Raw genomic sequence first — 57091 nt, forward strand, 5'->3', positions numbered from 1 at the left:
TGTGTCCTGGGTAAAATTGATAAAGGCAGGTTTCTTGTCGGTCAGGGTATCAAGGCCAAGATTGAACTGCAGGCCTTCAACAATTTTCGAGGTGGCAAGGTTGTCTTCAATATTGGGAAAGACATTTTCCAGGCTTTCCCGAAATAACAACTCATAGGCAAACAACTTTTTGTCTTTGTCTAATATCGGCTGTCTTGCTGCGAAAAACGCCATTTCACGTTACCTAACGTTCAGCGGTTTACCCGCACTTCTGCATCTACGTTAGCACAATAAAAACCTTTACATAACAACAAATTTACGACCTTAAAAAGCAACAAGCCCACTAGCTAGTGAGCTTGTTAAACACAGTCAAATCAGTCACTGCCAGTCAGGATTGCGATACTGCCTCACTAACAGGCTGATTAAGGTCTGCATGCAGGCGCGCTTCCATCTCATCATGCTTATCCAGCATGGCTTTGCTGGGTGCTTTGCCCAAATGGCTGACCACCAAAATGGTTAAGGTACAGAGGATAAACCCAGGCACGATTTCATACATCCAGGTGCTTAATGACTGGCCATTGATGCTGATGGGGGCATATATCCAGAAAAGCACTGTAGCTGCACCCACCAACATACCGGACAAGGCGCCTGCCAGGGTCATGCGTTTCCAGAACAAACTCAATATGATGACCGGACCAAAAGCCGCACCAAAGCCCGCCCAGGCATTGCTAACCAGATTCAGGATGCTATTTTGCGGATCCCAGGCCAGGGCGATGGCCACAATGGAGACCAGCAGTACCGAGATGCGCCCGACCAGCACCAACTCTTTATCGCTGGCATCCTTATGCAGAAAGGCCTTGTAGAAGTCCTCGGTCAGGGAACTGGAGGTCACCAGCAGCTGGGATGAGATAGTACTCATAATGGCCGCCAGAATGGCAGCCAGCAGGAAACCACCAATTAAAGGGTGGAACAGGAACTGCGAGAAAATAATAAAGATGGTTTCGGGGTCGTCCAGCGTCATCTTGGTTTGCGATACATAGGCAATGCCCACAAAACCGGTGGCCAGGGCACCGATAATGGACACAATCATCCACGACATACCAATGGTGCGTGCTTTAGGGATGTCTTTGACCGAGCGAATGGCCATAAAGCGCACGATAATATGAGGCTGGCCAAAATAGCCCAGGCCCCAGGCCAGCAAGGAGATAATACCCAGGGTGGACAAGGTCTCTGTGCTTAATGCATTGGTAAACAGGCTCAAAAAGTTGCTATCAATACTGCGTACTTCCGCTACCACTGGCCCAATACCGCCAAGTTCGCTAAAGGCCACCACCGGCACCAATACCAACGAGATAAACATAATGCAGCCTTGCACAAAGTCGGTCATGCTCACCGCCAAAAAGCCGCCAAACAGGGTATAGGCCGCTACCACACCGGCCGTCACAAACAACCCTGTGCTGTAATCCATGCCAAAGGAGCTGTCGAACAGCTTGCCTCCGGCCACCAGGCTGGCGGAGGTATACAGGGTAAAGAAAACGATGATCACCAGGGATGAGAATATACGCAGATAGCGTTTGTTATCTTCAAAACGGTTGGCGAAATAATCGGGAATGGTAATGGCATCATTGGCCACTTCCGTATAAACCCTCAGACGCGGCGCCACCAGTAAGTAATTCAGCAAGGCACCTACCACCAGTCCTACGGCAATCCAGATCTGTGAAATACCGGCAGCATACATAGCGCCGGGCAGGCCCATCAGCATCCAGCCGCTCATATCCGAGGCGCCGGCGGAGAGTGCTGTAATACCAGGCCCCAAACGACGACCACCGAGCATATAGCCGGACACATCATCGGTTGAGGTTTTATAGGCATAAAGGCCAATGCCGAGCATGGCAATAAAATAGAGGGCTAACGATAATAACGTGCCAGTTTCCACTCAAAACTCCTATGGTTACTACTGACTGAAGATGAATAAATTAGAAGAAGCAAATATTATAAATTTCAGTCAATTAGCCTACCATCCTAACAATTCGCTAACACAGACTCCAGAGGTCCCATGAAGTTCGATATTGCCTGGTGTAAATTCGCTGACCTTGACACCCAAACGCTTTACGCCCTGCTGCGCCTGCGCCAGCAGGTCTTTATTCTGGAGCAGCAGAGTATTTACGAGGATCTCGACGACCTTGACCAACAGAGTTGGCATCTGCTGATCAAAGACGACAATAGGCTTGCCGGTTATGCCAGGCTAAGGGCCGATATCACCGCCTATGCCTACAAATTTGAACGTCTGGTGCTGGACCCGCAGTATCGCAGCCAGGGGCTCGGTAAAGTATTGATGCAGCAGCTATTGGCAAAGTCTGCCGAGCTTGGTCAGTTTTCCAAGCTAAAGCTCAGTGCCCAAAGCCATCTGGTGCCGTTTTATCAGCGATTTGGCTTTGCAGCGATAGGGCAGGAGTATGATGATGGCGGCATTCCCCATCGGGATATGATCGGTGAGCACAGCGTTTAGCTGTTTGCAAATGTCTCAAACAGAAAGTCGATAAAGCACCGGATTTTCTTCGACAGATATCGCCGGTGCGGGTAAATGGCAAAGAGACCAAATTCAAGGGTTGTGTGATCTGGTAGAACCCTTTGCAGTAGGCCGTCTTGTAACGCATCTTCGATAATAAAGGCTGGGATCAGCGCCAGACCGCCGCCTGCGATTGCTATCTCACGCACGGCTCTGGGGTTGTTGGCGGCCACTCTGGAGGAGACGTTTACCGTCTCCACCTTGCCGTTCGCGGCGACCAGTGGCCACTGCTTGCCAATGCGAAAGTTGCTGTCAATGATGCAGTGATGGGCACTGATGTCCTTGGGGGATTGAGGCCACCCCTGCTGCTCAAGATAAGCCGGCGAAGCACAAAGGATCAGCGGATAGGTGTTGATTTGCCTGGCGATAAGGTTGGAGTCATCCACGCCGCCGATGCGGATGGCCACATCGACGCCTTCCTCGAGTAAATCAATGCGCCTATCCGTCAGCTGAATGTCGACCTGGATGTCGGGATAGCGGTTAAGGAAATCCGAAATAACCGGCGACAGTTTCATCTCGCCAAAGGTAACCGGCACACTGATGCGCAGTCTGCCTGTTGGCGAGCTTTGCGCGCCACTGACCTGATCCAGTAGCTCCTCGTATTCCTCCAAAAAGGGCAATGCCCGCTCGTAGTATGTCTTGCCCGCATCGGTCAGCACCAGGTGACGTGTCGAGCGGTTGAACAGACGTACCCCCAGCTGATTTTCCACTTGGGCTACGTACTTACTGACCAGCGCCTTGGACAACCCCAAACGCTCACTGGCCGACGTGAAGGAGCCGGTTTCCACCACCGCTACTACCGTTTTAAAACCGTCGATACTGTCCATTATTGTCAATGCCATGTTGATAATAATTCAATGATGCCCGTATTTATCAACATGCGCTACCTCTTCATACTTGCCACCAGATTCACACACCGGTCGCACAACGTGTCGGCCACAAAGGAGGACAACATGGCAAATGTCGAGGTGTACACCAGTCCCGGATGTGCTTACTGCACCATGGTCAAGCGTTTGTTCGATAACAAAGGCGTGACCTATCAGGAATATGACGTGTATGCGCAGCCCGAACACTTAAGTGAACTGCGTCGTCGCACGCAGGGAAGAACATTTCCGCAGGTCTTTATCGATGGCGTCTCTGTCGGCGGCTATGAAGACATTCTGAAACTGGACCAACAGCAACGCTTGTCGGTGTGATTTTTAACTCCCAAAAACTGAAATAAGGATACAACCTATGTCTGCTATTACCCTTTATCGCCACCCACTGTCCGGCCACTCACACCGCGTTGAGGCTTTTTTGTCCATCCTCGGACTACAAGCCGACATCGTCGATGTGGATCTGATGGGCGGCGCCCATAAGAAGCCGGAGTTTTTGCAAAAGAATATTTTCGGACAGGTGCCGGTGTTAACCGACGGTGACATTACCCTGAGCGACTCCAATGCCATCCTGGTTTACCTGGCTTCCGCTTATGATCCCAAGCGCACCTGGTTGCCGCAACATCCGGTAGCCCAGGCAGATGTGCAGCGATTCCTGTCGATGGCGGCAGGGAAGGTGGCTTACGGGCCTGCGGCTGCCAGATTGGTGACCCTGTTTGGCGCCGGACTGGATCATCAGCATGCCATCACCAGTGCCCATGCCATGCTGGCCGTGTTGGACAGCCACCTGGCTCATCGTCAGTATCTGGTGGGCGACGGCCCAACGATCGCTGATATCGCCAACTATGCCTATATTGCCCATGCGCCCGAGGGCGGTGTTGACCTTGGCAATTACGCCAATGTGCGCAACTGGCTCAAGCGGATTGAAGCCCTGGAAGGCTTTGTTCCTATGCAAAAAAGCCCCGTGGGCTTGTGTGCCTAAAAGCTCTTGGTGATGTTGAAATGCGGATAGTCATTGACTATCCGCACCTACCCGCAAGGAGAAAGCCATGTCCGTTGTTCAACAGGTAATTGAAAAGTTTGCTGTCTTGCTGGCAAGGTTGCTCGGGGATGATCATCAAAGCCGCTGTCAGGTGCCTTCAGCCTTCCATCCCGAGTTTGGGTATGTGCCAATGGAAATCTTGTCTGAATTTGACTACAGCATGTTGATGACGTTAAACCCTGGCAATGACGAATGCCCATCATTAACAACCCAAGCTGACGTTTAATGGTATTAACACAGGAATAGCCCGATGAGTCACGATCCTGCCAACTCACCCGATATTTCGCCTTTTCACCAAGGGGAGCAAGAGCTCCAAACCCGTTTGGGGGTGCGTGATAATATGGAACGCTTTGGCAGACGGGTCATTCGGGATCATCTGCCGGATCAGCACAGGGAATTCTATCAGCAGCTGCCTTTCGTGTTTGTGGGGCATCGTGATCAACAAGGCTGGCCCTGGGCATCCATATTATTTGGTGAGCCGGGATTTATGCACAGTGCCGATCCCTATTCGCTGGAAATCAGCGCCTTACCCGTCGCCGGAGATCCCCTCGCCGAAGCGCTGGACGCCAATACCCGAATCGGATTGCTTGGCATAGAACTAACCTCCCGACGTCGGAATCGCCTCGCCGCGCACATTAGCAAACGCCAAGCGCAGGGGATTGTGCTGGCCGTGGATCAATCTTTTGGCAATTGCCCGCAGTATATTCAAATCCGCAGCATGGAAAAGCGCATGGATAGCCCCCCGGCAAAGGTAGAGGCCTTATCGCAGTTTGATGAAGAGGCCATGGCCCTCATCCGTCAGGCCGATACCTTCTTTGTCGCCAGCTATTTTGATGCCGGCACTGAAGACGCCAGTAACGGGGCGGACGTTTCCCATCGGGGCGGGCGCCCCGGTTTTATTCGGGTGGATAGTCCCGCCAGCCTGACCATCCCCGATTATGCCGGTAATAATCACTTTAATACCCTTGGCAATTTCCTTGAATACCCCAAAGCCGGACTGCTGTTTGTGGATTTTGAATCAGGCGAGTTGCTGACCTTGACCGGCAGAGTGGAAGTCCTCTGGGATTCGCCGGATATCAATTTTTTTGAAGGGGCAAAGCGTCTGTGGCGTTTTCATCTGCATCAGGGGCGGCGTATTCGTCATGCCTTACCCTATCGTTTCACGCTTGAGGAATACTCCGCCAATACACTACTGACCGGCACCTGGGCGGAGCAGGCACAATTACGTGAGGCCGAGACTAACAAGGAAACCTGGCAACCTTTCAAGGTGGTAAAAACGGTACAGGAAAGCAGTCTTATCCGCTCTTTTTATCTGGAGCCTGTGCGCCATCATAAGTCCGGCTTTGCCGCCGGCCAGTTTCTGCCAATCAAAGTGCAGCTTGACGGCAAAGAGCACATTCGCACTTATTCCCTGTCCAGTGCACCTGCTGATCATCACTATCGCATCAGCGTAAAACGCGAGGCGGGAGAGGGGATAAGGCCCGGGGGACTGGTCTCCAACTACCTGCATGAAAATATCCGCCAAGGGGACTTGCTTTATGCCAAGGCGCCGCGCGGTGGATTTACCTTTGATCCGCAAAACAAGCGTCCGGCGGTGTTGCTGGCGGCAGGTGTTGGCATCACCCCCATGATATCCATGGCGCAGGATGCCTTACACGAGGGAATTCGCAGTCGCTACTTAAGGTCGGTGACCCTGTTTGCCGCTGCCCGCGACCTACAGCAGCGGGCGTTTTTTGACGAGCTTAAGCAAGTTCAACAGGCCAGCGGAGGACAAATTGCTACCTATTGGGCGCTCAGTCAGCCGGACCCGGATCTTAAACCAGGTGTGGATTTCCAGCATAGCGGTCACATCGACGCGGCATTGCTACAAGCCGTGTTGCCCTTGGATGACTACGATTTTTACCTGTGCGGGCCGGGTGGCTTTATGCAAAGCATGTATGACCTGCTGCGCCGCCTTGGCGTGAGCAACAAACGGATCATGGCAGAGGCCTTTGGCCCGGCTTCCCTGGTACGGGACGAGGATGTGGAGGTGCCAAAGGCACCGACGCTGCCCGTGGCAAGCAGTGCATTGGTGGAGTTTACCGAATCGAAGGTTGAGCAAGCCTGGTCAACGGATGAAGGTACCTTGCTGGAATTCGCCGAAAGCCACGGTTTTACTCCTGAGTTCAGCTGTCGAAGTGGTCAATGCGGCGCCTGTAAGGTGCCTTTGCATGCCGGCAAGGTGAGCTACCAAAGCCCGCCGGAGTATCCGGTTGAAGACAATGAAGTGCTGCTCTGCTGCGCCAGGCCGGCGGGTGGAACAGATCAGGAGCCGGTCAAAATCAGCATCAAGCTCTAGCACCATCCCCTTGTATCACCATAAATCAAGTAAGGAAAAACGATGACAATCCGCTATCCGGTCCCCCCTTTTAATGCCCAAACGGCAGCACAAAAAGTGCAGGCAGCCGAGGATGCCTGGAACGGCAAAGATCCACAAGCCGTATCAAAAGCCTACAGTCTGGATTCAAGTTGGCGTAATCGGGCTGAATTTATTCACGGTCGCGAGCAGATCCAGGCATTTCTAACCCGCAAATGGCAAAAAGAGCTGGACTACCGCTTAAAGAAAACCCTGTGGAGCTATAGCGACAACCGTATTGCCGTGACCTTTTTCTATGAGTGGCATGACGATGCCGGCAACTGGTTTCGCTCCTATGGCAATGAGTTGTGGGAGTTTGATGAGGACGGCCTGATGTGTCAGCGTATCGCCAGCATCAATGACAGCCCTATAGAAGAGCATGAGCGCCAGCTAAAGGGGTAGGGAGAAGGCTATGTTGAATATGGACTTTGCCCAAAGGGTCGTCATCGACACCCATCATCAGCAATGGTGCGACAGTCCGCTACCGGGCGTGCAACGAAAGCCGTTGGCGCGCCAGGAGGCAGAGCAGGGACACGCTACCAGCATCGTGCGGTATGCACCGGGTGCACAGTTTCGCACTCACGATCATCCCGCCGGTGAAGAGATTCTGGTGCTATCCGGCGTGTTTTGTGATCATACCGGCGATTATCCGGCCGGTACCTACTTTCGTAATCCCCCGGGCTTTAAACACGCACCTTTCTCGGAAAAGGGCTGTGAATTACTGGTGAAGCTGCATCAGTTTCAGGCCGGGGATAATCAGCGGGTGTGTATCGACACCACAACGGCGCTCTGGCAAGCCGGGCAGGGCAATCTTCAGGTGTTGCCCTTGCATCAGCTCGGGACAGAATCGGTTGCCTTGGTGCGATGGCCGGCCGGCGAACGCTTCGCCTCGCATACCCATTATGGCGGTGAGGAAATCTATGTGCTGCAGGGCGAATTTATCGACGAACATGGCCGCTATCCGGCCGGCACCTGGCTGCGCAGTCCCCATTTAAGCCGCCATCAACCCTATGTGGAACAGGACACCCTGATCTGGGTAAAAGTGGGGCACCTGGCGTGATCCTTCCTGATAAAGGCGGACGATGGCGATGCTAAAGGTCTGTTGGTGGGGACTGGGATACCTGCTATGGGGATTGCTTATCCTCTTTGTTTCCAAGGTGGATGAACATAACTCATCTCAAGCTGAGGTGGTATTTTTTGAGCATGGTGTGGTCGCACATTGGCCAGGGCAAGGACGACCACTCAACAGCGCCCGTATGTCAGTGCATTGCTGTTTATCCAAAATGGATGGCTACTCACCGTAATCTGCTAACAGGGCAGGAGAAACCACTTTAAGGTAGTCAGGACTAAGAAATAAGGAGTGTTTATGAAATCCCTGAAGACCACCGGTTGCTTCCTTTTACTGAGCGTATTTTGCTCAAGTTTTAGCGCAAAAGCCGTTACCGAGGCACAGTTTACCGATGTACTGGCCAAGGTCCTGAAGGACAGCAGTGCGGCCTCGCTTTCGGCGGCCGTGGCTGTGGATGGAAAGCTGGATAATGCCGTGGCAGTGGGGTATGCAGACAAGGCCAATGACATTAAAGCTACGGTGCAAACGCTCTATCGCACCGGATCGGTGTCAAAGGTCATTACCACCACCGCGTTTATGCCGCTGGTGGAGCAGCAGAAGGTCTCTCTTGAGGACAGCATTAGCCAGTATTTACCTTATCTGCCTGAACACTATCAGCCCGTTACCCTCAAGCATCTTTTCAGTCACACCAGTGGTGTGCGCCATTATCAGTTTGGCGAATATGGCACCAATATTCATTATCCATCACTTGAGGCGGCCACCCGTGTGTTCCGGGACGATCCGCTGCGCTTTTCCCCGGGCAGTGCCTATCTCTACAGCACCTACGGGATTAATTTGATCCAGGGGGTGATTGAGTCGGTCAGTGGCCAATCCCTAAGCGATTATTTAACACAGGCGCTTTGGCAAAAAGCCGGCATGATCCACACACAATTGGAAGTCAGCGGCCAGCAACCGCCAACCATGGCCGTTGGATACCGTAAATGGCCGTCTTTTATGCCGGTAAAAGACATTGATGTCAGCAATAAATATGTTGGCGGCGGTATGTTGACCACGCCTTCGGATCTGGTGCGTATGACCAGTGCCCTGATGAACGGCAAGTTAATGCAGGACGCCACCCGCGAAAAGATGCTGAGTGTTGCCTTTCCCGAGGCGTCCAAAGACCAGGCCATTGGCTGGATATGGCGCGAGTATAAAGGGCATCGGGCCTTTTCCCACAGTGGTGGCATTAACGGCTTCGAGTCCTTTTTATTGCATCTTCCCGAGCTGTCTATAAGTGTGGCGCTGATGGTAAATGTGGATGATTTCGATTATACCGGTCGCACCACTTATCAGCTGCTGGACCTGTATTTATCTGAACTGAAGTTGACAACAGCAATGCGTGTGGAGTGAGCCAAGGCATATTTCTAACCTTTGCATTGGGTCTGGCGTCTTAGCTTATGATTAAATGTGACGCACCAAGTCCTGTCGGAATTATATCCTTTTCAGTACAAAGCCCTGCCTCAGGTTGCTGCGATGGTGAGCATACTCATGGCTGTAACGTGCATTAGGCTGCCAATACCACTTTTAATCGATCCGTTGACAGATATCTCAAATTGGATTGAGGCTGGGCATGTGTTCTGATTTTTATTAGTCTGGTGATGAACTTGGCAAACAGCTTTTGCGAATGGCACAACATCCTCTTCACCTAAGGTATCCACAACGCAGACTTCGACCCTATATCCGCTGTTTTTGGCTGGGGCGGGAGAGTCATCAGGATAGCTTCGATATTATTCCCGATGGTTGTATCGATCTTGTGCTGTGTACGACGTCACAGGAACAGACGTTTTGTTTTGGTACCAGCAGCCGATTTCTTACTGTGCCTATATCACCTAACGTGCGCTATCTGGGCATTCGCTTCGCCCCGGGCCAAGCCCGTCACTTTATTAACACGCCGGCTCATCTCCTTACAGATAATCATATGGAGCTATTTGGTGCGCTTAAGCAGCGCCTATCGCCGGTATTTGCGCAACCTGACGCCGCGCAGGCCCTTGCCCTACTTGAGGAAATTTGCCTGAACTGGCTACAGCGTAATCCGCCGCAAGCCATGCGTTTGGATCAAATAATCAAAGGCTTGTCGCAGTATTCAGCTCTGCCGCTTGCGGTTTTTTGTGAGCAGATGGGAATTGGACAAAGGCAACTGCAACGCCTGTGTAAAGAGTGGATAGGCTTAAGTCCGAAACAATATCAACGTATTGCTCGCGCCAATCAGGCTCTTCATTTTCTGCAAAAAGGTGAAGACACGCCTTTGGCACAGATTGCCCTGGCATCTGGGTATGCGGACCAGAGCCATATGCAGCGTGAGGTCAAATGGTGTTTCGGACAAACGCCCTTGTCATTAATGCACAGTGAATAAGCAAGATGTCGTATTTTTTCAATATCTCTCTCCCTTAACAAGCCAGACTCACACCAGACCAACCACAACAGGAGAGAAAACATGAAAATCTGGTCTGGCATTATCACCGATAAATTGGCGACCAGCCGCGAGTTCTATCTGAAATTACTGGATGCCGAAGTGCTTTTTGAGAGCGAGTGGTTTGTACTGCTTACGTCCGGTGACAACCAATTGGGGCTGATGCTGCCCAATCTCGACAATCAGGCCCCTATGTTTCGCGCCCCTGTTAAGGGACCTGGTGTTTGGCTGGCCATCGATGTGGACGATGTGGATGCCCATTACCGGCGGGTCAAATCCCTGGGCATCCCCATCGCCCTGGATATTCGTGATGAACCCTGGGGCGACAGGCACTTCGCGGTAACGGATCCCAACGGCATCGGCGTGGATTTTGTGCGGCACCAGGGCGTTGAGTAAATAGCGAGGGGCAGGGCAGTTTGCCCTGTCTGGACATTCCGGACAATGCGGCTTGGCATCAAGCAACATCTGTTAACAATCAAAGGTTGAGCAATTTCTGGGCAAGTACAGCGCTGCAAGGTAAGGTAGGAAGACCAAAAGGGAAGGAGAATTATGTCGTATCTGATTGGACAAAGGGTGTCGCTAAGACCCCTATCAAAGGATGATGCCGCAGTGATGCACCTGTCATTGCAAGAGCCCCTTATCAACGCACTCACAGACACCTCTGGCACTTTCAGCTTGCAGGACGTGGAGACTTATTGTCAGCGCGTGGCAGTGGCGCAGAATCGCTGGGACTTCGCCATCGTCCGTCCTGGTGGTGAGATGATTGGTGAGCTCAGTCTGAATGAATGGGATAGCACCCGGGCGAGCGCTAATTTTCGTATCGCCCTGTATCAACCGGAATTACTGGGGCAGGGGCTGGGTGCGGAAGCCGCACGCCTGGCCATTCAGTTTGGTTTTACCGATATTGGCCTTAAATCCATCAGCCTTGAAGTGTTGGCAATCAATGCCAGAGCCAGACGCTTGTATCAAAAGCTGGGTTTTGTAGAAGTATCCCAAGCGGATACGGCCGAATGGGTGAAGATGGAGCTCACGGCAGAGTGTTATTTTGCGCCCATGCGAAATGGGCGTAGTATCGTCGAAGACTAGCCGCTCAAAAATCTTTAGAGGTTATTTCTATCCTGAAAATGCTGCGAAAAACTGTGCTGATGCAGCATCTTCTCGATATTCTCTTTGTACTTTGAAACACGGCCGGGGATGGAGTACAGAATGGCGCAAAGTGCTGCCTGCATCAGGAAAAAGATTGCGGCATAAAGTGCTGCCTTTTGAATAAAGATAGCCAGGCCGCAAAAAGATACGAGCAGATAAACCAGGGCAATATTCTGGGTCTCAAACCAGTTGGAGAAGCGTTTGTTGAGCTCGGGGATCAGGCAATGCCACTCGTCGGGCGCCTTAGTTCTTGTGCTCAGGTAGGCGGAGATCACAAATATCTTGCGTGCGGTACTGATCAGATAAGCCAGGCTGGCCAAAAACACAAAACCGCTACCCACCACCGTCGTCTCGTTGATTTCCCTGCTGGTACCGATAATGCCGCCCACCAGGCCAATGGAGTAAAGCATCACCTTAAAGGAGGCTTCCTGCAGGCGTTTGATTTCGTCTTGTAGGCTATTCATGGGCTGTCCTTGGCTGGATGGCGAGAAATTAGCCTATCCGGATATAATCCTGATGTCATGGTTTAATGTTGTTTGGGGCTGGGTGCAGGTCCTGGAATTTGCAAAAAACCATACAGGGGTAGGACTTATATCTACAGGATTGGGATTGCTGGCGGGAGCGACCAAATACGTCCTTGTACTAATCAAGGCATGCCGGGCGACCAACCCGGCTATTGTTAAATACACTTCTGTCGATGACAGCGCCCTATCAAGGGGCCGGTCATTGCCGGCCCTTGATTTTATATGCGTCTGCGAGTGTTCTTTTGTAGAACTTGCCCAGCGCCTTATCATTGGCTCGCCTTTCAGATAACGATGCAGAATTCATCGCCTCTTCTTTGATTAGCTTCTGATAGTTTTTCCGGCGCCTTGCATCCAGCTTGCCGGCGCTCACCGCTGCAACTACAGCACATCCTGGCTCTGTATCATGGCTGCAATCGGAGAATCGGCATTGTAATGAGAGCTCCTCAATATCAGCAAATGTAGAGGCGATACCGTCCTGACAATGGGCTATCTGAAGTTCACGCATACCTGGCGTGTCCAATATCATTGCACCTCCAGGGAGGGAGATAAGTGAACGATTTGTGGTGGTGTGTCTGCCCTTATCGTCGTCTTCCCTGATGCCACCCGTTGCCTGCCTTTGTTCTCCCAACAAGGTATTGGTGATAGTTGACTTGCCGACGCCGGATGAACCCAGAATGACGACGGTTTTGCCAACACTAAGCCACTCATTGAGTACATCGGAACAACCTGGGCTTAACGCGTTGATGGTTACCACTGGCAGGTTTTTATCCATCTGATGTACCTGTTCTAACCACATCTGTGGCTCATCGACCAGGTCGCTTTTACTCAAAACGATAACCGGCTCAACCTCTGCTGCATTGGCCAGCGACAGGTAGCGTTCAATTCTGTTCAAATTGAAATCGTCATTAAGAGAACAAACAATAAAGGCAGTATCCACATTTGCCGCAATTAACTGCCAGTTAACGTCAGCACCTGCTGATTTTCGCCGAAAGCAGGTTTTGCGCTCGAGCAGCCGGTAGAACCTGTGTTTTTTGTCCAGCAGCAACCAATCACCCTCCACCAGAGTCGGCATATTGGGCGTTAATTGCAGGCTGATATGCCCGGACTCTGTCGCTAGGGCAACCCGGGATTTGTGTTGTTCGATGACGCGAGCAGGAATAACCTCGTCCCACTCATCAAGAGATAACTGTTGTTGAAAAAATGGATTCCAGCCAATACTGGCCACCGCTTGGTAATTCGTCATAGCAAACCCTTAACATTAACGTTAATAACAATATGAAAAGGGGCTTGTGCCCCGGTTTACACCGGGCTGTATGACTAACGGATTGGTTAGTTTTTGCGCCCGGTCAGGTTCGCTACAATCATTTGCTTCCTCCTAACCGATGTGTTGAATACAACGCCGAGTATATCGAAGCGTGACAATTAGTACACCGGGTAAACGGAATAATTTGGTTTGATTGGTTTTTGCACCATCAACGGTATTCGAGCATCAGACAAATCAGGGTTAGAAAGAAGGTTATGTCATATACCTGGAGTGGGCGTTTTGATGCTGACTGATAGCTAACTGTAGGGGGAAGTCAGCGGGAGCTACAAAATACATTCATGTATTTTGCCCTTCGGGCCAGCCTCGTTCGGCCGTTCCACCAGCATTGCAGGAGCAATGCGGAACAGCTTTAGCTGGCCTCGTAAGAGGTGAGCCATATGGATATGGCGAATAATTTTCTCCGGGCAAACTGGTGAGCCCCCTACGCGGGTTGCAACTCCCATTTCAACCAATAAAAAACCCCACGCCTTTCGGCGCGGGGTTTGTTATTGGTGGAGCTGGGGGGAGTTGAACCCCCGTCCAGAAAGCGTCAACCGTTGGTACTACATGCTTAGTCTGTCATTTATTTAACTACTTCGAACTCCGGCAGACAGGATTTCTTGTAGCGGTCCTGATTCTATTTCGCGGTTCAACCCCAGGCGGGTTTCCCTCGCTAGTTTGTGTGGATGACCTTCCGAACCCCAGCCCACAAACAAAGCTTAGGTGGAAGGGCTCCTAACCGGTTATTAAGCGGCTAGAGCGTAGTTTTCGTCGTTTGCGACTACTTTAATGCGGTTTTTTAAAGAGGCCTACCGCACCTCTGCATGCACCTCGGGAATCATGAATCCTGTCGAATCCAAAATCAGCCCCGAAATTCTCTTACCCCATTAATATGGGGACGCGCATTGTAGATTACAAGGGCAGTAATCACAATGGTGGTCATCTATCAGATGTCCTGAGTGGATAAAAGTTCTGCATTAGCGAAAATATTGGCTAAACGCTGTGCTTCATGATCCTTTCTTTTTGGCGAGCCCAGTCTTTGTCCTTGATGGCATCGCGCTTATCATGGCTCTGCTTACCTTTAGCCAGATAAATCTCTACTTTGACCCAACAAGCTTTCCAATACATGGCAGTACAGACAATGGAATAACCCTGGCGCTCACGTGCACCAATCAAATGCCCTATCTCGCGCCGATTGAGGAGCAGTTTTCGGGTACGGGTCGGATCGCAAATCACATGGCTGGAGGCTTGATTGAGTGGCTGGATCTGCGCACCCATTAAATAAGCTTCGCCATTTTGGATAATCACATAGCTGTCGGAGATATTAACTTTGCCGGCGCGTATTCCTTTGACCTCCCAGCCCTGAAGCTCTATTCCGGCTTCGTACTTGGTCTCCAGAAAATACTCGTGACGAGCTTTCTTGTTCAGCGCTATGGTGCTGTTTTGTTTGGATTTGGTGTTCTTCTTAGTCATGGCGGCGTATTATACTGCATCGAATTTTTTTGTCTGCGCTCCGTTGCATTTATTTGTCCGGGGCAGGCGGTATTCTTCTACATGGCACTGATACCGCAGAAAGAGGAGTATTGATGGCGAATGTGAGTCGCAGCGCCTTGGTGCATTTCAGCGCTGAATCCATGTTTGATCTGGTTAACGATGTCAATGCCTATCCCGAATTCCTGCCTGGTTGTTCAAAGACCCAAATCCTGTCGTCTGACGAACACCAAATGAAAGCCTCTTTGCAGGTGAGTAAGGGCGGTTTTCACCAATGGTTTACCACGCTAAACACACTTAAGCGGGGCGAATACATCCAAATGGAATTGGTGGATGGTCCTTTCGCCCACTTGCGCGGTGGATGGCGATTTGTGCCGCTCTCAGAGCATGCCTGCAAAATAGAACTGAATCTGGACTTTGAGTTTTCCAGCCGTTTGGCACAGTCGGTATTTGGCAAGGCCTTCTCTGCCATTGCCACCAATATGGTCACGGCGTTTACACAGCGCGCCAAGGAGGTTTACGGTGACCGATAAGCAAATTCACCTGGAGGTGGTATATGCCTTGCCGGAAAAACAGGCTCTATTAGAAGTCGTGGTAGAGAAGGGCAGTACCGTTGAACAGGCCATTAAGGCCTCCGGGATTTTGAAGCGCTTCCCGGAAATTGACCTTGATGAAAACAAAGTGGGAATTTGGTATCGCACCTGCAAGTTGGACGATGAGCCGACAGATGGTGATCGTATAGCCATCTTCCGCCCACTGATAGCCGACCCTAAAGAGGCCAGACGTCGCCGCGCAGAAAAGGCCATTGAAGAGGGGAGAGCAGATAAAGTCACTGGCGGAAGGCGCAATCCTCTGAAGAAAGACCTCGACGCCGAACAGGCTGATTCCTCGACAGAATAAAAAAAACGCCGGTTTTACCAGCGTCTTAATTCATTGATATGTACGCTTACTGATCCAGCGGCGTATGGAAATTTTCTGGTAATTCAAAGTCGCCAGTAACCTGACTGATACGATCATCTTGGAAATCGATGATCAGCTCCTTACGGATCTTCTCGCCATCCAATCCCTTTTTCAAAGAATAGATGTAGTACCAGCGATCGTGGCTGAAGGCGTCGTTGACAACCGGCTGGCCGAGGACGTAGACCACTTGTTCTTTGGTCATGGCAATGCGCAACTTATCTACATCTTTTTGTTCAAGATAATTGCCCTGGGGCACGTCGATACGATAAATCCAGCTGGAGCAGGCTTGTAAGCTGGCTAGCGCTGCCAGCGCAATGGCGAATTTTTTATACTTCATAGGTTTCGTCTTATCCCGAGCGAGGCCGCATCCTACCTTAGATTGTCGGTGTCTGTCCACGCGCGGCGTTGTTGGGGGGAACAGGATTGTGGTTCGACTAGCTGGAAACGGCGGAGTTCCCATGCCCGTACCTTTTTTGGTTGCGGCCAAAAAAAGAAAGCCCACCGTCACTTTGCTGCTGACAGCAGGCCCTCCGCGCTAACTTTACGTTTATGTATGACCGAGCAACCGCCTTTTCAATTCCCTTTGCGTAAAAAAATTAGTCCAGGCTCAACATTTCCCGGGCATTATCCAAGGCTTTTTGGGTGAGTTTGTCGCCTGCTAGCAGTCTGGCCAGCTCTTCAACCCGCTGTTCCTGCTCTAACGCCATCATATGGGTTTCGGTGGTATTACCATCGCTGAACTTGGTGACCAGCATTTGATGGTGCGCACAGGCCGCTACCTGGGGCAAGTGCGTCACACAGAGCACTTGGGCTTTTTCACCCAAACGGCGTAAAAGCTGGCCCACCACGGCGGCCGTGGGACCGCTGATGCCGGTATCCACTTCATCGAAGATCATGGTGGGTATTTTCTGATGTTCACTGGCAATGACCTGTAGCGCCAAACCTATACGTGAAAGCTCACCTCCTGATGCCACTTTCTCAAGGGTGTCTGCAGGCTGCCCCGGATTCGTGCTAACCAGAATACGGATCTGGTCTTGTCCCAGCTTGCTTTGCGGTAAATGCTCGTCAAAGCAGACTTCGAACTGAAACTTAGCCTGGCTCATATTCATCAGGCGTATTTGTGTCTCTACTTCACTGGAGAGTCTGTCTGCCGCTTCAAGTCTCGATACACTGAGGGCCTTGGCAGTATCGGCATATTCAAGGCTAAGGCTGTTAAGTTCTGCTCTAAGCTCATCCAGTTTGTTATCGTCTTGCTGTAAATCGTCAAACTCACTCAATAATGTCTGATGGTGGGTATACAAGCCCTCGGGCAAAACCTGATGTTTACGGGAAAGCTCTAATGCCCGTGAGTATCGCTGTTCCACTTTTTGCATACGCATAGGGTCGATTTCCAGGCCTTCGATATAATCCCGCAGCTGCGTTGAAGCCTCTTCCACTTGAATACTGGCTTCATTGAGTAGTTCGACAATAGGTGAGAGTGCTGGATCATGCTCCTGCAATTCGCTCATACGATCCAAGGCATGCTGGATAATAGACAGGGCGTTAAAATCATCACCCTCGTACAATTGATGAAAGCTAAGCTGCGATTGCTCCAGCAGACTTTGGCTGTTGCTTAAACGCTTATGCTCTGCCTCAAGGATCTCAAATTCGCCTTCTTCGATGGCAAAATCGTTAAGCTCCACCACCTGATATTCCAACAACTGACGGCGCGCTTCCCTTTGCTCCTGGTTTTCCAGCAAAGACTGATATTGCTGGCGGCTGGCCTGCAGGCGCTTATGGATATCAGACACTTGCTTGAGTAATTGCGGGTGGGCAGCGTAGTCATCCAGTAACTTGCGCTGCATATCAGCTTTGAGTAGCTGCTGGTGGGCATGTTGTCCATGAATACCAATAAGGTGCACGCCAAGGGCCTTAAGCTGTGCCAAGGATACCGGTACACCGTTGATGTAAGCTTTGGAACGGCCTTCAGCACTGATGACACGACGGATAATGCACTCATCTTCGCCATCCAGTTCTTGCTCCCTCAACCAGGCCTGTGCGCCATTCAGGTTGCCAAGGGCAAAGCAGGCAGTGATCTCGGCTTTATCGGCGCCACTTCGTACCATGGAAGCTTCGGCACGTTCACCTAAGCACAACCCCAATGCATCAATGGCAATGGATTTACCGGCACCGGTTTCACCGGTGATAGCGGTCATACCGCCACGAAAATCAATGTCCAGGGCTTGAACGATAGCGAATTGACGTACAGAGAGTTGCAGCAACATGATTAGATACCTGTTTATCTATACAGTTTGCTGTAACTATATACAGTAATTTTGGGTTGTCTAGTGGGGAGGGAAAATAATCTGTTACGAGCTACGAGCTACGAGCTACGAGCTACGAGCTACGAGCTACGAGCTACGAGCGTACGCCTCACTTAATAAAGCTTACTGCCCCAGCCTAACTTGGTACGCAGCACTTCAAAGTAGTTGTAACTGCGCGGATGGATCAGGCGCAGGGTATAGGGGTTTTTGCGGATGCGGATTTCATCTCCGGGTTGAGCGGCCAATACATTATGTCCGTCACAACTAACTTGCAGCGGCTCCACATTATCCAGGGATATCTTGAGGCAAATACTGCTGTCGGCATCGACCACAATAGGACGGCTACTTAAGGTATGCGGAAACATGGGCACCATGGACAGGGCATTAAGGTTGGGGGTCAGAATAGGGCCGCCTCCAGACAGGGAATAGGCGGTAGAGCCAGTCGGCGTTGCCACAATCAGGCCATCGGAGCGTTGGCTAAACATAAACTGGTCGTCGATGTAGACTTCAAACTCCATCATATGGGCCACATTGCCATGGTGTAATACAGCTTCGTTAATGGCGGCGTTGGTGCTCTTAACCTGATCATGACGAAATACCGAAACTTCCAGCAGGAAACGCTGCTCGGTGACGTAGTCACCATCCAGTATGCCCTGTAGCTGAGTCTCAATTTCCTCTGGATGAATATCGGTGAGAAACCCCAGATTGCCCCGGTTAACACCGACCACGCCCACATTAAAGCGCGATAGCACCCGGGCAGCCCCCAGCATATTGCCATCGCCGCCGACCACAATTGCCAGATCGGCATGACGACCAATATCCACCAGCTCCATCACTTCTGCGCCTTCAACCTCAAGGTCAGCCGCAACCCGTTGCTCCAGCAGAATACGGCAACCCTTGTCTTTTAGATAAGCCAGAATGGCGCACAGGCTCTCGTTAGCCCCTTCGTGCTTGGGCTTTCCGATTAGACCTATGGTGTTAAAGCTGCTTTGCATGGTTTTTATGATCGTGATTCAAGTCATTGAAAAGGATAAGGCTTCATAAAAAAAAAGTCGCCGAATTTTATCTAATTGCTATCAAAGTGCTTGAATCATGATTAAGTGTCCCCATTTACTGCCCCAATCCATGTGGACAACCTTTATTGCAGTATGACGGAGAGGGCGATGAGCAACGAGCAGCCACAACAAGCACAACAACCTAACCAGGAAAATCCAGAGCAACAGGAACAGCAACAGGCCGAACAAGTCAGCCCGGAGCAAGCCAGGATTACTGAGTTGGAGTCGGCTTTGGCCAAGGCTGAAGCAACGGCAAATGAACAAAAAGATATGGCCTTACGCGCCCGCGCAGAGATGGAAAATGCTCGCCGTCGCGCCGAAGGGGAGATCGACAAGGCACGCAAATTCGCCCTGGAACGTTTCGCCGGGGAATTATTGCCGGTTATCGACAACCTGGAGCGTGCACTGCAGGTATCAGACAGTGGCAATGAGGCAGTAAAACCCTTCGTCGAAGGGGTGGAACTGACACTCAAGTCCTTCCTCTCCACCATTGAGAAATTCGGCATGCAGGCCGTGGATCCCAAAGGGCAGCCTTTCGATCCTGAACTGCACCAGGCCATGGCCATGCAGGAAAGTGCAGAGTTGGAGCCTAACTCTGTGATGGCTGTAATGCAAAAAGGCTACACCCTAAATGGTCGCTTGCTGCGTCCAGCTATGGTGATGGTGTCCCGCGCCCCTGAGGGCGGCGTGGACGTAGAAGCCTAATAACAGCAATTTTTTTGGGGATTTTTATTGTCATTTAGTTGAAATCCAAAAATGACATCCCCACATCTGAAACATCAGTGATTAGAATCAGTTTGGAGTTTAAAAATGGGTAGAATCATAGGTATTGACCTGGGTACCACCAACTCTTGTGTTGCCGTTTTAGACGGTGGCAAGCCTCGTGTAATTGAAAACGCCGAAGGGGATCGTACTACTCCTTCAATCATCGCTTTTACCAAAGACGGTGAGACCCTGGTTGGTCAGCCTGCCAAACGTCAGGCGGTCACCAACCCCAAAAACACCCTGTTCGCCATCAAGCGTTTGATCGGTCGTCGCTGGGAAGACAAAGAAGTTCAACGCGATATCGACATTATGCCTTTTGGCATGATCAAAGCCGATAACGGCGACGCCTGGGTTGAAGTCAATGGCAAGAAAATGGCGCCGCCACAAATCTCTGCCGAAGTACTGAAAAAAATGAAGAAGACCGCCGAGGATTTCCTGGGCGAGGAAGTGACTGCTGCGGTTATCACCGTGCCGGCTTATTTTAATGATTCTCAGCGTCAGGCCACTAAAGATGCCGGCCGTATCGCCGGTCTGGAAGTCAAGCGTATTATCAACGAGCCTACTGCTGCGGCTTTGGCTTACGGCATGGACAAGAAGAAAGGCGACAACGTTATCGCCGTGTACGACTTGGGTGGTGGTACCTTCGATATTTCTATCATCGAAATCGATGAAGTGGAAGGCGAGCACACCTTTGAAGTACTGGCCACCAACGGTGACACCCACTTGGGTGGTGAAGACTTCGATAACCGCCTGATCACTTATCTGGTGGAAGAATTCAAGAAAGACCAGGGCATGGATCTGCGTAAGGATCCACTGGCCATGCAGCGTTTGAAAGAAGCTGGTGAGAAAGCCAAGATTGAACTGTCTTCTGCACAGCAGACCGAAGTAAACCTGCCTTATATTACTGCCGATGCCTCTGGTCCTAAGCACCTGACCATTAAGGTTACCCGTGCCAAGCTGGAATCTTTGGTAGAAGAACTGGTTAAGAACTCTCTGGAGCCGGTCAAGCAGGCCCTGGCCGATGCTGATCTGTCCGTATCCGATATCCAGGACATTATCCTGGTGGGTGGTCAGACCCGTATGCCACTGGTACAAAAGTATGTAACCGAATTCTTCGGCAAAGAGCCGCGCAAGGACGTGAACCCTGATGAAGCCGTTGCCGTGGGTGCTGCTATCCAGGGCGGTGTACTGGCCGGTGAAGTCAAGGACGTACTGCTTTTGGACGTAACGCCTCTGTCTCTGGGTATTGAAACCATGGGCGGCGTGATGACTAAGTTGATTGAAAAGAACACCACAATCCCGACCAAGAAGTCGCAGGTGTTCTCTACCGCTGAAGACAACCAGTCTGCAGTAACAGTGCATGTACTGCAGGGTGAGCGTAAGCAAGCGTCTGGTAACAAGTCACTGGGTCAGTTCAACCTGGAAGGTATTCGTGCCGCTATGCGCGGACAGCCGCAGATTGAAGTGACTTTCGACCTTGATGCCGACGGTATCCTGCATGTATCCGCCAAGGATAAGGACACCGGTAAGGAGCAAAAGATCACTATCAAGGCGTCTTCTGGTTTGTCCGAGGATGAAATCAATAAGATGGTGCAGGACGCCGAAGCCAACAAAGAAGCGGACAAGAAGTTCGAAGAGTTGGTGCAGGCCCGTAACCAGGCAGACGGTATGGCACACGCCACCCGTAAGCAGATTGAAGAAGCCGGCGATGCTTTAGGCGCAGAAGACAAGAGTGCCATCGAAGCGGCGGTTGCCGATCTGGAAAAAGCCATCAAGGGTGATAGCAAAGAAGAGATCGAAGCCAAGACCCAGGCCCTGATCGAAGCCTCCAGCAAGCTGATGGAAATTGCTCAGGCCAAGGCGCAAGCCCAGCAAGGCGGCGAAGCCGACGCCGGTCAGTCCAGCGGTAAGGCTGATGATGATGTGGTTGACGCCGAGTTTGAAGAAGTGAAGGACGATAAGAAGTAATTCTGTCCCTAACGGCGGTCGCTTGTCGACCGCTTACAGGCTCGGGCGCGTGGTGATACCATCGGCGCCCGAACTTGTTTAAGCAAGTAGTAAAAGGTAGAGCAGCCGAATGTCGAAGCGAGACTATTACGAAGTTCTGGGCGTAGCCAAAGATGCCGAAGAAAAGGACATCAAAAAGGCCTATAAACGCCTGGCCATGAAATATCACCCGGATCGTACCCAGGGCGACAAGGGCCTTGAAGAAAAATTCAAGGAAATTCAGGAAGCCTATGAGGTTCTGACCGATTCGCAAAAGCGTGCGGCTTATGACCGCTACGGTCATGCCGGTGTGGATCCAAACCGTGGCGCCGGTCATGGCGGTCATGCTGATTTTGGCGATATTTTTGGTGATGTCTTTGGCGATATTTTTGGCGGTGGACGACGTCAGTCCCGTGCCCGTCAAGGCTCAGATTTACGCTATAACCTGGAGCTCAGCCTGGAAGATGCGGTGCGTGGTAAATCCGTTGAGATACGGGTACCGGCGCTGACCGGCTGTGACGAATGTGACGGCTCCGGCGCCAAAAAGGGTACCAGCCCCACCACTTGTCCAACCTGTCATGGCCAGGGGCAGGTGCAGATGCGCCAGGGCTTCTTCGCCGTGCAGCAAACCTGTCCCACCTGTTCCGGGCGCGGCAAGATCATTGCCGATCCTTGCCGTAAGTGCCGTGGTCAGGGACGTGTTGAGAAGACCAAGACCCTGTCGGTCAAAGTACCTGCCGGCGTAGATACCGGCGATCGTATTCGTCTGACCGGCGAAGGCGAAGCGGGGGAAATGGGCGGACCACCGGGCGATCTGTATGTGCAAGTTCATATAAAAGATCACCCGATTTTCGTGCGTGACGGCAATAATCTTTATTGTGAAGTGCCCATCAGTTTTACCCGCGCAGCCTTGGGCGGTGAAATTGAAGTGCCCACTCTGGACGGCAAGGTCAAACTGAAAGTTTCGCCGGAAACCCAGACCGGACGTATGTTCCGGCTGCGTGGTAAAGGTGTGAAATCTGTGCGTAGTGGCGCCATTGGTGACCTGCTGTGTAAGGTAGTCATTGAGACGCCGGTGAACCTTACCAGCCGTCAAAAAGAGCTGCTGGAAGAGCTGGATAAATCCATGGGTACCGGCGATGAGGCCGCAAAATACCGGCCCAAGGAAAAAGGCTTCTTCGATGGCGTGAAGAAGTTTTTTGACGACCTCACCAGCTAAGTTTTAGCACTAAGAAAACCCGTCCGCTGCGACGGGTTTTTTGTTTTTAAACTCTTTCGGTAAACTACAAAAAGTAGTATTTCTTAAAGATGCTCAAAAAGGAGATTGTCTAATTGAGATGGTCGTATCTGCCTTTTCTATGTCTTTTGGTTGCTCAAGCGCACGCCGCCGGGAAAGTATTGCATGTGGGTTTTCACTACTCAGCACCCTGGGCCTACGCAGGGGAGGGTGGTCGCTTACAGGGCATAGACTACGACATTGTGAGTCGAATCTTTGAGCACGCCGGTTATCAGATCAAGGCCGAAATCTACAGCCATGAGAGGCTGATTCAGAAGTTTTCAGATAAAGAACTGGATTTTGCCAGTCCGGTGGCCGTGCCGATAGCCGGGGCTTATTTGACCGTTCCCTATTTTGCCATTTTGGATGTCGCTGTTGCCCCGGCGAACAGTTATGTGCGGCTTGACGAGCTTGCCGATCTAAAAGGGCTTGATGTAGTGGCGTATCAAAAGGCCACCGAGGTGCTCGGTGCAGAATATGTCGGCATTGTATCGGGCGCGGGTTATTTAGAGATGGCCGAAAGGGATCGCCAATTTGATTTGCTGTTTAATCACAAAGTGCAAGTGATGGTGGGGGACGAGAAAGTGCTACGGTACTATGCCAGCAAACGTTACGGTGAGGGCGCCATCAAGGTATTTCGTATATTCCCCTTCAAAAACTATCCGGCGGCAGCCTGGGATAAACAAGTAGTCGAAGACTTCAACCAGGGACTGGCGAAAATGCAAGCCTCTGGCGAATATCAGCAGCTATTGGATATGGACAGGCCCTGATATCTGGCGTAGCTTTCTGCCTCTAGCGACAGCAGTTGGGATTGGATAAGACAGATGAATTTAGGCATTTTTGGCGCCAACGGGCGCATGGGCAGAGTATTGGTTGAGGCAATTGACAGCGATGTATCAGCCACGCTTATCTCTGCAACGGTGCGTAAAGGCTCAGATTGGGTTGGCATGGATGTTGGCGAACTGGCGGGTATCGGTAAGTATGGCTTGGCCGTAAGCGATTTACCGAGCACCGATGTGGATGCCATGATTGACTTTACGTTGCCCACTGCGCTGGCCTCCAATCTGGATTGGTGTATTGAGCACAAGAAGCCTGTTGTTATTGGCACCACAGGGCTGAATGCTGACCAAAAAGCCCTGCTCCAAGAAGCTGCTAAAAGCATTCCTGTTGTGTTTGCTGCCAACTATAGCATCGGTGTTAATCTCATGCTGAATCTGCTTAAACAAACTGCCAGGGTGATGGGTGAACACTGTGACATCGAGATCTGGGAAGCCCACCATCGTAACAAATTGGATGCGCCATCAGGCACGGCTGTGGCCATGGGCGAAGCCATTGCCGGAGAATTGGGCCGTGATTTAAACAACTGCGCCGTGTATGGTCGAGAGGGACATACCGGTAAGCGTCCTCAGGGCCAGATCGGTTTTGCTACTGTCCGCGCCGGGGATATCGTTGGTGAACATACCGTAATGTTTGCCGATATCGGCGAGCGTATTGAATTGACCCATAAGGCCAGTAGTCGCTTAACCTTTGCCAAAGGCGCCGTGCGTGCCGCCTTGTGGCTTAAGGACAAACCTGCCGGCCTCTACGATATGCAGCAGGTGCTGGGCCTTGAGGCACACGATTAATCCTGCATCTTTGCCGTCAGCAGTTTTGAAAAATCCAGCGTAAAGCAGCTTCCCTTGGAGCTGCTTTCAAGCTCTAGGCCAATCTCAAACTTCTGGCAAAGCCGTTTAACAATTGACAAGCCCATCCCCAAGCCTTCGCTTTGTGCCCCTTTTTGTCCCGACCTAAAGACGACTTCACTGTCCGCTATGCCCGGTCCGCTGTCTTTTATGGCGACCATACTGCCAGATTGGCGGATATTGATTTGACCTTGTTCGGTATAGAGCACGGCATTACCAATCAAGTTACCAAAGATCATCTCCAGTACCGTTGAACTCAGATTCACCTTGGTCTTGTTATCAACTTCAAGTTCTATCTCCAGGCCTTTTTCCGTGATCACTTTTTCATGGCTAAGCACGCTGCTTTCCAGGCTTTGTCCCAAACCACTGGATTGGTGCGTAACAGACTCTTCGCGAGCCAAGGCGAATAAGACATCAAGAATTTGCTGCATATCCTGCTGCGCCTTAGTCAACCGGGAAAGGTAGGGGGCTTGTTCTGTGGTTGAGTGCTGTTTAAGCAACTCCAATGCGCCCCGGCTTACGGTGATGGGAGTGCGCAGTTCGTGGCTGATATCGCGGGTAAAATCCTGTTCGCGCTGCACAAATGCCTGAATACGTTGAGTGGCATCCTCCAATTTGCTTGCCAGCAATCCCACCTCGTCCTGGCGAAATGCCTTGGAAAAGCCAGAGGGCAATTGGGTCAGTGATACGTTGCTTATTAATTGCGTCAGCGTTGACAGCGGCGATAGCAACCTGTTGTTGATCACAAAGGCAATCAGCAGCGCACCCAGTAACACCAAGCTGAACAACACCAGTAAAAACTCCAGCATGCCAGCCTTGATGTGTCTAACAATCAACAAGTTGCTGACATCTGCCAGTAAAATGGAGTCATCTTTCATTTTCAGCAGGTGGTAGTAACGTCCGTCTTCGCTGGCTAATTCCACTCTTTGCGGTTCTTCGTCTAACACGGCACGCACCGCTTCGGGCAATGTCCGGACATTTGGGTAGCGCTGAATAAAGTCCTGTCTTGGCACCATCCCCGGATTGGCTTGCAAATAATCGGCTTCGCGCTCAAGCATTGCGTTAAAGAACAAATCTTCTGTGTTGTAAGCGAACATAAAACTCATGGCCCCAAACAGCAGGGCAACAAAGGCAGAAAAACCGGCAAAACTAAACAATATACGTCTTTTAAGACTAAGCGTTTTCATGAATATCCAGGGTGTAGCCGATGCCATGGACGGTTCTAATCAGGGGCGTGCTGAAAGGCTTATCCAGGGCTTGGCGTAATAAATAAATATGGGATTTGAGGGCATCCGATTCGGTGGGCTCATCACCCCAGATACGCTCGCTGAGCTCAAGCTTACCGACCACCCTGGGGTAGTTGCTGGCAAGGATCAGAAGGATCTGATAGGGGATTGCATTTAACTCGATATCTCTTCCCTGACGCGTCACCCTGGCACTTCTTCTGTCAAGGCTAAGTTCGCCAAGCTCGAGAAGATGAGGTTGTTGTAACTGATGACGGTTTGCCAGTGCCAGGCAACGTACTTTTAACTCTTCTAATGCAAAGGGCTTGGTCAGGTAGTCATCTGCACCCAACTCAAACCCTTGTACCTTGTCAGACAGGCTATCACGGGCGGTTAGCATTAATACCGGGACATGACGTTTTGCCTGTTCGCGCAGCGCGCGGCAAACCTGCCAGCCATCGAGCTTGGGCAACATCAGATCCAGCACCACCACATCGTAATATTGTGACAAGGCCAGGCCCAGACCCTGTTTACCGTCTTCGGCAAAATCCAGGGTCCAACCTAGGGGGCCAAAATAATCGGCCAGGTTTAAGGCAATATCCCGATTGTCTTCAACAATCAGTAGCTTAAGCATATGTATGTTCCTATTCAGAAGATCATCATAACGGTTGCAAAAGCTCGGATACAGCGTCCTTGCTTAAAACTATCTTACTGCCACTGGGTCAACAGGGCTTTGGCATCTTCATGCTCGGGCCACTTTTTGAGTAGGTTGTTAAGGGCGTTATTGGCCATTTTTTGTTCACCGATTTGTTGGTAGCCTTGGGCGATGGCCATTTCCAGCTGAGGCTCGGCCATGGCCGGTGCAGCAAGTTCCATTAGCTCAATGGCCACGCGTTTTGCCTTTGTTTCCTGGGCCAGCATCAACTGGTAATAGCCATACATGCCAATCAGTTCAATTTGGTAATCTTGCTGATGCGCCTCAAGCTGTGTCTTAGCGGCTTCATCACCTTCCAGCAACCTTGCAATCAGTTTTACCGTAGCGTCATCCTGCCAATCCTTGTGAGGTTTGGGCTGGATGCCCATGGCTTTGACCATCTCAATGGCTGCATCGGCAGTGGAGAAAGGGTTTTGTCCGGTAATTAGACGACCATCCACCGATACCTGATGAAGCATCATGGGTGCTGCGATAAACTCTGCACCGCGCTCTTTCAGTTTGTCTTCCAGCAAAAAGGCAAATTCTGGCCGCCATTTTTTACCAAAGGCCATTTCTTCCTCATTGGTAAAACCGCTCACTTTTTTGCCTTCTAACAAATAGCGGCCATCAGAGAGCTTAACGTCAACCAGTGCCGCTGGGCCATGGCAAACGGCGGCAATCACACCATCGGTTTCATAGATCTGGCCAATGGTCTTTTGCAGGTCAGCGTCTTGGTGTAAATCAAACATTGGTCCTTTACCGCCAACCACAAATACTCCCCGATAGTCTTTGGCCCGGATATCCGCCAACTTCAAAGTGTCTGCGAGTTTGTGGGTGGCCTGATTGTCAGCGGTAAAGGCTTGGTTGTAGGCTTTGCTCTGATCATATTTGTCGGCGACAGGGGCACCGCCTTTGGGACTGGCAAAGTCCACCTCAATATCATGGTTCTTCAGGACCAGATAAGCCTTGGCCATTTCATCAAACTCAAAGCCCGGACGTTGCAGTTGGCCTTCTTCGTTCAACTCACCGTGGCTGCTAAGTACCATCAACACTTTGTCGGCGGCAAACGTCGGCATGGCAAGCACTGCGCTCAGAGAGAGGCAGGTGATCAGTGTCTTCATTTTCATTGCGGTTCTCCTGTAATTGAGAGGGCAGGTTACGACCGCATTGGTAAAATAAGGGTGAAATACGCAAACCTTGGCAAACGACATCAAAGTATTTGGCAAAAGTCTGACTTTTGTGGGTTTAATTGTTCTTTTGATATAAAGCCGCTGTTTTTACTATTTATCTAATAAATAATGGACGCATTCTGCAAGTTAATGTAGACTACTAAGAATTTGCCAAAAATTTGCAAAAAGCCCAGGGAAGCGGGCCTGCGTAGTCAGCAAATGCGAGTAAACGGGATGTAAATAGGTTATTTACGCCCGTTTTTTTTAAGGGCATCTCTATCCTGTGTTCAGTCATTCAGGGCCTTGTGGCTTGTGGTTGCAAAAAGACTTTTTGCCAACCTGTATGCGCCTGGGCTAAGCAGCGGCCTTAGTGGGCTGACTGGACTGAGGATACACATGCCCTTTGTCCCACAGGTTTTTACTGCTTTTAGCAGCAAAGACAGCAAATAGGAGGTTGACTTGACTAGATCTGCCATTTTGGTCCTTGAAGATGGCTCCGTCTTCAAAGGTACCGCCATCGGCGCCGACGGCAGTGCCGTTGGTGAGGTAGTGTTCAACACATCCATGACCGGCTATCAGGAGATCCTTACCGATCCCTCTTACGCCGAACAGATAGTGACCCTGACCTATCCCCATATCGGCAATACCGGTACCAACGATGAAGATCAGGAATCACAGCAGATCTGGGCCAAAGGCCTGATCATCCGAGATCTTCCGTTAATCGCCAGCAACTTCCGTAATCAACAATCCCTCTCCGACTATCTCAAACTGCACAATATCCTCGGCATCGCCGATATCGACACCCGTAGACTGACCCGTATTTTACGCACTACCGGCGCGCAAAACGGCTGCATCATGGCCGGCGAGGGGCTGGATGAGAGCAAAGCGCTGGCAGCAGCCAAAGCCTTCCCTGGTCTGAAAGGGATGGACCTGGCCAAAGTGGTGAGCACCAAAGAAGCTTTCGCGTGGAATCATGGCAGCTGGCAATTGGGACAAGGCCATGCCGAAAACCAGACCAACCTGCCTTACCATGTGGTGGCCTATGACTTTGGTGCTAAGAGCAATATTCTGCGTATGCTGGTGGATCGTGGCTGTCGTTTAACCGTGGTACCGGCGCAAACCTCGGCAGAAGAGGTACTCAAGCTCAACCCAAACGGCGTATTCTTATCTAACGGCCCGGGCGATCCGGAGCCTTGCACTTACGCTATTGACGCCATCAAGACGCTGCTGGATAAAAACATTCCTATTTTCGGCATCTGTCTGGGCCATCAGTTGCTGGGCTTGGCCAGTGGCGCCAAGACCATGAAGATGAAGTTTGGCCACCATGGCGCAAACCATCCGGTTAAAGATATTCCCAATAATCGCGTGATGATTACCAGTCAAAACCACGGTTTCGCCGTGGAAGAGGGCAGCCTGCCAGCCAACCTGGAAGTCACCCATGTGTCGCTGTTCGATAACAGTATCCAAGGCATTCACCGCACTGACAAACCGGCGTTCAGCTTCCAGGGACATCCTGAAGCCAGTCCGGGTCCGCAAGATGCCGCAGGCCTTTTTGACCATTTCATCGAACTGATTCAAGCGCGTAAGTAACGGGGAAGACCATGCCAAAACGTACCGACATAAAAAGTATTCTGATTTTAGGCGCTGGCCCCATTGTTATCGGCCAGGCTTGTGAATTTGACTATTCCGGCGCTCAGGCCTGTAAAGCCCTGCGTGAGGAAGGGTTCCGGGTAATCCTGGTGAATTCCAACCCGGCCACCATTATGACTGACCCTGAAATGGCTGATGCTACTTATATCGAGCCTATCCACTGGGAAGTCGTGCGCAAGATTATCGAAAAGGAACGCCCGGATGCGGTGCTGCCAACCATGGGTGGGCAGACCGCCCTGAACTGTGCCCTGGATCTGGAGAAACACGGCGTGCTGGCCGAGTTTGGCGTTGAGATGATTGGCGCCACCGCCGATGCTATCGACAAAGCCGAAGATCGTGAGCGCTTCGATCAGGCCATGAAGTCCATCGGCCTGGAGTGCCCTCGTGCTGAGATTGCACATACTATCGAACAAGCTCACGATGTGCTGACCCGCATCGGCTTCCCCTGCATTATCCGTCCGTCCTTCACCATGGGCGGCACCGGTGGCGGCATTGCTTACAACATCGATGAGTTTGACGAAATTTGTCGTCGTGGTTTGGATTTGTCGCCGACCAATGAGTTGCTGATCGACGAAAGCCTGATCGGCTGGAAAGAGTACGAAATGGAAGTGGTGCGCGATAAGAACGATAACTGCATTATCGTATGTACCATCGAAAACTTCGATCCTATGGGTATCCATACCGGTGACTCTATCACAGTGGCCCCGGCCCAGACCCTGACTGACAAAGAATTCCAGATTATGCGTAATGCCGCCATGGCGGTGCTGCGTGAAATCGGCGTAGAAACCGGCGGCTCCAATGTACAGTTTGGTGTGGATCCACAGACAGGCCGCATGGTAATTATCGAGATGAACCCGCGGGTATCCCGTTCATCGGCGTTGGCTTCCAAAGCCACCGGCTTCCCCATTGCCAAAGTGGCGGCCAAGTTGGCCGTGGGTTACACCCTGGATGAACTGGCCAACGATATTACCGGTGGTTTGACCCCGGCGTCTTTCGAGCCGTCCATCGACTATGTGGTTACCAAGATCCCACGTTTTAACTTTGAAAAGTTCCCCGGCGCCAATGACCGTTTGACCACCCAGATGAAATCGGTGGGTGAGGTCATGGCTATCGGTCGTAACCAGCAGGAATCGCTGCAAAAGGCAATGCGTGGCCTGGAGCTTGGCGCCAACGGTTTCGATCCTATTGTCGATTTAAATGACCCGGAAGCCCGTACCAAGATTGTTCGCGAACTGCGTGAAGCCGGTGCCGAGCGTTTGTGGTATATCGCCGATGCCATGCGTTTTGGCATGTCGGTATCTGACATCTTTGAACTGACCAATATCGATCCCTGGTTCCTGGTGCAGATTGAAGAACTGGTCAAGCTGGAACAGCAAGTAGCCGGATTAGGTCTGTCGAAAATCGACGCGACCTTAATGCGCACCCTTAAGCGCAAAGGTTTCTCCGATGCGCGCCTGGCCGCTTTGACTAATGTGGCAGAGTCGGATGTGCGCCAGACCCGGCACAAGATGGGTATTAGTCCCGTTTACAAGCGCGTGGATACCTGTGCGGCCGAGTTTGCCACCAGCACTGCCTACATGTACTCCACTTATGACGAAGAGTGCGAAGCCAACCCCAGCAACCGCGACAAGATTATGGTACTTGGGGGGGGGCCCAACCGTATCGGTCAGGGCATCGAGTTTGACTACTGCTGTGTACACGCGGCATTAGCCATGCGTGAAGACGGTTACGAAACCATTATGGTTAACTGTAACCCGGAAACCGTGTCCACCGACTATGACACCTCAGATCGCCTCTACTTCGAGCCGGTCACCCTGGAAGATGTGTTGGAAATCGTGCGTGTGGAAAAGCCAAAAGGCGTGATTGTCCAGTACGGTGGCCAGACGCCGCTGAAACTGGCCCGCGCGCTGGAAGCCAACGGTGTACCTATTATCGGTACCAGCCCGGACGCCATCGACCGCGCCGAAGATCGCGAGCGCTTCCTGCAAATGGTGCACAAGCTCAATCTGAAGCAGCCTGCTAATGCTACCGTCTCCAATATTGACCAGGCGCTGAAACAGGCCGAACGCATCGGCTTCCCGCTGGTGGTGCGCCCCTCTTATGTGCTGGGCGGCCGCGCCATGGAGATCGTCTACGACCTGAACGATCTCAAGCGCTATCTCAATGAGGCGGTGAAAGTTTCCAATGACTCGCCGGTGCTGCTGGACCGTTTCCTTGATGATGCCATCGAAGTAGATATCGACGCCATCTGTGATGGCAGTGAGGTGCTGATTGGCGGCATTATGGAGCATATAGAGCAAGCCGGCGTGCACTCTGGCGACTCTGCGTGTTCGCTACCGCCTTACTCCTTGTCCAAAGAAATCCAGGATAAGATGCGCGATCAGGTAAAAGCCATGGCCCTGGAACTTGGTGTTGTGGGTCTGATGAATACCCAGTTTGCGGTCAAGGACGGCGAAGTCTACCTGATAGAGGTAAACCCCCGCGCAGCCCGTACTGTTCCTTTTGTGTCCAAGGCTACCGGTGTACCGCTGGCAAAAGTGGCCGCTCGCACCATGGTCGGGCAAACCCTGGCCCAGCAAGGCGTGACCAAGGAAATCATTCCACCTTATTACTCGGTCAAAGAAGTGGTGATCCCCTTTGCCAAGTTCCAGGGTGTGGATCCGCTGCTTGGCCCCGAAATGCGCTCTACCGGTGAGGTGATGGGGGTGGGTGAAAGCTTCGAAGAAGCCTATGCCAAAGCTAACCTCGGCGCCAGCGCACCACTGCCCAAACGCGGTAAAGCGTTGTTGTCTGTGCGTGAGAATGACAAGGCCAAAGTCGTGGCCCTGGCCAAAGCCATGCTGGCCAAAGGCTTTAAGCTGGAAGCTACCCGCGGTACTGCTAAGATGATTACCGATGCCGGGTTGGAGTGTGCGGTGGTTAACAAGCTTGCCGAGGGGCGTCCTAATATTGTCGATGCTATCAAGAACAAAGAGTATTGCTACATCATCAATACCACAGAAGGACGCCAGGCCATTAACGACTCGGTATACATTCGTCGCGAAGCACTCTTGAATAAGGTAGCATACACCACCACTATGAATGGGGCCTTCGCCACGGTGAATGCGCAGGAGGCCGATGACAGAGCCAGAGTAAACTCGGTTCAGGAACTACACCAGAGAGTGATTCGTTAATGCAGTTGATCCCCATGACAGCCAAAGGCGCAGAAATGCTGCGTAATGAGCTGAATGAACTAAAAAGCGTGAAGCGCCCACAAATCATCCAGGCTATTGCGGAGGCCCGCGAACACGGCGATCTTAAAGAGAACGCCGAATATCACGCTGCCCGCGAACAGCAGGGATTTTGTGAAGGCCGTATTCAGGACATTGAAGCCAAGCTGTCCAATGCACAGATTATCGATGTCACCAAGATGGCCAATAATGGCAAGGTGATCTTCGGTGCTACGGTGACGTTGCTGAATATGGAGTCCGACAAGGAAATCACTTACCGCATCGTTGGCGATGATGAAGCGGATATCAAGAGTAACCTGATCTCTGTGAATTCACCCATTGCTCGTGGCCTGATTGGCAAATCACAGGATGATATTGTTAATATCCAAACCCCCTCGGGCTCGGTAGAGTTTGAGATTGTGGGTGTGGAATATATCTAAGCTTGATGGCTTTGAATAAGAAACGGGCTTAGGCCCGTTTTTTATGGGAGGTGTTTGGACTAGACTTGAGAAAACAACAACTAACGCCAGGTCATCATGAAGCCCTACCTGTTGGTTATCAAAAGTCGCCACCTCGAAGATGTGCGCCATTTTTATGCGCAATTGGGGATGTTGCTTGAAGCAGGACAGCAGGAGGGACATCCACCTCACTACTCGACTAAATTGCATGGTTTGGTGCTGGAGTTCCATGCCTGCATTTCGGGAGAGTCACCTAGTAATATTCGGTTGGGTTTTGAGCTGGATTCTAATCGACATGACTATGCCCATATCGTGCAACATATCCAGGAAATCAGCGAAAATATCCAGTTTTTTGGCGAAGATATGGCCTATACGGTGCTTCAGGATCCCGATGGCAGAGACATTGAACTGGTCTACTCCAGAGAGCAAATCAGCGCGTAGAAAATAGAATGTGGCGCTAATTGGTATTATTGTCATCCTTGGCGTAGATTTATCGAAGGTTATTTGGTGTGCGCCATTATGCTGTATCGCCTGACACTGCTTTTTCTCCTCCTCCTGCCAGCCGCTTCGGGGCAGACGTTATCTCCGGTTATTATCGATGTGTTCGATGATCATGAGCGTCATTGTCAATCCTCAATGGCTTATGGATTATCGTGGGAATTGGTCGTCGAAGCAGCAAAGTTATCCGGCATCCCCCTAAAGGCTGAGGAAGTCTCCTGGGATGGTGCTATGACCAGGTTGCACAATGGCAAGTCCAAGCTGGTATTCGGTGCATTGTGGAGTGAGGAACGTGCCCAATGGGCTGCCTTTAGTGTGCCTCTGGCGCCTGAGAGTTCGTCGCTGTTCACCCTGCCATCCAATCCTGTTTTGCGGATTGAGGAAATTGACTTGAATTCGGCAGTCGTAGGGGTATCCGAAGGCTCAGTTCAGCAGGAATATGCCAAAAAGCTGGGTTTCAAGCATATCTATGGCACCACAAACCGTAGCATGCTGTTTGGTATGCTTGAAAGCGGTCGCATTCACTACATGATTAACGGCGATCAATTTGTAAATTATTTCTGTATGTTCCAGATGTCGAACACTACGGTCAATTGCTTGCGACCTGTGGGGCAGCCCATTTACTCCACCTTTGTGCATGTAATTGGTCTTAAGAAAGATCTGGAAGCGAACTTGCTACTTAAACGCCTGAATGAAGGGCTGGCGGTAACCGCCCGTCAGCCAGGTACGCCGCAAAAGTTTAAGCAGCATGGTTTCTCGCAGCAACAGTTTCTGGCCTGGCAGGAGCAGTTTACGGTAGATCAGGGCGATTCACAGCCCTGAGTGGTCTGTGTTATCAGCGTGTAGCAATCACTACTGCGCGCTCGGGCGCTGGATAGCCCTCAATGGTTTTGCTGCGATCCGCCGGATCCAGAAAATCGGCCAGAGAATGGGTATTCATCCATTCGGTGCTGCGCTGCTCATCCAACGTAGTGACGTTTTTGTCCACGGTGCGAATATCTTTAAAGCCGGCTTTTTGCAGCCACACTTCCAGTGCCGCTGTACTGGGAATGAACCATACATTGCGCATCTGCGCATAGCGCTCGCCAGGCACCAGAGCGGTGTGTTCATTACCTTCCACTACCAGGGTTTCCAACACCAGCTCACCGCCGGGACGTAACAAGCTTTTAAGCTGGAATAAGAAATCCAGCGGACTGCGCCGGTGATATAGCACTCCCATGGAGAATACCGTATCAAAAGCACCTAGCTCGGGCAGCTGTTCCACCCCCAATGGCAACATATGCACATCAGGCTCTGGCAGAAAATGTTTGATGGCCAAAAACTGCATTAAAAACAGCGGGTAGGGGTCAACACCGACGGCGAGTTGGGCGCCTTCACCGGCCATGCGCCATAGGTGATAACCGCTGCCGCAACCCACATCCAGCACCTTTCGGCCGGCTAATGGGCTTAGATGGGGCAAGACCCTGTCCCATTTCCAGTCTGAACGCCATTCGGTATCGATATGAATGCCGTGCAGATGAAATGGCCCTTTGCGCCAGGGTTTAAACTGCTGCAATAAACCAATAATTTGCTTGGATGTATAGTCGTCGATATCGGCAGCGCTGCCAATTGTCACGCCGGACTGAATATCCACCTCGGACAAAACGGTGGCAGGTAGTTTCGCCAACAGCTTTTGCCATTTATCTAAATCATTCTTGTTTTGGCGTTGCCAGTCAGCCAATTGTGCCGGCAGTACTTCCAGCCAGGATGCCAAAGGAGAATCGATAATCTTCTTATAAAAATCACTAAATGCCTGCATCTGTCATCCTAAGCTTTGAAGGCGACCATTGAGGCAAAATTAAAACATTTAAACCACAGTAATGTGTCCGAGAATCCTGCTTCTTTTAGCCTGGCTTCATGGGTGTCAAAGCTATCGGTGCGCATTACATTTTCCAGAGCTGTCCGCTTTTGACTGATTTCCAGCTCGCTGTAACCGTTACGACGCTTGAATTCATGATGCAATTCGATAAGTAGCTCATTGCCCGCTTCGGTAGGATGGCGTAGTTTTTCGGAAAGCACCAACACCCCGCCTGGATTTAAACCAGAATAAATCTTCTTTAAAATATCAGCGCGCCGGTCTGGTTCAATGAATTGCAGGGTAAAGTTCATCACTACCATCGAGGCATTTTCGATGGGTTGATTCTGCAAGTCGTCGCAGATCACTTCAATGGGCACCTCTGATTTGAAGGCTTGCAGATGGCGACGACAGCGCTCCACCATGGCATGGGAGTTGTCCACTGCCATGATTTTGCAGCCAGGAGCCTGTACATAACGGCTCATGGCCAGGCTGACTGCGCCCAGAGAGCAGCCGAGGTCATAGAGGTTAGAATTGGCGTTGGCATAACGGCCGGCCATCTGACCGATGGCATCCACAATAGTGGCATAGCCAGGCACCGAGCGCTGGATCATATCAGGGAAGACTTCCGCCACCGTTTCGTCAAAGCGAAAATCGCTGACCTGCGTTTTGGGGGCAGAGTAGATCGCGTCTTTACCTGATTGCATGATGGGGTGACCGGCTGCTGAAAAGGTTGGCATTGTAGCCCAAGCGCAGCAGGGGAGAAAGGCCGCTTAAGCGGCCCAAATCAGAAGCTGTACTTGGCCGAGAATTGCAGCCTGTCCATATCGCCGTCGAGGCCCGATTCAATTTCACGTTCGGCGTGAGAATACTCCAGGCCGAAACTCAGCTCAGGGGTGGGCGAGAAAATCGCGTTCACGCGCATACTCTGGGTGTCTTTGGTGACGCCACTACCGGTCAATGCCACATCGTTATCGGCGCTGAAAAACGCATAGCTCAGGGTACTGCGCCATTGTTCGTTCCAAACGTGACGATAAGCAATGGAGCCGCCGCTCGAGTCGATGGATTCAAGCTCACCGCTGGCATTGAGCACCGCACCATTGGCGGTATTGATACCCAGGTAACGGCCCATGCCAGAGCCCGCGTTATACATCAGGCGCAGATCGTCTTTGCCCAGGTTAATCTTGGCTGAGAGGCTAAAGGCGGCCGCAGTCTCAGTTGTATCTATGCTGCTTCCGTCGTCATAGGCCAGCTGACGTACCAAGGCGGCGCCAGAGACATGACCCCAGGATGCCTTGTGGGTATAGCGAAGCACTAAATCCGGTACCGAGTTATCGTCGGTAACAATGCGTCCACCGCCTCCATAAGGCGTGACTGTGGTTTCGGGGTTTTCCAAAGCCACAGAGAAACCACCATAGGTATAGCGGACCATGGCTTGACGCACGAAGATGGTGCCATCGGTGGTACCGATAAAGTCCAGCGATTCGGGTAATACGGCGACGTCCTGAAAAGTGGTCCAGGTTTGGCCGAACAGCCAGCCATCGTATTCGATAGTGGCGATGCGCATGCGTGGACTGTAAGAGTTGGAGACGCGCTCATCGCCATTTGGCGTGGCCATAAAATCGAGTTCAATTTTGCTTTTTAGTTCTTTGCCGTTGGCCAGGGCCGTTTGACTGGCAAAACTAAAGCGCGTCTGGCGCGCATGCATATCGAAGGTAGTCCCTTCATCTGCACCACCAACCGGGGTCAGACCGGGAATGTAAAAATCCCGGCCGATGTTGCCGGAGGACAGGCTGCCATCTGAATATTGGCTGGCCATGGCATCCAGTTTGATATAACCGCCAAATTGGACTTTTGTGCTGTCCAGCACATCGGCGTGAGCGATGCCAAAGGCACCAAGCAGGGCGAGCGAGAGGGCTGTTTTTTGCGTTTTCATGTGGGTTCCTCGTTTCAGGGATACCCTACTGTTGGCTGTTAACCTTTCGCTAACAATTCGACCTTGGTCTACCTCTTCTTTGAGCGAGCACAAAAAAACATAGGAAACAACGTGTTAGCTTTGATGTTAATAGCGTTATGATGATGTTAATAAGCGCATTTACGACTATGGTCTAATACTGTAGCGAGCGCCCCGACATACCATGGGACAAAACTTCAGGAGATTTCATCATGCAACATGCCATTCATCCCGTATCGTCCTATCCAAAGCGGCCCACCCATGCCGACAATGCCGAATATCAAAGGCTGTACAAGTGGTCGGTGGAAGATCCTGAGGGGTTTTGGGCTGAGCAGGCTAAGCGACTCGACTGGATCAAACCTTTTAAACATGTCAAACAAACCAGCTTTGCCAAAGGTGCGGTGGACATAAAGTGGTTTGCTGATGGTACTTTGAATGCCAGCGTTAACTGTATCGATCGTCATGTGAAGGCCAATCCGGGGGCTACGGCCATTATCTGGGAAGGTGACAGCCCGGAGTGGGACAAGCATATCAGTTACCAGGAACTGCATGATGAGGTATGCAGGCTGGCAAACAGCATGAAGAAACTGGGCGTTGGCAAGGGCGACAGGGTCATTATCTATATGCCGATGGTGCCTGAAGCTACCTATGCCATGCTTGCTTGTGCCCGCATCGGCGCTGTGCATTCAGTAATTTTCGGCGGTTTCTCCCCCAATGCCATCGCCGATCGTATTGAGGATTGTGGCGCCAAACTGGTGATCACCGCTAATTTCGGTCGTCGTGGCGGTAATGCGGTTGCGCTTAAGGCCAATGTGGATAAAGCCCTGGAAAGACCCAGCACCAACTGCATTAAAGATGTGATCGTGTTCAAGCATCTGGATAAAGACACTCCGATGCAGTCCGGTCGCGATCACGACTGGGCCACCCTGGTTGCTGACTGCCCGGCGACCTGTGAGCCAGAAGAAATGAAGGCCGAAGATCCGCTGTTTATTCTTTATACCTCCGGTTCTACCGGGAAACCCAAAGGCGTGATGCATACCACCGGTGGATATCTGGTTTACGCGGCCATGACCCATCTGTTTGTATTCGATTATCAGCCTGGTGATATCTACTGGTGTGCCGCCGATGTGGGCTGGATCACCGGTCACAGCTATATCGTGTACGGGCCTTTGGCCAATGGTGCCGTAACTCTGATGTTTGAAGGTGTGCCCACTTACCCCGATGTCAATCGCATGGGACAGGTGGTGGACAAGCATAAGGTCAATATTCTGTATACCGCACCAACCGCCATTCGTGCCTTGATGGCCAAGGGTGATAAGCCGGCTCAGGGCAGCACCCGCGAAACACTGCGTCTGCTTGGCAGTGTTGGAGAGCCCATCAACCCCGAAGCCTGGGATTGGTACCATGAAAAAATCGGCAACGGTCATTGTCCCATCGTCGATACCTGGTGGCAGACCGAAACTGGCGGCATCATGATCACGCCACTTCCCGGTGCCACTGACCTTAAACCCGGCTCAGCCACCCGGCCTTTCTTCGGGGTTAAACCGGCCTTGGTGGACAACGACGGCAAATTCCTGGAAGGAGCAGCCGAAGGTAATCTGGTGATCACCGACTCCTGGCCAGGCCAAGCGCGCACTGTATGGGGCGATCATGATCGCTTCGAGCAAACCTATTTCAGCACCTACGAAAATTTGTATTTCACTGGTGATGGTGCCCGTCGTGATGAAGACGGTTACTACTGGATCACCGGTCGCGTGGATGACGTTCTTAATGTCTCGGGTCATCGCCTGGGCACCGCTGAGATTGAAAGTTCCTTGGTGGAGCATGCCGCCGTGGCCGAAGCAGCGGTGGTAGGTTTCCCCCACGATATCAAAGGGCAGGGTATTTATGTTTATCTGCTGCCCACAGAAGGTACCGAGGTGACGGAACAACTGACCAAGGAAGTACGCCAGTGGGTGCGGGATGATCTAAGTCCTATCGCTACGCCTGACTTTATCCAGTGGACCAATGGCTTGCCCAAGACCCGTTCAGGCAAGATCATGCGCCGGATTTTGCGTAAGATAGCAGCCAACGAATATGACAGCCTGGGGGATACCTCGACACTGGCCGACCCGGCCGTGGTCGAAGCCCTTATCGAAAACCGGTTGAATCGTGATTAACCATAAGGCCGCCTCGGGCGGCCATACCCTTTTTCCCAGGGTGCAGGAGCTCCGATGGCAAAGTTTCTGATTGCCGATGATCATCCCCTTTTCAGGGAAGCCCTGGCGGGCTCCCTGGCACAGCACTTTTCGCCGCTGGAGTTGGTGCAATCCTCCTCATTGGAAAGCACCCTGGCAGCGCTTGAAGAACATGATGATCTGGACCTGGTGCTGTTAGATCTGCATATGCCGGGCTCCGGTGATCTGTATGGTCTAATCCGCGTGCGGGAAGATTATCCGGTGGTGCCGGTCGCGGTAATTTCCGGTAGCGAAAGTGCAGACATTGTCTCTAAGGTTATGGGCTTCGGGGCCTTGGGTTTTATTCCTAAATCTTCTTCCAGTGAAACGATTGCCAGTGCTATCGAAGCGATTTTAGCTGGTGATCGCTGGGTGCCGTCAGGCATGCAGGACAAACTCAAACAGCTAAATGACGAAGACCGCGATCTGGCAGCCAAGGTTGCCACTCTCACGCCTCAGCAATACAAGGTATTGTTTTTGTTGCATGACGGCCTGCTGAATAAGCAAATTGCCTATGAACTGGGGATTACCGAAGCCACGGTAAAGGCTCATGTGACGGCTATCTTCCGTAAACTGGATGTCTACAGCCGCATACAGGCGGTGCTTCTGGCTGAAAAGCTGCAATTGGAGCCGCCCGCTGCCCAGGCTCCCTGATTCTAACGCTGGAAGCGCATTCCAGCGTTGCAATTCAAGCCTCTTCCTTTAAAGTGGAACCATCCCATAAGCCGAAGGAATGCGATGATCGATCCCCAACTCCCTCTTGTAGACTTGCACCGCCATCTTGATGGCAACATTCGCCCACGCACCATTTGGGAACTGGCCCAGCAGTATGGCATCAAGATACCTGCAGACAGCTTCGAAGCCCTGCTGCCCTTAACCCAAATCCAGGATCAAACCAGCGACCTGTTGGCCTTTTTACAAAAACTCGATTATGGCGTATCTGTGCTCGCCGATACCCAAGCCTGTTACCGGGTTGCCATGGAAAATATGGAAGATGCCTTTGAATCGGGCCTCGACTATGTAGAGCTGCGCTTTTCACCTTACTACATGGCCATGAATCACAATCTGAATATGGCCGATGTGGTGGAAGCCGTGGTGCAAGGTGTGCGTGATGGCAGCCACAAATTTGGTGTGCAGGCCAATCTGATTGGCATTTTAAGCCGCACCTTTGGTGTCCCCACCTGCAAGCAGGAACTTGATGCCTTATTGGCGCATAAGGATAAAATCACCGCTTTGGATTTGGCCGGTGATGAATTGGGCTATCCGGCGCCGCTTTTTATCGAGCACTTTAAGCTCGCTCGTGATGCCGGCTGGCAGATCACTGTGCATGCCGGTGAAGCAGACGGCCCACAGAGTATCTGGAATGCCATTGAAATGCTCGGCGCCAAGCGCATTGGTCATGGGGTAGCGGCTGCCCGTGATGACAAGTTGATGGAGTATATGGCCAAGCATGAGATAGCCGTGGAGTCATGTCCCACCTCTAACTATCAAACCGCCACGGTAAAAGATCTTAGCCAGCATCCGATGCCGCTTTTCCTCGAGCGTGGCTTACTGGTGACCTTGAATACCGACGATCCTGCGGTATCCAATATCGATTTGGCTAACGAATACAAGGTTGCCCATGAAACCCTGGGTTTAAGCGAAGCACAGCTTAAACAAGTGCAGCAAAATGGTGTGAAGGCGGCTTTCCTAACGGAGGCTGAGAAAAAAGCACTGTTTGCACAAAAGCAGGCTTAACGTTCTATTTGTGGCCTCTCACTGTAGAGGCCTTATACCAAGGCATTAATCTCACCAAAAAACATCTCCAACAAACTACTTGTATCAACAAATATAAGCGCTAATATAAATGGTAATGTAAAAGTAAGGGTATTCTGTGTCACAAGATTTTCTGGATGAGTTGGGAGAGCTTGCTTTAGGCAGTCGGCTTAAACGTCTGAGTGAGCGTATGCTGGCCGATGCCGCCAAGGTTTATCAGGCTTTTGGTATCGACGCTCAGCCTAAATGGTTCACCTTATTGGCACTGTTACATCAGCAGCAACCGATCTCTGTGGTGGAAGCGGCAGAGCGGTTGGGATTAACGCAGCCGGCTATCAGTCAATTCTGTCGGCAGTTAGTACAAGCCGATTTGGTGCAGCTGGTAACCTGCGAACAAGACTCAAGACGCCGGCTGATTTCCCTCACTAATAAAGGCAAGCAAGAAGTGTTGCGTATGCAGCCCATGTGGCAGGCAGTGCAGCAGGCAGCGGTACAACTATGCCGGGAGTTGGAAAATGATTTCTATGTTTCGTTGCAAAAATGCGAAAAAGCCTTAACGCAACGTTCATTACTACAACGGACTTTGGATATACATGATGCCGCATCACGACATTGAGTTTTTACCCTTTTCCCCTGAATTAGCCCGCTATTTTGAAAGCATAAACCGTCAATGGATTGAAGCCATGTTTGTGATGGAGCAAGCCGACCAAGAGATGCTTAGCCAGCCACAGCGAAAGGTGATTGAACCCGGTGGCCGTATTTGGTTTGCCCGTCATCCTCAGCTTGGCATTGTAGGAACCTGTGCCCTGATGAACAAAGGGCAGGGAGCTTATGAGTTGACTAAGATGGGCGTCTTGGCTGAAGCGCGTAGCCTCAAAGTAGGGGAAAAATTACTGCGTTATGTGCTCGAGCAAGCCAAGTCCATGTCCATGGAATGTTTGTTCTTACTCACCAACGAGCGCTGTGAAGCCGCGATTCATCTTTATGAGAAAAACGGCTTTGAACACTGTGCGGATATAATGCAGCGCTTTGGTAAAGCCTATAAGCGCTGCGATGTGGCCATGCGCTATCGTGGAATTGGCGCATAGGGTTAATGGGCTGTCGCCTTGGCGGAGAAATGCTCGGCATAGCCTTTGGGGTTAAAGCGCAGGCTGTGCAACAACATTAAAGCGGCACCAGAAGCCAGCAACAGCCAAGCTGCTTCAAAGCCTTGCAAGTTATCGCGAATGACACCGGCGAAATAGGGGGCCACACCAGCCAACAGATAGCCGATGCCTTGCACAAATGCCGTCAAGCGTCCCGCTGCGATAGGATCATGCTGGTGATCCAGGGTCAGGATCATGGCAAGGGGGAACATGCCGCCAATGCCCAGTCCCATTAAGGTTGCCCATAGAAACAGCCCCAACTCAGGCGCCAGCGCCAGCCCGGCAAAGCCCAATACCTGCAACAGACACAGCAACATCATCATCGGACGTCTGTCTGATTTGTGCTGAACCAAATAGGGGAATAGCAGTCCGGCAACCACTTCCATCAATGTCAGATAGGCAAGTAACAACCCCGCTTGTTGGTCGCTGTAACCGCGCTCCATGGCATAGGGCGCGAGCCAGGCCAAAACGCAAACATAGGCACCGGTGCCTACACCAAACAGCAAGGCTAAATGCCAGGCCCGTTTATTGCCCCAAAAGCGCAGCCTTGTGCCTTTGTTTTGGTTGTTTTCATCGCTCGGATTAGCCTTCGTCCAGCTTAGCCATAACAGCAATGCCAACAAGGCCGGCCATAGCCAATGTCCCAAACCTTCCCGCCAGGACGCGCTTTGGGCCAAAAGGGGAGAGCCATAAGCGGCAAAGGTGGCGCCCGCCATAATGGCGGTGACATACAGGCCCATCATCATCGACACCTTGTCGGCAAAACGGGCCTTTATCAAGGCGGGAATTAACGCCTGAATAAGAGCAATGCCCAAACCTGCTAGCAGTGCTGTCAGAATTAGCATGGCGCTGGAATCAACCCAGAAACGCAGGCCAATGGCGGCAGTAAGCAATACCAGAGCTGCAGAGATAACGCGGTTTAGCCCCACATAATCAGCGAGACGAAATCCAAAAAAGCATGCGCCTCCCATGGCCAGTACCGGCAGACTGGTCAAGAAAGAGGCTTGGCTGAAACTCATATCTAAATCTGCCTGGATCGCCACCAGCAGCGGGCCAACCGATGCCAACACCGGACGTAAATTTAAACCAATCAGCAAAAGAATAACGCCCAGCAAAAGATGGGAACGGGAAAAGGCATTGCGCATAGAAGCCGAAGAAGAAAGCATATTGGTTAGATATCAAATATCTTTATGTGAAGATAAATAAATTTTACGGCGGACAATGAGCGAAGTAAAGTATCTTTACTTCAAGATAAATGGACAGCCCATGTCTGAGCCCCTTCACGATGGTGTTGATGAGATTGCCCGCCAATGGCAGGAGCAAGGTGTAGACGCCGATTTACAGCCGTTAATGGTGCTGGGAAGAGTGATCCGTTTGATGAAGCATATCGAAACAGAACTGGCCGAATGCCATGGCCATTTCGGCTTAAAAGTAGGGGAGTTTGATGTATTGGCTACCCTGCGCCGCGCCGGACAACCTTTTAGCCTGACGCCCTCGCAGCTGTATCAAGCCATGCTGCTTAGCTCCGGGGCCATGACCAATCGTTTAGACAGATTGGAAAAAAAAGGCCTTATCGAGCGTAAACACAGTCAGGAAGACCGGCGCAGTGTGCATGTGTGTTTAACCTCGCAAGGTAAGTCTTTGATCGACGAAATGTTGCCCAGCCATCTGCAAGCCCAAAATCGTCTTCTGCGGAATTTGGCCCCTGCAGAGCGTGAGCAATTGGTCGGCTTGTTGAAAACCTGGCTGGCGGCTTTTGAAGGCTCTAAATAAACTTCACCAGGCACAGCAGCGCGATTAGCAGAATATGTGGGTAGGCAACGGTGGGCCTAAGCGCATGTTTGATATATTGGCCGACCAGGCTCAGGGCACCTGGGCGACTGGCTTGCCAGTTCGAATAAAAGCCCATGGGAGCTACTTGAACATTTTGTTCTTGAATCGCTTTTTCGAGAATAAGTAATCTTTGCTCGCTGCGACTGGCAAAGGTTTTAAATATCCCATCCTGCAACCACAGGATTGCCAGCACCCCCAGCAACAGGCAAAAGGGCAGATTGACGATTAGGCCTGCTAGTAGCACAGCGACGGCAAACAGCTTAATGACCAATGCCCGCGTTTCGCTGCGTTCCATATCCTGATGTAAGGCAAGCCACTCAGCCTGCCAGGTATTTATTAAATCCGTCATAAATGCTCCACGGGTTTGCATTGGTCGTCTGCATCGAGCAGAACCATTATTCTACAAAAGTCTGCGGCAACCTCTTGATGAGGTCAATGACAGAAACACAATTCGGCTAAGGCAATAGATGGATGAGACTGTCATGCCCGAAGTTAGTTATCGGGCATCCATAAGAGAAAATAAGAGAACGTTTATTTTTAAACTCCAAGTAGGGCAGCATCCCTAAGGACAGCCTGGCTACATCTTGCTAAACTAGCGCCATTAGTCGTTAGTCCGCCATCAAAACAGGTAAACCATGGCATTGTCACTTCAAGAGCAACTTCTTAAAGCCGGCCTGGCTGATAAGCAAAAGGCCAAGAGCATTAAGACAGAAAAGCGTAAGCAGCAAAAGATTCAGAAAAAGCACAAAATTGAGCAGGAAGATGAAGCCCGTCTGGCTATCGAAGCCGCACAGGAAGCAAAGAAAGCCAAAGATCGCGAGCTCAATGCCAAGGCTAAGCAAGAAGCCGAAAAGAAGGCAATTCAAGCCCAAATTCGCCAATTGATTGAAGTGAATAAACAGGTTAAACCCAAGGGTGACATTGCCTGTCATTTTACCGATGGTACCAAGATCAAGCAGTTGTATGTTGATGCCCGTACCCAAAAGGCCATCAGTCTGGGCAAGCTGGCAATAGTGAAGCTGGATAACGCCTACGAGCTGGTGCCGATGCCGGTAGCCGATAAGATTGCCGAGCGCGATGAGTCTTATGTGCTGTTTCGTGCTGATAAAGTGGAAGAAGATACCACCGGCAAAGAAGAAGACGATTGGTATGCCGAGTATCAAATTCCTGACGATTTAATGTGGTAGGGAGCACCTGCGCTTGTTGAAGAAATTAAAAGACTGGCATCGCCGCCATGCAGGATTGATGCTGTTGGAGGAACTCCCTCAGGCGCAGTGTCGGCAAATTATTGAAGATTGCGTGGCAGATGGTTGGGAAATTGATCGTTCTTACGAGGGAACCGATTGGCAGTCCCGTGGCAAACTGGTACTACATAAAGGACAAAGTACGCTGAAATTCAGTTTTGCCAGCGCCAATGATGGCCAAATTGAGGGACCGGCGCGTATTGTGTTGGCGCTGGCCAAACAACTTGGGGTTGCTCCTAGCTGAACTAGTCTCGACCTAATCTGACACATCTGCTTGAAAAACAGAGAGTTACCCGTTTTGATAAAGGTGTCGAATCTGAAATCAAAACAAAAAGGTAACTCTCATGTTGCATACTAGCAATCCCATCATTAAACACAAAGCAGGTCTGTTGAATCTGGCCGAAGAGCTGGGAAACGTATCCAAAGCCTGCAAGGTAATGGGCGTATCACGGGATACATTTTATCGCTATCAAGAACTGGTTGAGGAAGGTGGTGTTGATTCTCTTATCAGCCAATCCAGACGCACACCAAATCTGAAAAATCGGGTCGATGAGCAGACGGAGCGTGCCGTTATAGCGCACGCCATTGCTTGCCCTGCTCACGGACAAGCCAGAACCAGCAATGAACTGCGTAAAGCGGGTGTGTTTGTCTCTGGCAGTGGTGTTCGCTCAATCTGGCTACGTCATGGTCTGGAAAACTTCAAGAAACGACTGGCCGCATTGGAAGCCAAAGTGGCAAGTGAAGGAATTATCCTGACCGATGAACAAGTGGCGGCGCTGGAGAGAAAGCAGCAGGATGATGAAGCCTGCGGTGAGATTGAAACCCAGCATCCGGGCTATCTTGGCTCACAAGACACGTTCTACGTGGGGAACCTCAAAGGCGTAGGCCGCATCTATCAGCAAACCTTCGTCGATACGTATAGCAAAGTTGCCTTTGCCAAGCTCTACACCACGAAAACGCCGATTACCTCAGCGGATGTGCTTAATGACCGCGCCTTGCCGTTCTTCGAGGCACAAGAACTGCCGATGCTACGCATTCTGACTGACAGGGGCACAGAGTATTGCGGTAAGGTCGAACAACATGATTATCAGCTTTATTTGGCCATTAACGACATCGACCACACCAGAACCAAAGCAAGACACCCACAGACCAACGGTATCTGCGAGCGGTTCCACAAGACCATTCTGAATGAGTTCTACCAAATAACCTTCCGTAAAAAGCTCTACGGCTCACTGGAAGAGCAACAAAAAGACCTGGACGAATGGCTGGAATATTACAACAATGAACGGACACATCAGGGCAAAATGTGCTGCGGCAGAACGCCGATGGAAACATTGCTTGATGGAAAGCGGATTTGGGCAGAAAAGAATTTAGTGTGATTACGTCAAAATCGCTTGGTAGTTAGACCGTCAAGTTCCCTTGGTAATCACACTAGTACATCCTAGCCCTTAATTATTGACGAACAACCTCTTGGCCCTGCTTGTCATAGAACTTTCTGATTGGCTCGGACTGCCCTTCAACGTAGAGAAACTCAGCACTGGCGATACCATCTTCCAGACTCTCGGTAAGCTCGCCATTTAAGCCAAATCTTGACAAACGTAGAGGTAGCCCCTTTTCATCTCGTTGAATTTCTACTCTAGCTATGCCATTCATATCTTCACTAGGATAGCCGGACGCATTAAAGTAGCGGTGGTCAACTGAAAACCCAAAGTTATCGAATATTGACCGGGTAAAAACGTTTCGGTTTGATTCTGGTGTTACCACCTTGCCTGTATGATCAAACTTGATAAGACTTATGATATTTCCATTAATATCATGCGTGTAGTGCTCTTCACTAAAGCCATAATTTCCAGGCACGACGTCGTAAGGCGACAGATTTTTGGGGCTACCGTTTTGGTCTATCCATTTAATGCTTTTTTCATCTAACGTGTCATTATCCCAATGGGTCACAACACCCGCAACTTGTCTTTTTTCACTATTTATCGGTTGGCCTGAACTATCGATGTTCCATGTGTGAGTCCTTAGTCCCTGTTCATTAAAGAGCATTTTTACTCGCCCAAAGTCCAGAAAATTGTTAAACCTTTTTCTCTCGCTATTTTTATCGACTCTATCTTCAATTACTGTTCTACCATTATCACTCACTTGCCACGTTGTTTCCCAAACACCACGGCTATCCTGCACTCGGTTACCAGCAACATCTTTATAAATAAGCGCAACCCGATGGCCATTTTCATTTACGCGAAACTCTTCAACGGCTACTCCCCAAAAATTTTCTTCCAGCTCCATATTTGCGTTGAAATACCGTCTGGTAATGGTGTCATCTGCGTATTCCATTTCAACAACCGCCTTGCCACCGATAGCCCCGAAGCGCGGGTAGCCACCATCGGTGATATGGTTGCGAAGCCAATGCTCTATTCGAATCACACGTCCACTGTCGTCCCGGTAGAATCGGTAGTGGGAGCCATGAGCAATTTCTTCTGGCTGAACTGGGTATCGCCCCTTCAACTCAGCATAAGGTGAGGCTCTGAACACCATATGACGATAGGCTTCAACGGCATGCAAATCATTTGGGGAAGAGGAAACGCCAACGGAAAACAAACATGTTGCAAACAGAAGGATCTTGGATTTCTTTAAAGGCATATTTATGACCCGATGAGTTAACAATAAGAAGACTAGGCATCGGGTCGAAACTATATGTAAATGTTGAATGAGATATACTTATTTTGCGTTAAGGATACTGATAATTAAGATGAATGATTCTCGACCTAAACTGACACATCTTTCAGAAAAACAGATAGTTGCGCGTTTCGATAATGGTGCTGAATCTTTAACTCAATGGGAAAAGTGATTCTTTGACTAGCCATCCCATCATTAAAAAAGATATTTATTGAACCTGATTAAGGAGTTGCAGGAACATTACAACAATGAACGAACACACCAGGGCAACATGTGCTGCGGTAGAACGCCGATCGAGACATTTCTCGATAGAAAGCGGGTTTGTGCAGAGAAGAAACTAGCCAAAATCTAATCTGACGAAGGCACCGCAAAAACAGGTAACTGCCAGATCAGGTCTGAGCTCTTGCAGTTAGACTTTCACCAAACTTACTTATCCACCACCCGCAACGAGCTGATTTCCTCATTTAGCTGGTACTTTTTGTCGGTAACAATGGCTTCTAACACTTCCAAGCGGGTTTTTACGGCTTTTAGTTCTTCGTCAATGCGCTTTTTTTCCGATTGGTCGAGTTTGGTACTGAGTTCGGCCATCTCTTTCTTGTGGTTGGTAAAAATGCCCATGGTGACGATGGGCAATACAAATAAAAAGACAATGGCCAGGATAAAAAAGAGAACGGTAGTGTCCATTTGCGATTCCTTGTTGTGTGCAATACTGCGTTAGCTTAGCAGGAACCAGGCCACTTGTATTTTGTTAGCAATATCAGATGGTTATTGATTTTGTCGGGAGGGTGATGTAGTCAAATCCGCAGAGATTTAGCGGGTTTGGTCAAATTGATAGGCAAAAAACGGGGCCGAAGCCCCGTATTTCAAATTACTTCATTTATACGGTGCGGGTCGCCGTGGCCGGAGCAATATCGGCAGCGCGTTTGGCCGGTCCTAATACTGCTAACTGGCCTACCATCCAAAGAATAGCCATACCTAATGGCAGGTAATACCACTCGATACGCGCAAGGCTGAAAGCCTGCACCAGATAGATATTGAGTCCCACCGTCAGTGCAGCGCCCAACAAAACACCGACCGAACTTATCAGGAAATTCTCCACCATAAAGTAGCGCAGAATAGCACCTTGGCTGGCGCCTAAGGCCCGGCGAGTACCGATTTGCTTACGGCGGCGATTAACGCTGAAACTGGCCAGTCCCACAATGCCCAATGCCGTTACCAGCGTCAGCACCACCATCACTACGGTAAGCATTTTGATCATGGCACCGTGACTGCGATAGCTACGCTCACGGGTATCCGGCATGCTGGTGGGGTCGCGAATGATACGCCCTTTGTTGCTCTCTGCCAGCATCTCTTCTACTTGTGGCATCAACTCGTTCATTCGACCAGGCTCGGTGCGGATAAGGTAGCGGCTGGAGGAAAACAGGGTTTTCTCGGGAGAAAGCATTGAGTTCTCCAGAATGTCCCAGCCAATCCAGGGGGCCTGCAGTTTATCGATAATGCCTTTGATAATAATGGGTTCGATATCATTGATATAAACCGTTTTGCCTACCACTTCCTGATAGGGCAGATCCGGGAACAGGTTTTCTGCCATGGCCTTGGTGATAATTGTCTGATCCGGCCAATCGCTTTGTGAACGCTCGCGCCAACGGACATCGGTAGGACTGAAGTTTTCACCGGCGATAAGCTCCACATCCAGGGCTTTTAGGCCTTGTTCATCGACCATATAGACGGCAGTGTAGGCACCATCATGCTCGGCACCGGGCTCAGTCTGCAACCCTTGGGACCAGCCACCACCACTGATGGGAATAGCATTGATCTGAATGGCGGACACTACCCCAGGCAGGCGACGTAGCATGTCCAGGTCTTCCTGTACGGTGACCTGCTCATTGAAATCAGGGGCAAATCCGGTGCTGGTGATATAGAAGCTGTTGGCTTCATCGATACCACTTTCCCTGGCCATCAGGGCTTTGCGTTCCACAATAATATGTACTGCATTGACGATAATGCACATGGTCACCGCCATTTGAATGGCAATCAGCACGGCACCGACTTTGTTGCGCATCAGGGCGCGAAGAATAGGTCCGATTTCCCACATGATAAGACTCCTTATTGGCTTTTCAGTTGGCCGGCGGGGGCGATATTACAGGCCCGCCAGGTGGGATAGAGGCCTGCGGCGATGCTGGATAGCAGCGCCAGGCCCAAAGCGACGGCCACCATGGTCAAATCCATGCTGGTCATGTTTTTGGCAAAATCACCATATAAGGTGCCGATGCCAATCAGGCCAAGATAGGCCAGTCCCAAGCCTGCCAAACCACCGGCCAGGCCGATACAACCGGTTTCCACCAAATGCTGCATAAAGAGGTCGCCCTTGGAAGCGCCGACGGCACGACGAAGGCCGATTTCGGCGGCTTTTCCGGTAAATTTGGAGAGCAGCAAACCGATGGTGTTAAGCAGGCATACCAGCAGGAACATAAAGCTCAGCCACAGCATAATGCGCGCATCATCGGCAACCACTTCCTGATCTTCCATCCATTCCATCACATCCGATAGGCGGTTATTGATAGGACGCTGAAAACGTCCCATGGCCTTTTGCTCGGCGGCATAGCTGTTGAGGAAGTCCAGGTAGGCGGCCTCGGCATTTTCATCAGGCAGCTCTACCCACATCTGGAAGTTAATGCATTCAGACTGCAGGAAAGCTTTGAAGCCCTCACCATCAGGTGTTTTCCAGCAATTGGTATTACCGCCGTTTGGCAGTTCCAGCTCTTCTTTGAGCAGGAAAGGCATATACAGCTCTTCGGGTTCATTAAAGGCCCCAGTGGTCACATCATAGAACTTAGGCATGGGCTCCCACTGCTTAAGCACGCCGACCACGGTAAACACATTGCCGCCAATGGTCAGACTATTGCCTACCGAGTTTTCTCCGCCGAATATCTTGTCATTGGTTTCCTGGCTAAGCACCACCACTTGTTCGCGGGCCTGGTCCTGCTCATGGCTCCAAGGTGCGCCGTACAAGAATGGCACTTCAAACATGGGGAAGAAGTCGGTAAAGGCCAGACGGATACTGGCATTGTAGGGCTTGGCATCCTGGCCTGGTGGCTCAATAACCGCACCAGAGCTGGCCATAGCCGACTGGCGCACGGCCTTTTTCGCCCTCATCAGGTTAGTCGCTTCGGTCCAGGTGACCTGACTTGGCAGGGAATACTCATCAGCGTCGGCGCTGTTGTTGGGATCCCAGCTATCTAACTGCACATAAAATAGTTTGTCGCTCTTACTGGGGATGGGGTCGGCCGACATAATGTAGTTCACCGTAATGGTGGTCATACAGGCACCGATGCCAAGGGCAATGGCGGCCACCATCAGGCTGCTTAAAATTGGATTGCGCTTGATGCTAAGCATCGCCAGGCGCAGGTAGTAGCTAAACATAGTCATCTGCTCCTTAACCGTTGCTGGCCTTGGCGGTTGTTTGCGATTCTTCCTCGGCAAAGGCCGCTACTTCATGCAGTTCGCTGACCCGACCGTCGCGCACATAGATATTGCGCTTGGCCTGCTTGGCCAGGCTTGGATCGTGGGTCACCATGACAATGGTGGTGCCCTTTTCGTTAATGTCTTTCAGTAAATCCATCACGCTGTGGGCCATCTTGGTGTCGAGGTTGCCGGTAGGTTCATCGGCCAACAAAAACCTTGGCTCACCGGCTAGTGCTCTGGCAATCGCTACACGCTGCTGCTGCCCGCCTGATAACTGAGAGGGCAGATGTTTCATGCGGTTGGCCAGTCCCACCATCTCCAGACTTTGCTCAATACGGCGCTTGCGCTCGCTGCTGTTAAAACCGCGATAACGCAGTGGCACATCCACATTGTCGAAAAGGTTGAGGTCAGGGATCAGGTTAAAGCTTTGAAAGATAAAACCGATTTTCTCATTGCGAAAACGGCTTCTAGCCTTGTCATTAAGGTGACTGACGTCTTCCCCATCCAGCGAATAGCTGCCGCCGTCAAAAGTCTCAAGCAGGCCTGCAATGTTTAAAAAGGTGGTTTTGCCGGAGCCGGAAGGCCCGGTCACTGCCACAAATTCGCCTTCGCCAACGTTTAGGTTGAATTCCCGCAGGGCATAGGTCTGGACCAGGTCGGTACGAAACACCTTAGTGATATTGTTCATGGTTAGCATATTGCTGTTCCTTCTTGGTTTGGGGCTACTTCGCAGCCTTGGTATTTGAGAATCAATTCGTAATTTGTATTAGGTCAGCACCCCGGAATTGGTCGGTACCCGAGATTATGATGGTGTCACCTGGGTTTAAGCCGGCCAGGATCTCCACGCTGGACAAACTGCGGGCGCCGGTTTCAATGCTGCGCCGTTCTGCCATACCATTGCTCACCACATAGGCGATACGACCGTTACCGCTTTCCAGGAACTGGCCTCGCTGCACCATCAGCACATCGGTTTTGTTTTCCATCAGAATGCGCGTGGTCAGGCGCTGATTTTGGCGAAGACCCGAGGGAATAGAGTCGGCAAAACGCACCCGACCGGTCACCTGATTGTTCTCGATTTCAGGGGAGATAGTGACCAGCTTGGCTGGGTGCGTTTCGCCATTGAGGGTAATTTGTGCCTGCATGCCAATGGCCAGGTCATCGGCATAGCTTTCGGGAATGGCCACTTCCAGTTCGAACTGGCTTAAATCCACCACACTTAAGATGGCCTGATGTTTGGCAACCTGGTTTTTCTGCTGAACGGCAAGATTACCAACTAAGCCGTCCACCGGTGAGCGCAGGGTCAGTTCATCCACTTTACGCTTCAGTTCGGCTACTAACAGGGCTTGGCGCTCTACCAGCAGTTCACTGGTTTGGATCTCAAAGGCCAGGCTTTCGATGTCGAGTTTGGCGTCGCTGACAGCGTGCTGATGCACCAGTTTGGCGTTTTCTAAATCATCCTGGGCTTTTTCATAGTCAATCTGGCTGATGCTGTTGCTTTGATAGGCTTTGTCAGCGCGACGCTTTTCCCGGTCGGCCGCAGTCAACGCCACTTGTGCCATGTCTACGGTCTTCTGATTTTCCAACTGTTGAATGCGCGACTGAATCTTCTGTCTGTCTAAATCCATCTTTAGCTTTTGCAGTACTGATTCTTCCTGCTCCAACTCGTTGGTGAGCTCTGGACTGTCGATGCTGGCCAGCACCTGGCCCTTTTTAACTTCATCACCAGCATCCACCTCAAAAGTGATCACGCCTTGAGCGGGACTGTAAAGCTTAGGACTGACCGAAGCCACGACTTGGCCTTGCACAGACAGGTCCCGGACAAAATCACCCTGAGTCACTTTGGCCAGGCGCAAACGATCGGCGGGCACGGTGATTTCGGCACTTGACCAGTTACTGATAGCCGGGGCTACGGCACTAATGCCAAGGGCAAGGGCAATGACGGTTGCGCTGATCAGCAGCGGCTTTTTAATACTTTTTCGCGGGGCCAGTACTTCATCCTGGCCGCTGGTATCGGCAATTTTCATATCTAGCTTTTCCTGAAATTCAGAAGAACAATCGCTAGGTAAGTCGAGAGGGGGACGAAAAAGGTTTAAATTAGGAAAAACTTTTTTTGCCTGCTTGGGACGAAAGAGTAGGATGAGAACAACGATCAACATGGAATAAGAAAATGATCACCCTTTTATATGCAGGTCTCTCGGTCTTTTTAGTGCTTTATCTGGCGTTTAAAGTCATCCGGTTGCGAAACGTACATCAGGTGGCTATTGGGGATGGCGGTCACAAAGATTTACAACTGGCCATTCGCGCCCATGCCAATCTGATGGAATATCTGCCCCTTTGCCTGCTACTGATGTTTTTAGTGGAAAGTTCGGGGCTCAATGGTGTCCTTATCCACGGCTTGGGGGGGGTATTGCTGCTGGGGCGGCTTATTCACGCTTACAGCATACCGACCAGAATCCTTAAGCTGAGAGTGGTAGGCATGACCATGACCTTCTCGGTCTTGCTGGTGGCTGCGATCGCCGCTATTGGCAGGGCATTGGGGCTCTTTTAATGCGCTGGATGGCGGCCAAACTTGCCGACTATCTGCGCTTAGGCACTTTTATGCTGGCAGTGCTAATTGGGGTGCAGTTACCCGGCTTTATCCAGCAATATGAAGACGCCTTGCAGGCCCGATTAGCCGAAGTACGGCATAATCTTGCGCCCTTTTTGGCCGATGCAAAACGCCATAGTGGCGGTGATCTGAATGCCCTGATTGCCCGCTATCTGGCCAACAGCGATGAAGCCATTAGCGATGGTGGCAAAAGCTTAAAGCAGATGGTTGAGCGTGAAGCCTATTTAGCTGATTTAACGCAGCAATTGGCGAGCAGTGCTGTTACTCGTGCCTGGTACGCCCTGGCTGCGCCCGATCAGGAGATATTTAAGCAAGTCAGGGCTGGTTACGATTATCGAGTGCCGCTGGATATATCTGCCATTTTATGGGGGTTGAGTTGCGGGGTCCTGCTACTGATATTGCTGGATATGCTGCTTGGATTGCTGGCCTGGCCTTTTAAACGACCTGAGCGTCAGTGGCGTTGAATCAAAGACCCTAGAATGCACTAAAGCTGGACTGCTTTTCGATAAGCTTCAGCAGTTTCTTGCGCTTAAATAACGCTAACTTGCCTTTTTCCGGTAAAAAATGTGCGCCTGTATTTAATCCCACCACATTGCCTCTGGCCCATGGCGCTTTCGCCGGCGGACCACCGCAGACAATGACGTCCACTTCTTGATGGAAGGTGGTTTTTTGCTTAGGAGCGTCCTGGCAAGTCAAACAACGGAACAGGGTATTGAGATTGGCCTTTGCAAAGGCCTCTGCACTGAAGTGTTTTGGCGAAAAACTGCTGATAACGCCGATTTTATGGCCTTTTTTCTGGGTGATAAGGTAAGCCAGCGGTAGCTTTAATAATGCTTTGCTGGCTTTTTCAAGTGGATATTTCAAACCGATATTGTCATCGAAGGCCCATTGTCCACCTTCGGTATACCAATTCAGGTAGTGTCCGCTTTGCAGGGCATCCAGCATTATCAATTCGTGAATACCCAATACCGGATAAAACCAGGGACGGTTGAGCAGCGCCAATACTTTCAGACTGTCTTGTCCATAGTCAATCAGATTGCCCACGGTAAAGAGGCGATCCTGGTATGGATTAAATCCGGCTTTGTGCATGGCCCGTTCAAGGCCCGCATACTGACCACAGAGATTACCCACAAAATAATCTTTGCCTTGCTCATTGGGACCAAGATTTTTTAAGCGCTCAAATTGGCTAAGGAGCTTACCCAGTGCCAGGGGATACATTTCAGGTGCTCCTAACTAGTGGCACAAGCAGGGTAGGGTGGGAAATGGAACGCAATGTAGAATGACGATTAGGCCAGCATGTTCAATAACTTAACAAGAAGACTCCGGGATTCAATGGGGGTCATAAAAAATTCATGTAATAAAGGGGGGCGTCAAGGCTGGAGGCGTGAGTCGCGGCTGCCGCAAAGGGGCCGTCGCCAAGATCAGAAACAATCTTCAACGCGGGCTGCTTAGCTTATCTTTCAGTTTCATGGGCGTTGTTGGTGCGTTAAGTACCTTTCGCACGTTTGATACAAGGCTTGCATATCGATGGGTTTGGCGACGTGATCAGTAAAGCCAACTTCACAATAATACTTAACATCGGTATCCATCACATTGGCTGTTAAGGCGACAATAGGAATATCCGGATAGTGCTTCTTGATTATTGCGCAGGCTTGGATGCCATCCATCACCGGCATCTGAATATCCATAAAAATCAAATCAAAAACTTCATCTGCTGTTTTATCTACCGCTTCCTGCCCATTGTTTGTTACCACAACATGCGCCTCCGTTGCTTCCATCATAGAGGTAAAAATCATCTGATTGATTTCGTTGTCCTCTGCCAGCAATATCTTTTTGCCAGCCAGCATTGGCGCTTTTACTTTGGTTGGCTGTGATCTGTGGTCGGTTATCTCTGAATGACTAAGGGGTAACTTAACCTGAACAGTTGTGCCCTGATTGGGCTTACTTTTAATGTCGATTTCACCGCCCATCATTTCAACCAGACTTCGACAAATAGCCAGGCCTAACCCCGTTCCTCCATATTTCCTGGTAGTGGAGTTATTGGCTTGTTCAAAACGCTCGAAAACACGTGATACTGCATCCTCTGTCATTCCTATCCCGGTGTCTTCAACGACCAACAATAAAACGCCTTGCTTATCTGCATCGGCAGTGAGTGTGACACTTCCTCGTTCAGTAAACTTGATCGCGTTAGAAGCAAGATTTAGCAAAATTTGTCTGACACGGACCGGATCCCCTAACCAGCCATCGCGATATCCCGTCCCTTTGACTATGCGCAACTCAATGGCTTTTCTTTCTGCCTCTGAATGCAAAGAGTTATAAACAGACTTAATGATTTTGTCGCTGCTGAAAGGTACCTGTTCCAGTACTAACTTACCGGCTTCTATTTTGGAGATATCCAGAATGTCGTTGATGATGGTTAGCAACAGTTTTGATGAATACATCGCATTGGCCAGCAACTTAGATGCTTCATCTGTTTGCGGCATTTTTTGCAATAATTGCAGCGTACCCATTACGCCATTCATGGGGGTTCTTATCTCATGACTCATGTTTGCTAGAAACAATGACTTGGCGGCATTGGCTTGTTCCGCCTT

Annotated in this window: 60 protein-coding genes, 1 other RNA gene and 1 pseudogene (2 of these 62 only partly in view); 36 read left to right on the forward strand and 26 right to left on the reverse strand. The window is 50.8% G+C overall.

What is annotated here, in order from left to right; all coding sequences use genetic code 11:
• Positions 1-213: the start of an HDOD domain-containing protein gene (locus tag P2G88_RS07445; RefSeq protein ID WP_275795199.1), read on the reverse strand. Its footprint begins 1005 nt before the window's first position; only the first 213 of its 1218 coding nucleotides appear in the window; its start codon is at positions 211-213; its stop codon lies off the left edge, out of view.
• Between the two features lie 154 nt (positions 214-367).
• A complete protein-coding gene (gene putP, locus P2G88_RS07450) occupies positions 368-1915 on the reverse strand; it encodes a sodium/proline symporter PutP (protein WP_275795200.1) in 1548 nt (515 codons plus the stop codon).
• A gap of 120 nt (positions 1916-2035) precedes the next feature.
• Between putP and P2G88_RS07455 the strand changes: the two genes are divergently transcribed.
• A complete protein-coding gene (locus P2G88_RS07455; protein WP_275795201.1) occupies positions 2036-2488 on the forward strand; it encodes a GNAT family N-acetyltransferase in 453 nt (150 codons plus the stop codon).
• On the opposite strand, the gene P2G88_RS07460 is transcribed toward P2G88_RS07455, so the two are convergent.
• Positions 2485-3390, reverse strand: a complete 906-nt coding sequence (locus P2G88_RS07460; RefSeq protein ID WP_345798875.1) for a LysR substrate-binding domain-containing protein — start codon at positions 3388-3390, stop codon at positions 2485-2487. The two genes, P2G88_RS07455 and P2G88_RS07460, sit on opposite strands and share 4 nt — an antisense overlap.
• Positions 3391-3501: 111 nt before the next feature.
• Here P2G88_RS07460 and P2G88_RS07465 point away from each other — a divergent pair, with 111 nt between their 5' ends.
• From P2G88_RS07465 to P2G88_RS07515, 11 genes are all read left to right on the forward strand, one after another.
• Entirely contained in the window at positions 3502-3744 is a 243-nt protein-coding gene (locus tag P2G88_RS07465) for a glutaredoxin domain-containing protein (RefSeq protein WP_275795202.1), read from the forward strand.
• 37 nt (positions 3745-3781) lie between these two features.
• The gene (locus tag P2G88_RS07470) at positions 3782-4405 is read left to right on the forward strand and encodes a glutathione S-transferase (RefSeq protein WP_275795204.1); all 624 of its coding nucleotides are present in this window, start codon (positions 3782-3784) and stop codon (positions 4403-4405) included.
• A gap of 67 nt (positions 4406-4472) precedes the next feature.
• Complete coding sequence (locus P2G88_RS07475) at positions 4473-4691, forward strand: hypothetical protein (RefSeq protein WP_275795205.1); 219 nt, start codon at positions 4473-4475, stop codon at positions 4689-4691.
• Positions 4692-4715: 24 nt separating this feature from the next.
• Positions 4716-6803: a pyridoxamine 5'-phosphate oxidase family protein gene (locus tag P2G88_RS07480; RefSeq protein ID WP_275795206.1), complete on the forward strand. Its 2088-nt coding sequence runs from the start codon at positions 4716-4718 to the stop codon at positions 6801-6803.
• Between the two features lie 42 nt (positions 6804-6845).
• The gene (locus P2G88_RS07485) at positions 6846-7262 is read left to right on the forward strand and encodes a nuclear transport factor 2 family protein (RefSeq protein WP_275795207.1); all 417 of its coding nucleotides are present in this window, start codon (positions 6846-6848) and stop codon (positions 7260-7262) included.
• Positions 7263-7272: 10 nt separating this feature from the next.
• Positions 7273-7920 (forward strand): cupin domain-containing protein, encoded by a 648-nt coding sequence (locus P2G88_RS07490; RefSeq protein ID WP_275795208.1) that lies wholly within the window; start codon positions 7273-7275, stop codon positions 7918-7920.
• A gap of 28 nt (positions 7921-7948) precedes the next feature.
• Positions 7949-8164, forward strand: a complete 216-nt coding sequence (locus P2G88_RS07495; protein WP_275795210.1) for a hypothetical protein — start codon at positions 7949-7951, stop codon at positions 8162-8164.
• 62 nt (positions 8165-8226) lie between these two features.
• Positions 8227-9318 (forward strand): serine hydrolase domain-containing protein, encoded by a 1092-nt coding sequence (locus tag P2G88_RS07500; protein ID WP_275795211.1) that lies wholly within the window; start codon positions 8227-8229, stop codon positions 9316-9318.
• Between the two features lie 274 nt (positions 9319-9592).
• On the forward strand, positions 9593-10321 hold the full coding sequence (locus P2G88_RS07505; RefSeq protein WP_275795212.1) for a helix-turn-helix domain-containing protein: 729 nt from the start codon (positions 9593-9595) through the stop codon (positions 10319-10321).
• Between the two features lie 81 nt (positions 10322-10402).
• Positions 10403-10774, forward strand: a complete 372-nt coding sequence (locus P2G88_RS07510) for a VOC family protein (RefSeq protein ID WP_275795214.1) — start codon at positions 10403-10405, stop codon at positions 10772-10774.
• 153 nt (positions 10775-10927) lie between these two features.
• Positions 10928-11464, forward strand: coding sequence for a GNAT family N-acetyltransferase (locus P2G88_RS07515; protein ID WP_275795215.1), 537 nt, complete (start codon positions 10928-10930; stop codon positions 11462-11464).
• Positions 11465-11478: 14 nt separating this feature from the next.
• Here P2G88_RS07515 and P2G88_RS07520 read toward each other — a convergent pair whose 3' ends face one another.
• The 4 genes from P2G88_RS07520 to smpB form a co-directional block, all read right to left on the reverse strand.
• Positions 11479-11988 (reverse strand): hypothetical protein, encoded by a 510-nt coding sequence (locus P2G88_RS07520; RefSeq protein ID WP_275795216.1) that lies wholly within the window; start codon positions 11986-11988, stop codon positions 11479-11481.
• 259 nt (positions 11989-12247) lie between these two features.
• Positions 12248-13273 (reverse strand): ribosome small subunit-dependent GTPase A, encoded by a 1026-nt coding sequence (gene rsgA / locus P2G88_RS07525; protein WP_345798876.1) that lies wholly within the window; start codon positions 13271-13273, stop codon positions 12248-12250.
• 588 nt (positions 13274-13861) lie between these two features.
• Positions 13862-14221, reverse strand: a transfer-messenger RNA (tmRNA) gene (ssrA, locus tag P2G88_RS07530).
• A 123-nt stretch (positions 14222-14344) separates the two neighbouring features.
• Positions 14345-14824, reverse strand: coding sequence for an SsrA-binding protein SmpB (gene smpB, locus P2G88_RS07535; RefSeq protein WP_275795218.1), 480 nt, complete (start codon positions 14822-14824; stop codon positions 14345-14347).
• Between the two features lie 113 nt (positions 14825-14937).
• Between smpB and P2G88_RS07540 the strand changes: the two genes are divergently transcribed.
• The gene (locus P2G88_RS07540) at positions 14938-15375 is read left to right on the forward strand and encodes a type II toxin-antitoxin system RatA family toxin (protein ID WP_275795219.1); all 438 of its coding nucleotides are present in this window, start codon (positions 14938-14940) and stop codon (positions 15373-15375) included.
• Entirely contained in the window at positions 15365-15742 is a 378-nt protein-coding gene (locus tag P2G88_RS07545) for an RnfH family protein (protein ID WP_275795220.1), read from the forward strand. The genes P2G88_RS07540 and P2G88_RS07545 overlap by 11 nt, the downstream gene beginning before the upstream one ends.
• 46 nt (positions 15743-15788) lie before the next feature.
• Here P2G88_RS07545 and bamE read toward each other — a convergent pair whose 3' ends face one another.
• The 3 genes from bamE to nadK all read right to left on the reverse strand — a co-directional run bounded on the left by bamE (position 15789) and on the right by nadK (position 19100).
• A complete protein-coding gene (gene bamE / locus P2G88_RS07550; protein WP_275795221.1) occupies positions 15789-16139 on the reverse strand; it encodes an outer membrane protein assembly factor BamE in 351 nt (116 codons plus the stop codon).
• A gap of 259 nt (positions 16140-16398) precedes the next feature.
• Complete coding sequence (gene recN / locus P2G88_RS07555) at positions 16399-18066, reverse strand: DNA repair protein RecN (protein WP_275795222.1); 1668 nt, start codon at positions 18064-18066, stop codon at positions 16399-16401.
• Positions 18067-18218: 152 nt separating this feature from the next.
• A complete protein-coding gene (nadK, locus tag P2G88_RS07560; protein ID WP_275795223.1) occupies positions 18219-19100 on the reverse strand; it encodes an NAD(+) kinase in 882 nt (293 codons plus the stop codon).
• A gap of 168 nt (positions 19101-19268) precedes the next feature.
• Here nadK and grpE point away from each other — a divergent pair, with 168 nt between their 5' ends.
• The 5 genes from grpE to dapB all read left to right on the forward strand — a co-directional run bounded on the left by grpE (position 19269) and on the right by dapB (position 24812).
• A complete protein-coding gene (gene grpE / locus P2G88_RS07565; protein WP_275795224.1) occupies positions 19269-19865 on the forward strand; it encodes a nucleotide exchange factor GrpE in 597 nt (198 codons plus the stop codon).
• A 105-nt stretch (positions 19866-19970) separates the two neighbouring features.
• Entirely contained in the window at positions 19971-21893 is a 1923-nt protein-coding gene (dnaK, locus tag P2G88_RS07570; protein WP_275795225.1) for a molecular chaperone DnaK, read from the forward strand.
• A gap of 109 nt (positions 21894-22002) precedes the next feature.
• Positions 22003-23130, forward strand: coding sequence for a molecular chaperone DnaJ (gene dnaJ, locus P2G88_RS07575; RefSeq protein ID WP_275795226.1), 1128 nt, complete (start codon positions 22003-22005; stop codon positions 23128-23130).
• A 113-nt stretch (positions 23131-23243) separates the two neighbouring features.
• On the forward strand, positions 23244-23957 hold the full coding sequence (locus P2G88_RS07580) for a transporter substrate-binding domain-containing protein (RefSeq protein ID WP_275795227.1): 714 nt from the start codon (positions 23244-23246) through the stop codon (positions 23955-23957).
• A 54-nt stretch (positions 23958-24011) separates the two neighbouring features.
• Positions 24012-24812 carry a 4-hydroxy-tetrahydrodipicolinate reductase gene (gene dapB, locus P2G88_RS07585; RefSeq protein WP_275795228.1) on the forward strand — a complete coding sequence of 267 codons (801 nt, stop codon included), beginning with the start codon at positions 24012-24014 and terminating at the stop codon, positions 24810-24812.
• On the opposite strand, the gene P2G88_RS07590 is transcribed toward dapB, so the two are convergent.
• The 3 genes from P2G88_RS07590 to P2G88_RS07600 form a co-directional block, all read right to left on the reverse strand.
• Positions 24809-26056, reverse strand: coding sequence for a HAMP domain-containing sensor histidine kinase (locus P2G88_RS07590; protein WP_275795229.1), 1248 nt, complete (start codon positions 26054-26056; stop codon positions 24809-24811). The genes dapB and P2G88_RS07590 overlap by 4 nt on opposite strands.
• Positions 26043-26726, reverse strand: a complete 684-nt coding sequence (locus P2G88_RS07595; RefSeq protein WP_275795230.1) for a response regulator transcription factor — start codon at positions 26724-26726, stop codon at positions 26043-26045. Before P2G88_RS07595 ends, P2G88_RS07590 begins: the two co-directional genes overlap by 14 nt.
• Before the next feature lie 74 nt (positions 26727-26800).
• Positions 26801-27913, reverse strand: a complete 1113-nt coding sequence (locus P2G88_RS07600; RefSeq protein ID WP_275795231.1) for a type 1 glutamine amidotransferase domain-containing protein — start codon at positions 27911-27913, stop codon at positions 26801-26803.
• 501 nt (positions 27914-28414) lie between these two features.
• Here P2G88_RS07600 and carA point away from each other — a divergent pair.
• The 5 genes from carA (at position 28415) to P2G88_RS07625 (ending at position 34592) form a co-directional block, all read left to right on the forward strand.
• Positions 28415-29545 (forward strand): glutamine-hydrolyzing carbamoyl-phosphate synthase small subunit, encoded by a 1131-nt coding sequence (gene carA / locus P2G88_RS07605; RefSeq protein ID WP_275795232.1) that lies wholly within the window; start codon positions 28415-28417, stop codon positions 29543-29545.
• Between the two features lie 11 nt (positions 29546-29556).
• Complete coding sequence (carB, locus tag P2G88_RS07610) at positions 29557-32778, forward strand: carbamoyl-phosphate synthase large subunit (protein ID WP_275795233.1); 3222 nt, start codon at positions 29557-29559, stop codon at positions 32776-32778.
• Positions 32778-33254, forward strand: coding sequence for a transcription elongation factor GreA (gene greA / locus P2G88_RS07615; RefSeq protein ID WP_275795234.1), 477 nt, complete (start codon positions 32778-32780; stop codon positions 33252-33254). Before carB ends, greA begins: the two co-directional genes overlap by 1 nt.
• A gap of 96 nt (positions 33255-33350) precedes the next feature.
• Positions 33351-33713 (forward strand): hypothetical protein, encoded by a 363-nt coding sequence (locus P2G88_RS07620; RefSeq protein ID WP_275795236.1) that lies wholly within the window; start codon positions 33351-33353, stop codon positions 33711-33713.
• A 66-nt stretch (positions 33714-33779) separates the two neighbouring features.
• On the forward strand, positions 33780-34592 hold the full coding sequence (locus tag P2G88_RS07625) for a transporter substrate-binding domain-containing protein (RefSeq protein WP_275795238.1): 813 nt from the start codon (positions 33780-33782) through the stop codon (positions 34590-34592).
• Positions 34593-34605: 13 nt separating this feature from the next.
• Here the strand turns inward: P2G88_RS07625 and cmoB are convergent, their stop codons facing one another.
• The 3 genes from cmoB to P2G88_RS07640 form a co-directional block, all read right to left on the reverse strand.
• Positions 34606-35568, reverse strand: coding sequence for a tRNA 5-methoxyuridine(34)/uridine 5-oxyacetic acid(34) synthase CmoB (cmoB, locus tag P2G88_RS07630; RefSeq protein ID WP_275795239.1), 963 nt, complete (start codon positions 35566-35568; stop codon positions 34606-34608).
• A gap of 8 nt (positions 35569-35576) precedes the next feature.
• On the reverse strand, positions 35577-36311 hold the full coding sequence (gene cmoA, locus P2G88_RS07635) for a carboxy-S-adenosyl-L-methionine synthase CmoA (protein WP_275795329.1): 735 nt from the start codon (positions 36309-36311) through the stop codon (positions 35577-35579).
• Positions 36312-36391: 80 nt separating this feature from the next.
• Positions 36392-37540, reverse strand: coding sequence for a DcaP family trimeric outer membrane transporter (locus tag P2G88_RS07640; RefSeq protein ID WP_275795240.1), 1149 nt, complete (start codon positions 37538-37540; stop codon positions 36392-36394).
• A gap of 230 nt (positions 37541-37770) precedes the next feature.
• Between P2G88_RS07640 and acs the strand changes: the two genes are divergently transcribed.
• From acs to P2G88_RS07665, 5 genes are all read left to right on the forward strand, one after another.
• Positions 37771-39717, forward strand: coding sequence for an acetate--CoA ligase (acs, locus tag P2G88_RS07645; protein ID WP_275795241.1), 1947 nt, complete (start codon positions 37771-37773; stop codon positions 39715-39717).
• A 54-nt stretch (positions 39718-39771) separates the two neighbouring features.
• The gene (locus P2G88_RS07650) at positions 39772-40428 is read left to right on the forward strand and encodes a response regulator transcription factor (protein WP_275795242.1); all 657 of its coding nucleotides are present in this window, start codon (positions 39772-39774) and stop codon (positions 40426-40428) included.
• An 84-nt stretch (positions 40429-40512) separates the two neighbouring features.
• Entirely contained in the window at positions 40513-41511 is a 999-nt protein-coding gene (add, locus tag P2G88_RS07655; RefSeq protein WP_275795243.1) for an adenosine deaminase, read from the forward strand.
• 136 nt (positions 41512-41647) lie between these two features.
• The gene (locus P2G88_RS07660; protein WP_275795244.1) at positions 41648-42145 is read left to right on the forward strand and encodes a MarR family transcriptional regulator; all 498 of its coding nucleotides are present in this window, start codon (positions 41648-41650) and stop codon (positions 42143-42145) included.
• Positions 42126-42617 (forward strand): GNAT family N-acetyltransferase, encoded by a 492-nt coding sequence (locus P2G88_RS07665; protein ID WP_275795245.1) that lies wholly within the window; start codon positions 42126-42128, stop codon positions 42615-42617. The genes P2G88_RS07660 and P2G88_RS07665 overlap by 20 nt, the downstream gene beginning before the upstream one ends.
• 2 nt (positions 42618-42619) lie before the next feature.
• Here the strand turns inward: P2G88_RS07665 and P2G88_RS07670 are convergent, their stop codons facing one another.
• On the reverse strand, positions 42620-43840 hold the full coding sequence (locus P2G88_RS07670) for a cyanate transporter (RefSeq protein WP_275795247.1): 1221 nt from the start codon (positions 43838-43840) through the stop codon (positions 42620-42622).
• 100 nt (positions 43841-43940) lie between these two features.
• On the opposite strand from P2G88_RS07670, the gene P2G88_RS07675 reads away from it, so the two are divergent.
• The gene (locus P2G88_RS07675) at positions 43941-44447 is read left to right on the forward strand and encodes a MarR family transcriptional regulator (RefSeq protein ID WP_275795249.1); all 507 of its coding nucleotides are present in this window, start codon (positions 43941-43943) and stop codon (positions 44445-44447) included.
• On the opposite strand, the gene P2G88_RS07680 is transcribed toward P2G88_RS07675, so the two are convergent.
• Positions 44440-44856 carry a hypothetical protein gene (locus tag P2G88_RS07680; RefSeq protein WP_275795250.1) on the reverse strand — a complete coding sequence of 139 codons (417 nt, stop codon included), beginning with the start codon at positions 44854-44856 and terminating at the stop codon, positions 44440-44442. The two genes, P2G88_RS07675 and P2G88_RS07680, sit on opposite strands and share 8 nt — an antisense overlap.
• 286 nt (positions 44857-45142) lie before the next feature.
• Here P2G88_RS07680 and P2G88_RS07685 point away from each other — a divergent pair, with 286 nt between their 5' ends.
• From P2G88_RS07685 to P2G88_RS07695, 3 genes are all read left to right on the forward strand, one after another.
• Positions 45143-45694 (forward strand): DUF2058 domain-containing protein, encoded by a 552-nt coding sequence (locus tag P2G88_RS07685; protein ID WP_275795251.1) that lies wholly within the window; start codon positions 45143-45145, stop codon positions 45692-45694.
• Positions 45695-45707: 13 nt separating this feature from the next.
• Positions 45708-45995 carry a hypothetical protein gene (locus tag P2G88_RS07690; protein WP_275795253.1) on the forward strand — a complete coding sequence of 96 codons (288 nt, stop codon included), beginning with the start codon at positions 45708-45710 and terminating at the stop codon, positions 45993-45995.
• Positions 45996-46095: 100 nt separating this feature from the next.
• Positions 46096-47130: an IS481 family transposase gene (locus P2G88_RS07695; protein WP_275795255.1), complete on the forward strand. Its 1035-nt coding sequence runs from the start codon at positions 46096-46098 to the stop codon at positions 47128-47130.
• A 73-nt stretch (positions 47131-47203) separates the two neighbouring features.
• Here P2G88_RS07695 and P2G88_RS07700 read toward each other — a convergent pair whose 3' ends face one another.
• Entirely contained in the window at positions 47204-48391 is a 1188-nt protein-coding gene (locus tag P2G88_RS07700) for a hypothetical protein (protein WP_275795257.1), read from the reverse strand.
• A gap of 274 nt (positions 48392-48665) precedes the next feature.
• Here P2G88_RS07700 and P2G88_RS07705 point away from each other — a divergent pair.
• Positions 48666-48779 (forward strand): annotated as a pseudogene (locus P2G88_RS07705) (IS481 family transposase); the annotation flags it as partial.
• Between the two features lie 74 nt (positions 48780-48853).
• Here P2G88_RS07705 and P2G88_RS07710 read toward each other — a convergent pair.
• The 5 genes from P2G88_RS07710 to P2G88_RS07730 all read right to left on the reverse strand — a co-directional run bounded on the left by P2G88_RS07710 (position 48854) and on the right by P2G88_RS07730 (position 53916).
• Positions 48854-49111, reverse strand: coding sequence for a hypothetical protein (locus P2G88_RS07710; RefSeq protein WP_275795259.1), 258 nt, complete (start codon positions 49109-49111; stop codon positions 48854-48856).
• Positions 49112-49304: 193 nt separating this feature from the next.
• The gene (locus P2G88_RS07715) at positions 49305-50522 is read right to left on the reverse strand and encodes an FtsX-like permease family protein (protein WP_275795261.1); all 1218 of its coding nucleotides are present in this window, start codon (positions 50520-50522) and stop codon (positions 49305-49307) included.
• 11 nt (positions 50523-50533) lie between these two features.
• Positions 50534-51850 (reverse strand): ABC transporter permease, encoded by a 1317-nt coding sequence (locus P2G88_RS07720; protein ID WP_275795262.1) that lies wholly within the window; start codon positions 51848-51850, stop codon positions 50534-50536.
• 13 nt (positions 51851-51863) lie between these two features.
• Positions 51864-52589 (reverse strand): ABC transporter ATP-binding protein, encoded by a 726-nt coding sequence (locus P2G88_RS07725; protein ID WP_275795263.1) that lies wholly within the window; start codon positions 52587-52589, stop codon positions 51864-51866.
• A gap of 52 nt (positions 52590-52641) precedes the next feature.
• Positions 52642-53916, reverse strand: coding sequence for an efflux RND transporter periplasmic adaptor subunit (locus P2G88_RS07730; protein WP_275795264.1), 1275 nt, complete (start codon positions 53914-53916; stop codon positions 52642-52644).
• 143 nt (positions 53917-54059) lie between these two features.
• Here P2G88_RS07730 and P2G88_RS07735 point away from each other — a divergent pair, with 143 nt between their 5' ends.
• Both P2G88_RS07735 and P2G88_RS07740 read left to right on the forward strand, forming a co-directional pair.
• Positions 54060-54440, forward strand: coding sequence for an MAPEG family protein (locus P2G88_RS07735; protein ID WP_275795266.1), 381 nt, complete (start codon positions 54060-54062; stop codon positions 54438-54440).
• On the forward strand, positions 54440-54964 hold the full coding sequence (locus P2G88_RS07740) for a DUF2937 family protein (RefSeq protein ID WP_275795267.1): 525 nt from the start codon (positions 54440-54442) through the stop codon (positions 54962-54964). Before P2G88_RS07735 ends, P2G88_RS07740 begins: the two co-directional genes overlap by 1 nt.
• Before the next feature lie 10 nt (positions 54965-54974).
• On the opposite strand, the gene P2G88_RS07745 is transcribed toward P2G88_RS07740, so the two are convergent.
• Together P2G88_RS07745 and P2G88_RS07750 are read right to left on the reverse strand one after the other, a co-directional pair.
• On the reverse strand, positions 54975-55718 hold the full coding sequence (locus P2G88_RS07745; RefSeq protein ID WP_275795268.1) for a hypothetical protein: 744 nt from the start codon (positions 55716-55718) through the stop codon (positions 54975-54977).
• A 248-nt stretch (positions 55719-55966) separates the two neighbouring features.
• On the reverse strand, positions 55967-57091 hold the 3' portion of the coding sequence (locus tag P2G88_RS07750) for an ABC transporter substrate-binding protein (RefSeq protein ID WP_275795269.1). The gene runs 1149 nt beyond the window's last position; 1125 of the gene's 2274 nt are visible here — the last part of the coding sequence; its start codon lies beyond the right edge, outside the window — the gene reads right to left on this strand; its stop codon occupies positions 55967-55969.

The sequence above is a fragment of the Aliiglaciecola sp. CAU 1673 genome (assembly GCF_029223185.1).
Classification (GTDB): Bacteria; Pseudomonadota; Gammaproteobacteria; order Enterobacterales; family Alteromonadaceae; genus Bowmanella.

Bases quoted from the DNA above. Each gene is read 5' to 3' on its own strand.
- dapB (WP_275795228.1), top strand. From the start codon at position 24,012: ATGAATTTAGGCATTTTTGGCGCCAACGGGCGCATGGGCAGAGTATTG.
- add (WP_275795243.1), top strand. From the start codon at position 40,513: ATGATCGATCCCCAACTCCCTCTTGTAGACTTGCACCGCCATCTTGAT.
- nadK (WP_275795223.1), bottom strand. From the start codon at position 19,100: ATGCAAAGCAGCTTTAACACCATAGGTCTAATCGGAAAGCCCAAGCAC.
- greA (WP_275795234.1), top strand. From the start codon at position 32,778: ATGCAGTTGATCCCCATGACAGCCAAAGGCGCAGAAATGCTGCGTAAT.
- P2G88_RS07480 (WP_275795206.1), top strand. From the start codon at position 4,716: ATGAGTCACGATCCTGCCAACTCACCCGATATTTCGCCTTTTCACCAA.
- smpB (WP_275795218.1), bottom strand. From the start codon at position 14,824: ATGACTAAGAAGAACACCAAATCCAAACAAAACAGCACCATAGCGCTG.
- P2G88_RS07470 (WP_275795204.1), top strand. From the start codon at position 3,782: ATGTCTGCTATTACCCTTTATCGCCACCCACTGTCCGGCCACTCACAC.
- acs (WP_275795241.1), top strand. From the start codon at position 37,771: ATGCAACATGCCATTCATCCCGTATCGTCCTATCCAAAGCGGCCCACC.
- grpE (WP_275795224.1), top strand. From the start codon at position 19,269: ATGAGCAACGAGCAGCCACAACAAGCACAACAACCTAACCAGGAAAAT.
- P2G88_RS07740 (WP_275795267.1), top strand. From the start codon at position 54,440: ATGCGCTGGATGGCGGCCAAACTTGCCGACTATCTGCGCTTAGGCACT.
- P2G88_RS07720 (WP_275795262.1), bottom strand. From the start codon at position 51,850: ATGTTTAGCTACTACCTGCGCCTGGCGATGCTTAGCATCAAGCGCAAT.
- P2G88_RS07465 (WP_275795202.1), top strand. From the start codon at position 3,502: ATGGCAAATGTCGAGGTGTACACCAGTCCCGGATGTGCTTACTGCACC.
- P2G88_RS07495 (WP_275795210.1), top strand. From the start codon at position 7,949: ATGCTAAAGGTCTGTTGGTGGGGACTGGGATACCTGCTATGGGGATTG.
- dnaK (WP_275795225.1), top strand. From the start codon at position 19,971: ATGGGTAGAATCATAGGTATTGACCTGGGTACCACCAACTCTTGTGTT.
- P2G88_RS07685 (WP_275795251.1), top strand. From the start codon at position 45,143: ATGGCATTGTCACTTCAAGAGCAACTTCTTAAAGCCGGCCTGGCTGAT.
- P2G88_RS07510 (WP_275795214.1), top strand. From the start codon at position 10,403: ATGAAAATCTGGTCTGGCATTATCACCGATAAATTGGCGACCAGCCGC.
- carB (WP_275795233.1), top strand. From the start codon at position 29,557: ATGCCAAAACGTACCGACATAAAAAGTATTCTGATTTTAGGCGCTGGC.
- P2G88_RS07710 (WP_275795259.1), bottom strand. From the start codon at position 49,111: ATGGACACTACCGTTCTCTTTTTTATCCTGGCCATTGTCTTTTTATTT.
- P2G88_RS07715 (WP_275795261.1), bottom strand. From the start codon at position 50,522: ATGTGGGAAATCGGACCTATTCTTCGCGCCCTGATGCGCAACAAAGTC.
- cmoA (WP_275795329.1), bottom strand. From the start codon at position 36,311: ATGCAATCAGGTAAAGACGCGATCTACTCTGCCCCCAAAACGCAGGTC.
- P2G88_RS07650 (WP_275795242.1), top strand. From the start codon at position 39,772: ATGGCAAAGTTTCTGATTGCCGATGATCATCCCCTTTTCAGGGAAGCC.
- P2G88_RS07725 (WP_275795263.1), bottom strand. From the start codon at position 52,589: ATGCTAACCATGAACAATATCACTAAGGTGTTTCGTACCGACCTGGTC.
- P2G88_RS07595 (WP_275795230.1), bottom strand. From the start codon at position 26,726: ATGCTTAAGCTACTGATTGTTGAAGACAATCGGGATATTGCCTTAAAC.
- P2G88_RS07540 (WP_275795219.1), top strand. From the start codon at position 14,938: ATGGCGAATGTGAGTCGCAGCGCCTTGGTGCATTTCAGCGCTGAATCC.
- P2G88_RS07515 (WP_275795215.1), top strand. From the start codon at position 10,928: ATGTCGTATCTGATTGGACAAAGGGTGTCGCTAAGACCCCTATCAAAG.
- bamE (WP_275795221.1), bottom strand. From the start codon at position 16,139: ATGAAGTATAAAAAATTCGCCATTGCGCTGGCAGCGCTAGCCAGCTTA.
- P2G88_RS07745 (WP_275795268.1), bottom strand. From the start codon at position 55,718: ATGTATCCCCTGGCACTGGGTAAGCTCCTTAGCCAATTTGAGCGCTTA.
- P2G88_RS07485 (WP_275795207.1), top strand. From the start codon at position 6,846: ATGACAATCCGCTATCCGGTCCCCCCTTTTAATGCCCAAACGGCAGCA.
- P2G88_RS07695 (WP_275795255.1), top strand. From the start codon at position 46,096: ATGTTGCATACTAGCAATCCCATCATTAAACACAAAGCAGGTCTGTTG.
- P2G88_RS07640 (WP_275795240.1), bottom strand. From the start codon at position 37,540: ATGAAAACGCAAAAAACAGCCCTCTCGCTCGCCCTGCTTGGTGCCTTT.
- P2G88_RS07500 (WP_275795211.1), top strand. From the start codon at position 8,227: ATGAAATCCCTGAAGACCACCGGTTGCTTCCTTTTACTGAGCGTATTT.
- P2G88_RS07680 (WP_275795250.1), bottom strand. From the start codon at position 44,856: ATGACGGATTTAATAAATACCTGGCAGGCTGAGTGGCTTGCCTTACAT.
- P2G88_RS07490 (WP_275795208.1), top strand. From the start codon at position 7,273: ATGTTGAATATGGACTTTGCCCAAAGGGTCGTCATCGACACCCATCAT.
- P2G88_RS07590 (WP_275795229.1), bottom strand. From the start codon at position 26,056: ATGAAAACGCTTAGTCTTAAAAGACGTATATTGTTTAGTTTTGCCGGT.
- P2G88_RS07460 (WP_345798875.1), bottom strand. From the start codon at position 3,390: ATGGCATTGACAATAATGGACAGTATCGACGGTTTTAAAACGGTAGTA.
- P2G88_RS07505 (WP_275795212.1), top strand. From the start codon at position 9,593: ATGGCACAACATCCTCTTCACCTAAGGTATCCACAACGCAGACTTCGA.
- cmoB (WP_275795239.1), bottom strand. From the start codon at position 35,568: ATGCAGGCATTTAGTGATTTTTATAAGAAGATTATCGATTCTCCTTTG.
- P2G88_RS07700 (WP_275795257.1), bottom strand. From the start codon at position 48,391: ATGCCTTTAAAGAAATCCAAGATCCTTCTGTTTGCAACATGTTTGTTT.
- recN (WP_275795222.1), bottom strand. From the start codon at position 18,066: ATGTTGCTGCAACTCTCTGTACGTCAATTCGCTATCGTTCAAGCCCTG.
- P2G88_RS07670 (WP_275795247.1), bottom strand. From the start codon at position 43,840: ATGCTTTCTTCTTCGGCTTCTATGCGCAATGCCTTTTCCCGTTCCCAT.
- dnaJ (WP_275795226.1), top strand. From the start codon at position 22,003: ATGTCGAAGCGAGACTATTACGAAGTTCTGGGCGTAGCCAAAGATGCC.
- P2G88_RS07730 (WP_275795264.1), bottom strand. From the start codon at position 53,916: ATGAAAATTGCCGATACCAGCGGCCAGGATGAAGTACTGGCCCCGCGA.
- P2G88_RS07455 (WP_275795201.1), top strand. From the start codon at position 2,036: ATGAAGTTCGATATTGCCTGGTGTAAATTCGCTGACCTTGACACCCAA.
- P2G88_RS07735 (WP_275795266.1), top strand. From the start codon at position 54,060: ATGATCACCCTTTTATATGCAGGTCTCTCGGTCTTTTTAGTGCTTTAT.
- P2G88_RS07520 (WP_275795216.1), bottom strand. From the start codon at position 11,988: ATGAATAGCCTACAAGACGAAATCAAACGCCTGCAGGAAGCCTCCTTT.
- P2G88_RS07675 (WP_275795249.1), top strand. From the start codon at position 43,941: ATGTCTGAGCCCCTTCACGATGGTGTTGATGAGATTGCCCGCCAATGG.
- P2G88_RS07665 (WP_275795245.1), top strand. From the start codon at position 42,126: ATGCCGCATCACGACATTGAGTTTTTACCCTTTTCCCCTGAATTAGCC.
- P2G88_RS07475 (WP_275795205.1), top strand. From the start codon at position 4,473: ATGTCCGTTGTTCAACAGGTAATTGAAAAGTTTGCTGTCTTGCTGGCA.
- P2G88_RS07600 (WP_275795231.1), bottom strand. From the start codon at position 27,913: ATGAAAATGAAGACACTGATCACCTGCCTCTCTCTGAGCGCAGTGCTT.
- P2G88_RS07620 (WP_275795236.1), top strand. From the start codon at position 33,351: ATGAAGCCCTACCTGTTGGTTATCAAAAGTCGCCACCTCGAAGATGTG.